Below are 55,521 nucleotides of genomic sequence, written 5' to 3' on the forward strand. Positions count from 1 at the left end.
CCCCGCCTCCTCGTGGCCCGGCTCGCCGCCCTCGTCGTCGTCCGCCGGCTCGTCGGGCATGGCGTCCTCGTCGCGCACGAGGCCGCGCTCCACCCGCACCCCCTCGCCCCACCCGTCGAGCGACACCACCGCCCCCGCTACCGCGAGCGCCTCGGCCGTCCACAGCATCTCGCCCGCCTCAAGGGCGGCCAACTCGGCCTCGATCGCCGCGAGGCGCTCCCCTGCCTCGCCCTCCTGCTCGTCGCCACCCTCCGCGACGATGGCGTCGTACTCCTCCGCCAGTGCTTCCCGCCGCGCCTCCTCGTCCTCGGTCAGCGGCACGGCCTCGGGCCGCAGCCGGCGCATGCGCCAGAGCCGGTCGTGCGGGACGTCGCGGGTGACCTCCACCCACCGCCAGCCCTCGGCCCGCACCGCCTCGGCCGCCTCCGTCAGTTTCGCGTCGACCAGCCGGTCCAGGAGCCCGGGGTCCGCGATCCACCCGCCGCCCCCCTCCACGTCGAACAGGTCGCGATCCACGGCTCCCCCGGCCGCTTCGTAGGCCGCGAGCCCGACCAGCCGCACGCGCCGGTCGGTGAGCGCCACGCGGCCCTCCGTGAGCAACCGCCGGATCGTGGCGGGATGTCCGTGCCCGGAGGTCTGCCGCCAGACGCACTCCTGCGCCTCGTGGTCGTCGGTCACCGCGAAGGCGGTCACCGCGTCGAGCGTCAGCGCGCCGGCCCGGTAGGCGTCCATGATCGAGGGCGCCACCGCCGCGAGCCGCAGGCGCTGCCGCACGGTCAGGACCGAGACGCCGAAGCGCCGCGCAATGCGCTCCGCGTCCGCTCCCTCCGTGTGCAGCCGGGCGAAGGCGTCGAACTGGTCGGCCGGGTGCATGGCGACCCGCACGACGTTCTCCGCAAGGCTCGCCTCGGTGGCGTCCTCGTCCTCCACCGCGCGGCAGGGGATGCGCGCCGTGCGCCCGATCCGGCCCGCCTCGGCCAGCCGCCGTAGCGCCGCGAGCCGCCGCCCGCCGGCGACCACGAAGTAGCGCCCGGTCGGCGCGCCCCTCGGCCCGACCTCCCGCCGCACGTTGAGGTTCTGCAGCAGGCCGTGCGCCTCGATGGAGGCGGCCAGCTCGTCGAGCCCCTCCCCTGCCCCGGTGCGCCGCACGTTCTCGGGCGCGGGGTGGAGGCAGTTGAGCTTCACATGGACCGTGGCGCTCGCTGGTGTGGTCGTGGTGCGTGTCATGTCGCGCTTTCCCTTCTTCCTGCGCAGCGGGAAGCAGCCCCGCTGCTTCCCTGGCGTCGCCGAGACCGGGGAAGGAGGGGTGGGCATGCGGGCGGGCGCGGCCGCGCGCTGAGGGAGCGTGGCCCGAAGGGCCATGCGAGCGAGGCGTGCTGCCGTGCTGTAGCCGGCATGCCGAGGGGGACCTTGGGCGGAGCCCGTGGTCCCCCTGGTCTGGGCCGCGTCCGCGGCCGGAGCGCGGACGCCGCATCGGCATCCGCCGCGTCAGCGACCGCAACCCGGCAGGGCGGAGACGGCGAAGGCGGCTCCGGGAGCGGCCAGCGGCCGCGAGTAGGGCGCGGCCCCCGTCAGCGACGGGGGAGACGCTCAAGGCTTGGCCGCGCGACGACGCGGGCGGATACTAGCGATGCATGAGCGATGCGAGCGGGAGCTCTGACGGGGTCTCGGCCGACGCGGGACGCCGGTTGCCGTGGGATCTGCATCCCGCGCTGACGGAGGACCGGCTGTCGGCCTGCGCCCGCCTGCTCGCGCGAGGGCGGTCGGATGCCGTTGCCATGGCCGACCCGTGGGCGGGCGACGACGCCTGGTCCATCGGCTGCCGCGCCTACTCTTTTTCGCGCAACCGCCTGCGCCAGGCTGCCGAGGGCGGGCGTTATCGCTGGCTCGGCGTGCTCGACGCGACGCATCACTTCGTGTTCCTGATCGACGGCGCGCCCGTGCGCTTTTTCCGCGGCGACGCGGAGGAGCCGACGAAGCGCACGCTGAGGCAGCAGGAGAGCGAGGCGCAGCAGATGGCGCTGGCGCTCGGGGACCTTGGGGCCGCCGAGGGGCTGATGTTCCGCCTCGCCGTCGAGACGGGCGAGGGCGGCGAGGTGACCCGCGTGGTGTTTCTTGCGCTGCGTGAAGACGGCGCGACCGAATGCTTCTGGCCTGTCCCGCTCGATAACGCGGACGTGTCGGCACCAGCGAGGCGGAACGTCGGAGTGGGACTGACGCCGCCGCTGGCGACTGGCGCGCTCAGACACAGGGGATGACTCCGGTCTCGTTTTCTGACCATTCTTACGAGTCCGGTTTTGTTCCTCACACTAGAGTGACGTTGAAAACTGGATTTCGAACGTCTACACGCCCAGATTGCAGATTGTATTTAGGTCGCTGCCGTCGGTAGCATCCCCCCTCGCCGCGCCACGGGGGTCCGACCGCAGTGCAAAATTCGATACTCTGCAACCGCGGCGATTCCGGCCAGCCCGGCCCGCGCCATCTCGCGCAAACCGCCGAAATCGCTAGCCTGCAGCCCCGAACGGGAGGGACGTTCGGGGCGTGGGCGACACACTCGGCGAGGCGGATCTACGCGAGGGTCTGCTGCGCGGCGGCCGCATCGAGGCCGTCGTGGTGGTCGCGCGTCGCGACCCCGACGGCGGCGTCGACCACGTGCCCTACCTCCTGCCCTCCTGGCGCCGCGGCTACGTCGCCATCGAGCTCTTCCGCGGCCCCGGCGTGCGCGGCTGGCGCGACCTCGACCGGCTGCTGCGGTACCTGCGCGACGACATGTCCTTCAAGCTGCCCGTCTCGCTCTACGAGGAGGACTGCCCACGCCTCGCGCGGCTGCGCTCCGTCCTCCCCCGCAGCGCCATCACGAAGCACGTCAAGGCGGACGCGAGCCAGCCGCCCGAGGGCATGGACGTGCCCGAGGTCCCGCCCGAGTAGCTTCGCGCGCCGCGCCGGCGGTGCGCGGTGACCGGCTGCGCGGCGCTCGCCGGCTTGGCCCTGTTCGCCTGCGTCGCGCGCGATCCCCGCTGCCTGCCCGACGAGCACCGGCGCCTGCTCCCCGAGCTCGCGGCCGTCGCCGAGCGGGAATCCGGCTTCCGTCCCTTCGCCATCCGCGACGAGGCAACAGGCGAGAGCCTGTTCCCGGCGACGCGCGCCGAGGCTGTGGCGGTCGCCGCCGCGCGCGACGCGGCGGGCCGCACGCTCGGGCTCGGCTGGTTCCAGATCACGCACCGCGCCAATTGGCGCCGCCACGGCCTCACCGTCGAGACGGCGCTGGACCCCTGCGAGAACATGCGTGCGGGTGCGGCGCATTTGGCCGGTAACCTCCGGGACGCCGCCTTCCAGCTCTACAACAGCGGTCGCGTCGGCGGCGCTCCCGGCTACGCAGCCGCGGTCGCGCGCCGCGTCGGCAGCCACGCCGCAGCGCTCGCTGCAGGCGAGACGCCCGACGCCGAGATGGCGCCGGTCCCCCCTCCCCCTATCCCCGACCTGGGTCGCGGCCGACCAGGGCGGGACCTCGTGACCGGCCGGTAGGAGATCGCCCATGGGTGGCGGAGACGTCTTGACGCGCGCGCTGACCTCGCTCGCGACATTCCTCGTCGGTCCCTTCGGGATCGCCTTCATCATCGCCTGCGTCGTCATCGCCTTCCTCGCCGCGGCGGCGCGCATGGCGCCGCCCTCGGCCGGCTTCGTGGCGATGTTCTTCGGCGCCGCCGCGTTCACCGGCGCCTACTTCGTCAACACCTTCATCGGCAGCTGAGCATGTCCCCCGCCGCCGGACGCGACACGCTGTTCCTCGCCGCGACGCGCCCGGCGATGCGGTGGGGCGTGCCGATGGAGGGCTACTACCTGAACCTCTTCGGCACATGGCTGCTCGGCATGGTGCTCGGCAGCCCGATCTGGTGGGCGACCTTCCTCGTCTGGCACCTGCCCATGGTCGCGCTGACGAACCGCAACCCGCATTTCTTCCACGAGCTGCGCATGTGGTACGTCACGCGCGGCCAGACGATCGGGGGCGTGCTCCGCGCCATGCCGGACCACGCGCCGCGGCGTGCGAAGGACCTGGTGTCCGGTGTCTAGCCGCTTCACCCCCAGCGTTCCGACGCTCGGCGAGCACGTCCCGATCGAGGGGCACCTCACCGACCGCGTGCTGCGCCTCTCCGACGACGGCGCCTACGCGATGCTCACGCTTGACGGCCTGCCGTCTGCGGACACCGCGGGCGACGCCGACCTGCTGGAGCGGGTCGACCGCCTGAACGGCACCCTCATGGGCGTTCCCGCCGGGGACCGGATGGTGATCTCGGTCTACCTTTGCCGGAGCCTCGCGGACCCGGCAGCCGTGCCGGAGCCGGATCCGCACCTCACCCCCTTCGCGCGCGCCTTCGGGGCAGGTTACCGCGAGCGGCTGCTGGACGGCCTGCTCTACGAAAACCGGCTCTTCATCGGGCTGCACCTGCGCCCCGCGGCCGGCGGCGGCGCAGAGTGGTGGGCGCGGCGCAAGGCGCGCAAGCGCGGCGCGGACACCGCCGGGGAGCGCGCCATCGACCGCGCCCGCCAGCTCGAGCGCGTCTGCGACTGGCTCGCGTCCGAGCTGGACGACTACGGCCCGCGGCAGCTCGGCCTCGCGGAGCGCGGCAAGGGTGTCTTCAGCGAGATCGGCGAGGCGCTCGCCTTCGCCGCCACCGGCGTGTGGCGGCCCGTCCCGCTCACCACGGGACGGCTCGCCGAGGCGATGTTCGCCGAGGAGGTGGCGTTCCACTACGAGACCGTGGAGCTGCGCGGCCCCGGCTACACCCGGTTCGTCGCGATCCTCACCTTCAAGGGCTACCCGGCCGCCACCTACCCGGGGATGCTCGCCGCCGTCGAGCGCGCCCCGTTCTGCGGCACGCTCCTCCACCACTTCGAGCGCCATGCCACCTCCGGCGGCATCGGCCTGCTGACGCGCCAGCAGAACAAGATGGTCTGGGCCGGCGACAAGGCGCGGAGCCAGATCGCGGAGCTCGACGAGGCCGCGGACCGCGTCGCCTCCGGCCGGATGGCGATGGGGGCGCACAGCGTCTCGCTCGCCGTCTTCTCGGACCGCGCGGGCGGCGCGCTGCCGTGGTACCGGCGCTTCGCCGCGGCGCTCCAGGGCGCCGGCCTCGGCTCCGTCGCCGCGGCCCGCGTCGAGGCGGCGCTCGACGACGCCACGGGCGGGCCGGGCCGGAACCCGCTCGACGACGTGGTGAACGCTGCCTGGAAGACGCTCGCCAACTGCGGCGCGGCGATCGCGCGCGAGAACAGGGCGCTGATGGCGGCCTGGCTCTCGCAGCTCGCGGGCAACCACCGCCTGCGCGCCCGGCCGGGCGCGCTCTCCAGCCGCAACCTGGCCGCCATGGCGCCGCTGCACGGCCCGGCGCGGGGCGTCCCGGTCTCGCGCTGGGGCGCGCCGATCATCACCCTCCGCACCACGGCCGGCACCGCCTACCCCTTCCACTGGCACGACGGGGAAGGCGACGACGCGGTCGGCAACACCCTCATCACCGGCGAGACGGGCTCGGGCAAGACGACCCTCGTCGGCGCGCTCATCGCCTGCACGGCCGGTCGGGCCGACGTGGTCGGCCTCGACCACAAGCAGGGCTGGCAGGTGCTCTTCGGGCACCTGGGCGCGCCCTACGCGGTCATGGGCGGCGGCAACCCGATGTTTGCACCGCTCAAGGGGCTGGAGCCCACCCCGGCGAACCTCGACTTCCTGCTCGAACTCCTGCGCGGCTGCATCGTCCAGGGCGGCTGGCGCGACCTGACGCCGGAGGAGGAGCGGCTGCTGTCGCTCGGCATCCGCACCGTGATGGAGAACCCGTCGGAGGATCGCCGGCTCGCCGAGGTCGCCGCCTTCCTAGCGCCCGACGTGGACGTGGACGGCGCCGGGGCGCGGCTCCTGAAGTGGTGCTGGGGCGGAGAGCTCGGTTGGGTGCTGGACGCGCCGCGCGACGCGCTTGACCTCTCGGGCGGCACGGTCGGCCTCGACGCCACCGACGTGCTCAAGAATGGCCGAGCGGCGGCGCCGACGCTGCTCTATCTCTTCCACCGCATCGGCCTGCACCTCGACGGCCGGCGGCGCCTGCTGCTGCCGGTGGACGAGGGCTGGCGGGTGCTGGAGGATCCGGCCTTCTACCGGCCGATCGCGGCGCAGCTCCGCACCATCCGCTCCAAGAACGGCGTCGTCGTGTTCATCACGCAGTCGCCGTCGGACGCCGCCAACAGCCCGATCGCGGCCGAGCTGCTGGAGCAGTGCCCGAATCAGATCCACCTGCCGAACCCGCGCGCCTCGGAGGCGGACTACGTGGGGCGGCTGAAGCGCACGCCGGGCGAGTTCGCCGCGCTGCGGGCGCTCGGGAAGGGCTCCGGCCAGTTCCTCGTCTGCAAGGGGCGCGAGAGCCTCATCGCTGAGCTGCGCCTGCGCGGGCTGCCGCAGCTCGCCGCGCTGTCGGCGAGCGAGGCGGCGCTGCGCGCCTACGAAGCGCTCCCGGAGGAGGTGCGGGCCGACCCGCGCCGGCTCGAGCACGAGTTCCGGCGGCGCCGCGCCGCCGCGGAGGAGGAGGTCCCGGCATGACGCGCGTCCCCACCCTGGCGGCGGTCGCCGCGCTCGCCGTCCTCGCCGTTGCGCCCGCGCAAGTCCACGCGCAGTGGACCGTGGTGTGTCCGACGTGCCGGCAGGAACTGACGGACAACCTGGCCTGGGCGCAGCAGGCCGGCGACATGATCCGGCAGCTGCAGCAGATGCAGCAGCAGTACCAGCAGCTCGTGATGACCTACCAAGCCATCACGCGGGTGACCGACCTCGGCAGCGCCGTCTCCGCGCTGAGCATGATGGGCATCCGCAACCCGCTGCCGATCAACCCCTACGCGGCGCAGAGCCTGATGAACGGCACGGGCGGTGCGGGGGGCATGCTGAACTCGCTGTCGGGCCTCTACACCGGCACGGTGCGCGGCAACACGGTCTATGCGCCGCGCGACGACACCTGGACCACGCGCCAGATCGTCGCCAACGGCGGCGGGCTCGCCGGCGCGCAGGCGCTCGCGCTCCAGCTCTACCAGTCGGCGGCGGAGCGGGTCACGGGCCTCGCGGAACTGCAGGGCCGGATCGACGGCGCGCCGGACCCCTCCGAACGCGAGGCCCTGATCGCAAGGCTCGGCGTCGAGCAGGCCTACATCCAGAACCAGCAGGTCCAGGCGCAGAACATCCAGACCTACCTCATCGCGCAGACCCAGGTACGGGAGCAGCAGCGCGAGGAGCGGCTCCAGCAGAGCATCGACGAGATCCTCGAGGAGGCGCGCGGCCGGGGGTGGTGGCGGTGATCCGGCACTGGCGCTCCTTGCCGCGGTGCCGGGCACCGCGGCTGCTCGACCCGGATCTGCTCGGGGGGCTCGGACTGCTGCTGTGGACGCTCGCCTTCCTGGTGCTGAGCGCCGCCCTCGGGGTGACGCAGACGCTGCCGCCGAGGGAACAGCGGACCGTCTCCTGGTACGCCGCCAACCCTTGGGCCCTGGACGCCGTTACGCGCGCCTGCCGCGACGATCCGGGCCGGCTGCGCGGCAGCCCAGACTGCGTGAACGCCGACCAGGCCCGGATCGTGGTTGCCGAGCGCGAGGCACGCGCCCGGGCCGGGATGCGACCGGAGGCGCCGGCGGCGACGCCCGACGCGGAGCGGACGCGCCAGGCGGAGGCAGAGGCGCGCCGGAACCAGGGCGACCTCACCTCACCGACAAGCCCCCGCTACTGGGCGACCCGGCCCATGGAACGGGCGCAGCAGCTCGCCCACTGTGGCCGGCTGACCCCACAGCAGCAGACGCGCTTCTATTGCGACGCCGCGCGCGCCGCAGAAGCTGAGGCGCGGAGGCCGCGTTCGTGAACGGTTGGGACGTCTTCAGCCAACTCTACGACCTGGTGGCGATCCCGCTGGTCGCCGGCGTGGACGCGATGATCGCGGCCATGACCGGCTGGGTCGCCGGCTGGCTGAAGGTGGCCCTCGTTGTCTACGTCACCGGCCGCTTAATGTGGCAGGCGCTCGTGCAGAACGGCGAGCCCCTGTCGCCCGCGCCCGTCGCCCCCGCGCCGATCCCGCTCGCCCTGCCTCGGCCGTCCTCCGGCCCGGTTGGGCCGTCCATGTCCAACCGATAGGAGCATCGCCGCCGTGCCGCGCCGCCTCCTGCTCCTCGCCATGGCCCTCGCCACGCTGGGCGCTGGCTGCTCCGACGGGGCCCGGCGCCTCGCCGAGCCCTCCGGGCCGGTCTTCCGGCTGAACCCGGACCGCTGGCCGGACGCGGTTCCGCCGGCGGGGAGGGCTGCCCTGCGATGAACGCCCCCCTGCGCCTCAAGCCCGGCGTGTGGCCCGCCGAGCCGCTGAGCCCCGAGGCCGCCCAGCAATTCCTCGCGGATGCCGCAGCGCGCGCCGACGAGGTGCGCCGCACCAGCCTCGCTTTCCGCCGCGCCGGCTGGATCGCCGGCACCTTCGGCGCGCTCCTCGGCCTCGCCGACGTCGGCGTCGCGGCGACCGTAGTCCTGCGCGCCGAGCCGGCGCGGCTCGACTTCGCCCTGCTCGACCGCGACACCGGCGAGGTGAGCCCGACGCTCGCCGCGCGCGACGCGCCGCGCGCCTTCACCGACCACACCGCACGGCAGTACCTCCGCCGCTTCGTCGAGGCCTGCGACGGCTACGCGCCGACGCCGAACCCGACGACGCTCCAGCGCGACCTGCACCGCTGCGCCATCCTGCTGACCGAGCCGATGCAGGAGCGGTTCCGGGCGAGCGTCGCGCGGTCGAACCCGGAGAGCCCGCTCGCCACGCTCGGCCGCAACGGCGTCCGCACGACGGAGGGCTTCCGCTACTTCAAGTACCCCTCCGAGGGTGCCACGCAGACCTGGAGGGTGCAGTTCACCCGCGTGGAGACGCGCGTCGGCGCCGGCGGCCCGGGCGTGACGACGCGCACCCCGATGACGGCGATGGTGAACTTCCGGTGGCGCCCCGAGCTGCCGCAGCTCGCCGAGGACCGCGACTGGAACACGGCCGGGATGCAGGTCGTGACCTACAGCATCGAGCCGGACACCGGGCGATGATGCGGCACGCCCCACTCGCGGCGGCGCTCGCCGCGGCCCTCGCGCTTCCCTCCCCCGCTGCCGCGCTCGACGAGCCGCGGCCCGTGGACCCTGCCGAGCCGCACATGCGGACGCTGGCCTACAACCCGGCCGGCCGCACCCTCCTCGTGGGCACGGTCGGGCGAGCCACTGTGATCACCTTCGGGCCGGACGAGCAGGTGAAGCGCGTAGTCCTCGGCGTCGAAACCGTCTGGGAGCCGCCGAACGCGGCGGCCCTCGCGCAGTCGCCGTTGAACAACGTCCTGCCGCTCTGGGCGGTGGCGCCGGGGCGGACGACGCTGCAGGTCGTCACCGCGCGGCACGGGGCTGCGGACCGTGTCTACCAGTTCTCCGCCGAAGTCCGCCCGCTGCCGCGGACCTGCGGCCCCGACGGTCGGGCCGAGTGCGCCGACGATCCGGGCGCCATCTATGGCCTCGCCTTCACCTATCCCGACGACGAGCGCGCCCGGCGCGAGGCCGAGGCCGCGCAGGCGCGCCGCGAGGCGGCGGAGCGGGCGGCCTCCTTCCGCGCGCGCCGGGAGGCCGAGGTCGCGCGGGACCGCCTGGCGGTGGACTTCGCCTGCCGCAACTGGACCTTCGAGGGCCGCGGCTCGGCCGACCTGGTGCCGGACGAGACCTGCGACGACGGCCAGCGGACCGCCTTCCGCTTCCTTGGCAACCGCCAGGTGCCAAGCGTCTTCACGGTCGACGCCTCCGGCGCCGAGCAGTCGGTCCAGGCGGTCGCCCGCCCGGCGGGCGAACTTGGCCTGCGAGGCATCTGGTGGATCGTGCCCGGCGTGCACCGCGAGCTGCGCCTTCGGCTGCCCGGCAACGCCGTCCTGGCTGTCTACAACCGCGCCTACGACCCGGTCGGCCGCGATCCGGCGACCGGGACGACCCACCCGGACGTCGTGCGCGAGCTGGCGGGGACGGGCCGCCGATGACCGAGGACCGCGGCGCTCCCGACACCACAGGCCGCCGGCTGCTCACCCAGAAGCAGACCTACGCGGCGTCGATCCTGGGCGCCGCCGCGCTGATCGCCTTCGTCTTCTGGCGTCACCCGGGAACCGAGCCGCCAGAGCCGCCCCAGCCGGCCGGCGGCATCGGGCGCCGCGTCACCTTCGACCCGCCGCAGCCGCCTCCGGCGACGCCGCCCGCCGAGCCGGTCGCCTTCGCGCTCCCTCCCCCGCCCCCGCCCCCCCAGCTCGCCGCGGCTCCGTCGCAGGCGGCCGCCGGACCCCGGGCGCCGCGCATGATGTCCTATGCCATCACCGCCCTTCCCCGCGCTGACGACCGCTCCGGCGCGGAAGGCGGCGGGCCCCGTCCGGCGGCGGGCGGCACCGACGCCGACGCGGCGCGGCGCGGGACCTCTGTGACCTTCCGCGGCACCGCGATCGCCGGCGCCCGCGCGGGCGCCCCGCTCGACACGACCCTGATGCTCATGCCCGGCGTCTACCGCTGCACGCTCGACACCGCGGTCAGCAGCGAGCGCCCGGGCCCGTTCTTCTGCCACGTCACGCAGGACTGGCTCTCGCCCGCCGGCGTCCGGCTGATGGAGGCCGGCACCCGCATCCAGGGCAGCTACGAGAGCCACGTCGCCGTCGGCCAGAGCCGGATCCTCTCCCTCGCGGCGACCGGTTGGACGCCGCAGGGCGTGCCCGTCCCGCTCGGCGCCCCGGTCGGCGACGCGCTCGGCCGCGTCGGCATGGACGGCGCCGTGGACCGGCACTTCTGGGAGCGCTTCGGCGGCGCGGTGTTCCTCATGCTCTCCGGCAGCGCGATCAGCGCCGCGCAGGGCGCCGTGCAGGCCGCGCTCGCGCGTGGCGACAACAACACCTACCTGAACCTCCAGACCGGCGGCGTGCAGGGCGCGGTCGCCTCGGTGCTGCGCGACAGCATCAACATCCCGAACACGGTTACGAAGAACCAGGGCGAGGAGATCGCGGTCCTCGTCACGCAGCCTGTCGACTTCTCCGACGCCTACCGCCTGAGGCTCCGCTGATGCTCGCCGGCGAGGCGACGCTGCTGCGGCTGCTGGAGCCCTTCGCGGCGGCGCTGGCGCGGCCGGGGACGCGGGAGATCGTGGTGAACCGCCCCGGCCGCTTCGGCGTGGAGGGCGAGCATGGCTGGACCTGGCACGACGCCCCGGAGCTGACCTTCGCGCGCCTCGACGCCATCCTCACGCTCGCCGCCTCGCGCACCTCGCGGCGCGTCGGGCCCGACCGCCCCTCGGCCTCCTCGGTGCTGCCGGGCGGCGAGCGCATCATGGGCGCGCGCCCGCCGGCCGCGCCGCCCGGCACGATCACGCTCGCCATCCGGCGCCGGGCGAAGGACTTCACGCCGACCCTCGAATGGCTTGAGGCCGGCGGCTACTTCGCCGCCGTGCCGGGGCGCGGCGCCGCCTGGTGGCGGGCGGCGGTCGAGGCGGGACGGACGATCCTCGTCGCCGGCGCCATCGGCTCCTCGAAGACCACCTTCGCCGAGGCACTCCTCCGCGCCATTCCGCCCGACCGCAGGCTCGTGACGATCGAGGACACGCCGGAGTGGATGGACCTGCCGCACGGGAACTGGTCGCCGCTCTACTTCGACGGCGAGCGGCGCACCGCAACCGACTGCCTCCAGGACGCGATGCGGCTGCGGCCGGACTGGCTGCCCTTCCAGGAGCTGCGCGGCTCCGAGGCCTGGGCCTTCCTCCGCGCACGCGTCGTCGGCCACCCCTCCGTCACCACGATCCACGGCGCCGACCCCGAGGCGGCGATCGAGGCGGCGGCGCTGATGGTGCGGCAGAGCCCGGAGGGCCGCGCGCTGGAGGCCGCGACCGTGCATGGCCTGCTCCGCCAGCACGTGGACCTGGTCGCGCACTGCGCGCGCGATCCCTACCGCGTCACCGCGGTGCTGGAGGTGCGGCCGTGACGCGACAGGGCGCCCTCCTTGCCGGCGCCTTCGGCGCGGCGGCGCTCGCCGCGGTGCCGGTCGCCTCGGCGACCTACCTCGCCATCACCGGGCTCGGGGCGCACCCCTACTTCGCCGCCGCCGGCCTCTGGACGAAGGCGACGGCCTGGACGCTCTACGCGCCGCAGGCCGGGGCGAACTGGTGGGCGGCGGTCACGGTCGGCCTATCGGGTTTCCTCGGCTTGGCGCCCCTGCTGCTGGCCGGCACCGCGGCCGTCGCCGTGCGGCGCCGCGGCGAGCGCCCCCTGCACGGCGAATCCCACTTCGCCACGCGGAGCGAGGCGGAGGGCAGCGGCATTGTCTTTGCTCCCCGCCCGGTCCCGGACGGGATCCTGCTGGGCCGGTGGGGCCGTGGCCCCTTCGCCCGCTATGCCTGCCTCCCCGGCCAGCAGCACGTCGCGGTCTACGCGCCGACCGAGGAGGGCAAGGGCGTCTCCTTCGTCGTGCCGAACGCGATGAACTGGGGCGGCGCGCTCGTCGCCTTCTCGGTCAAGCGCGACCTGGTGCGCTGGACGGCGGCCGAGCGGGCGCGGAAGGGCGACGCGGTCTTCGTGCTCGACTTCGGCGACCCGGAGGGCCGCACGCACCGCTGGAACCCGCTCGGCCTGGTCCGCCGCGGCACGCCGGACGCCACCGACGACCTTCAGAAGGCGATGTTCGCCCTCGTGCCGGAGACGCGGGCGAACAACCCCTACTGGGACAACGCCGGCCGCCGCGTCGCCACCGCCCTCGCAGTGATCCAATCTGAGACGCCCGGCGCGCCGCTGACCGTCGCGGCGGTGGCCGGCCTCGCCCGGCGAGGCGACGCTGTCGCCCACCTTCGTACCCTGGTGGCGGACGCCAGGCGGGAGAACCGCCCCTACCCGCGTGCGGCCGTCGAGACGGCACTCGGCTGGGCGGACGGGATCGAGAAGGGGAGCGAAGAGGCAAGGGGCGTGCGGCAGACCATCCTCACCGCGCTGTCGCTCTGGGAGGTGCCGCGCATCGCCGCCGCGACGGCGGCCAGCGACTTTGACGTGCGCGAGCTGCGGTCGCGCCAGATGTCTGTCTACCTCTGCGCCCAGCCCTCGGACCTGCGCCGGATGCGGCCGATCTACGCGATCTTCTTCCAGCAGCTGATCGACGCCATGGCGCGGGAGGAGTTCGGGGAGAAGCGGGAGCACCGGCACCGCGTGCTGGCGCTCCTCGACGAGTTCTGGGCGCTCGGCGAGCACCGGGTGCTGGCCGACGCGACGGCCTTCATCCGCTCCTCGGGCCTCCGCATGGCGATCGTCGTGCAGTCGAAGGACCAGACGCGGCTGGCCTTCGGCGAGGACGGGTCGCGGAACATCTACGCCAACGCCGGCGCCGAGATCGCGCTCGGCGGCCTCGACCAGCGCCAAGCGGAAGAGGTGAGCCAGCGCGGCGGCAGCGACACGGTTGTGGAGACGACGCAGAGCCGGCCGCGCTTCTTCGGATGGCTGAGCCCGTCGCGGCAGAGCGAGAGCGAAACCGTGCGGCGCCGTGCGCTGATGCTGGCGCAGGAGGTGCAGCGCCTGCCAGCCGACAAGCTGCTCGTGCTGCGCCGGCGGCTGGCGCTGCTGCTCCTCGACCGGCTCGTTTGGTACCGCGACCCGCACTTCCGGGACCGGGCCGGCGAGCCCCCGGCCGTGCCGACCCTCGCCGTGCGGGTGGAGCGCGACGCCGCGCCGCCTGGCGAAGCGACCACGGCGCCGGCGTCCGCCGCCGGCTCCTCACCGGTCCAGTGACATGGACCGTTCGTCGCGCCCGCGATTGGCAGCGGGGGCCCGCATTTGTGCGAAGCGCTCCCGTACCGCCGCCGTGACCTCCGCGCCGAAGCGGGAAAGCCTCTCCACGAATGTTCCGCTGGCACGGACGGCCTCGGTCAGCCGCTCGACCAGCGGCGCCGCCATCCGGTCGCGCCGGTTCCGCGCCAGCCGCTCGCCGAGCGTCGTCTCCGGCAGCCCCTTCTCCGCCCGCCGTTCCGCCGGCAGCACCCCGTGCCGGAGCGCCCGCGCGGCGCCGCGCCGGACCTCGCCGGCCCGGGCGAGGAACTCCAGCGCGCCCTCCTGCCGCGGCTGGCGGCCGAGGTTGCGCGCCGCGTTCGCCCAGGCGTCCGCCTCCGTCACCGGCCGGACGTCGTTCAGTGGCCGGCGCCGCACCACCTCGGCGTGCTCCGCCCCGGCCGAGACCAGCAGCCAAGAGGTCCGGCGGTGCCGCGTGCCCGAGGCATAGGCCGCGAAGCCCGTCACCGCCCTCGTGCCGGCCGGCAGCGCGTGGACGTGCTCGGTCGCCGTCGAGCCCTGCGCCGTGTGGGTGGTCATCACCTCGCCATAGGCGAGCCGCACCCGACCCGTGCCGCGCTCGGCGAGGGTCGACCAGGCCACCCTACCCTCGCGGCCGGAGGCGTTCCGCACGCGCATCCCCTTCGCGTCAGCCGAGAGCACGGTCAGCACCGAGCCGTTACGCCCGATGCTGCCCCCCTCCCCTTCCGCGCGCGTGCTGGCGAAGAGCCGGACCCGGTCGCCGGGCGCGAGCGCCATCTCGTAGGCGTTCCCGTCGCGGTCGGCCGCGCCCACCCGCACCTGGTCCTCCCCGACCTGCCCGAGCCCCCGCCGCACCTCGCGGATGGCGACCCCAAGCCGGTGCGCGTCGGCGTTGGTCGGCGCCGAGACGGTGAGCGTGTAGGACGGGTCGTCCGCGTTCGCCCGCAGCCGCTGGCCGACGAGGACGGCGACGCGCTCGATCGCCTCGCGGGTGCCGCCGGGCACCAGCTCGGCCGTGCCGTCCTCGCGCTTCATGGCGAGGGCTTCGGCCGCGCGGCCCTCGCGCCAGTGGCCGGCGATCTCGCGCTCCCGCTCGACCCGCTGCCGGACCGTCGTGAGGATCTCCGGCACCTGATCCGGCCCGAGCGCGCGGCGGACGAGGTCCACGATCGGCCCCGCCTCGATCGCCTGGCACTGCCGGTCGTCGCCGAGCATGGCGAGGCGGAAGCCGCGCGCCTCCTGCAGCCGCAGCAGCTCGAGGCCTTGGCGTGTCCCGAGCAGGCCGAGTTCGTCCACCACCACCACGGAGCGTCGGTCGAGTACGATCCCGTCCGCCTTGGCGGCCTCCAGGAAGACGCTGAGCGCGCGGACGTTGCCGCGCGGTATGCCGGCGTCCGCCAAGTCGTCGGCCTGCCGCCAGGCCAGCGCCACGCCGTGCACCGCCCTCCCCTGCCCCGTCCAGGCGGCCACCAAGGGCTGCAGGAGCGTGGTTTTGCCGCTGCCCGCGGCGCCGACAACGACGCCGAGCCGGCCACCCTCGCCGAGGCGGTGCATCGCCCGGCGCTGCGCCTCCCCGTGCTCGCCCTTGAAGGCGAGGCCGGCGCGCCCGGCCGCAGCGGTGATCTCTCCCGCCTGGAGGGCGCCGCAGCGGTCGGCAGCCGCGGCGCGGGCCAGCCGGACAAACTCCGCCTCGTCGGAGGCGTGCAGCGCCGTGGTGATGCCGACCTCGCCCCGCTCGCCGGCCTGTCCCCAGACGAGCGACGTGGTCTCGCCGTACTGGCGGACGCCCTCGCTCCGGAAGAGCGCGGTCACCCGACCGACGTCGGCCGTCTCCTCGATGCCGGCAGCGATCAGGCCGCGGGTGGCGGCCGTCCTGGCATCCGCCCCGGAGACGACCGCCCGGCGGTCCAGCTCCCGCTCCAGCCAGGGCAGCGCCGCTTCGTAGGCCTGCGCGAGGCGCTCCTCGCGGGTCGGGGCTGGTCCCTCCCGGCGGGGCCCCTCGATGCCGCCGTACTGCCAGCCGAGCTCGCCGGCCTGACGCCGCCAGTCGGCGAAGTCCGCCACGTCGTCCTTCTTGAGCTTCGCGCGGGTCTCGAAGTCGAGCCCGGCCGGCATCCCCTGCACACCGGCCTTCAGCAGCCCGGTCCGGCGCTCGGGCGGCAGCTCATCCCACTCGAGGCCGAGCGTCTTGGCGTAGGCCCGCGCCGCCTCCTCGCCGCCGAGGGTGCGCTTCGAGAAGTGGTCGCGCACGGCGTCCGGGATTGCCGCGAGGCGAGCCATGCCGGTGCGGTTGTCCAGCACCACCTCCGCGCCGAGCCGCCGGAGGTTCGCGGCGAGGTGCGCCTGGTAGAGCGCGCCGGCCTCCTTGATCAGCCCGTCGAGGCGGTCGAGGTCGAGCGAGCCGACCCGGCCGTTCTCGCAAAACACGGCGTTCGGCACAGTGAAGTGGGTGTGCAGGTCGGGGTCGCCAGCGACGTGGACCGCCACGCTCTCGGTGACGGTCCGCCCGCCCTCCTGCCGGGTGGTCCAGAGGGTTGGGCGCGAGGTGTAGTGGTCGAAGGCGATCCAGGCGACGTGGCCTGGGTCCGCGCCGTCCCGGCCCCCGTTGCCCTTCCTGGCCTGCCCGATGCGCGCCTCGATGACGGCCATGGCCTCTGCCGCGGCGTCGCGGTGCGCAGCATAGATCGACGCTTGCTCGGCGGGCCGGGCGAAGGCCCAGGCGACCGAGACCGACTTGTCCGGGGTGAGGCAGAAATCGACGGAGCCGATCGGGGTGAGGTCCTTCACCTCGCCCGTCCGCCGATTGGTGACCTGGCGCGCCGAGGCGTAGCGCTTGCCCTCGATCTCCTCCCCGTCGGCGCGGCGCCCGGCCAGCAGCGCGTTGATTTCCTCCCAGGTCACGCCGCGATCCGGGTCGACGCCGAGGCCGCGCGCGACAAGGGGGTGCATGTCCCGCCTCGGCTCGGCCACGGGCGGACCATAGGCCGCCTCGAAGTCGCGCCGCTCCAGCGTCTCCGCAAGCCGCCTTCCGAGCCGCGTCTCCTCGTCGTCGGGGTCGGCACCGCGATCGGCATGCCGGAGCATCAACTCCGATATCGCTTCGCTATACGAAAGCTGCCCTTTGCTAACGTCTTTGGCCAGGGCGGCCACGGCGCGATCCTCGGCCGAGCCCCCCTCCATGCCCCGTGTGTAGTACCGCGCGAGATCCGCCACCTCGCGCGGCAGGGTCTGGGTCAGGAGGTGATTCGTCATCGCCGCCGTGTCGGCGGGCTGGCCGCCGGCGATGGTGGAGTAGGTCAGCACGGCGGGCGCTCAGGACGCCGCGCCGACGGCTTCGGCGATCTGCCCGGGCAGGGCGCCGAGCCGCGCGTCCAGCCGCGCCAGCGCCGCCTCCTGGGCCGCCAGCGCGGTCGCCATGTCGCGCAGCGCCTCTGCCAGGTCGCCGCCCCCGGGCGCCTCCTCCGCAGCCGCCAGCAGGATCCGCTCCAGCATGGCGGTGTGCGTGGCGAGGGTCTCGTTCATCTGCGCGACGCCGCGGACCAGCGCGTCCTGGCCTTCCTCCAGGCGGGCGAGGCGGTCGTCGTCGTCGGCTGTCGCTGCCATGGTGCTCGTCCCCTGCCCTTGCGCCGAAGGCGCCGACCGCATTGGTCAATGCCTTGGTCTGCTAGGCCTGTTTCTCTCCACGGACAGCACACGCCCTCCACCACGGGTCGCGCGATTCACGTCCACGGGGGTTACACGCCTCGCGTGTGTCGTTGCGATCCCTCGCGTGCATGCTCGACACCGATGAGGCCGAAGCGCTCCGATGCCGAGATGCAGCAGCTGACGGAGCTGGCGAGGGCCAAGCCCGGCATCACGCGCTCGCCGCTCTATCGCTGGCTTCGGGCCCGGCACGACACCTTCGCCTCCCTCCTCGAGGAGACGAGGCCGGAGTGGCGCACCCTCGCGGAGGGCTTCGCGCGCCTCGGCATGACGACCCCGGACGGCGGGCCGATCGCGCCGGAGACGGTGCGCCACACCTGGTGGCGGGTCAGGCGGGACGTCGCCGCCGCCATGGACAGGCGGACCGTCGGGAAGCCGCCGAAGCCGGCCGTGACGCCCGTCTCCAGGCCGGCACCCTCGCCACCACCACAGAGCCCGGCTGAGCCGGCCTCGGGCCCGTCCGCGGCCCTGGCGAGGCTGAGGGCGGAGCTGAACGCACGCAGTGGAAGGAAACCAGATGGGTAAGGGAAACGGCGCCAGCCCGGCCGGCGAGCCCGCTTCGGGAGTGGTCCTCGCGGTCGGCCTCGGACGCGGCTTCGGCGGCAAGTCCACCGGGCTCGCAGAGCTGGTCTGGCGGGCGCGCAACGCCGGCCGCGAGGTGATCGTGGCGGACGGCGACCCGCGGAGCCGCACCCTCGCCGGCATGTTCGAGGGGGCGACGCACCCGCCGACCGAGGAACTGCCCGACGTGAAGGCCTGGCTGACGGGCGTGCTGAACCGGATGGTGAAGGAGCGCCGCTCGGCCGTGCTCGACCTCGGCGGCGGCGACCGGGTGCTGCAGGAGTACGGGCGGGACCTGCGCCTTGTGGAGTTCTGCGACCGGCGCGGCATCGAGCCCGTCGCACTCTATTTTCTCGGTCCGGAGGAGGAGGATCTGCGGCACGTGCTGTCGATCTGGGAGGCGGGCTACTTCCGTCCCAAGCGGACGCTGCTCGTGCTGAACGAGGGTGTCATCCGCGAGGGCCACACCGTCATCGGCGCCTTCGAGCGCACGCTGGAGCATCCCGGCTTCCGGGAGATGGTGGACGAGGGCGGCGCGGTGCCGGTTCTGATGCACCGCCTCGCCTGCATGGACCTCCTGCGCCAGCGAGGCCTCGGCCTCTACGCCGCGGCGGCGGGGGACGGCACCGACCCGCTCGATCCAGTCGAGCAGTTCATGGTCGAGGACTGGCTGGCCGACCTCGAGAAGCGCCGCGCCGAGGCCGGTGCCGCGGCTTGGCTGCCGTGACGGGCGCGGCCTCTTCCCCCTCCCCTACCCCGGCGCCCGTGCCGACGCCGGAGGACGTCAGGAGCTGGTGCGAGAGGGCCGGGATGCGAGCCGACAGCCCGCTGCGCGCGGCTCTACTGGCGACCTTCCAGGCGGCCTCGGCCGCGCGGGAGGCGGCGGGCGGCGCGCGTGGTCTCACGCCCGATGGGGAAGCTGAGCTGGTGCGGAGGGTGACCGAGGCCGCCGCCACAGGGGCTGAGCGGGAGATGGCGTCTCTGGCCCGGCGGATCGACCTCCGGACGTCGGCCCTCCTCGCCCTCGCCGCCCTGCTGCTGCTCGGCGGCGGCTATGCTGTCGGCCGCTGGGAAGGCACGGCGAAGGTCGCCGGATCGGCAGGCGCCTCGTTTCTGGCCTCCGTGGCCGAGCTGAACGATGCCGCCACTCTTCGCCGACACTGCGAGCGGACCGCCTACGATCAATCCGGTGGACGCGCCTGCACACTTCCGCCCGTGTGGATTGCCCCCGCCGGTCGATAGCCCTCCTGCCGCTATTGCCGCTCGGCCTGACGTCACCGGGTCCGCCCTTCTCGCTGGCGCCCCTTCCTGAGCCTCTTTTTCGCGGACCCGTCCAGAGCCGCGTTATCCACAGCCTGCGTCCCTTAAGGAGAATCTACGTAAGTAGGATTAAGGGTATTACGGACTCCCGATCTTATTGGAGCGCCATGCTTTTCAGGCGGGAATCGGGGCGCGAAAGCCCGTGCTGGACGGGCGCGATAGCCCGATGTCGCAGGGGCGTGATCGCCCGATGCGATCCACAGCTGGACGTCTGCCTCTCCACAGGGCTGCAGACCGCTTTTCTGATCCGTTCCAGGGCGTGATCGCCCGATTCGGGAATATGCCGTCATTCCGCCGAGGCGAAACATAGGGCCGAGGCTGCCCGAATCGCTGTTCCGGGGCGTGATCGCCCGATAACCGGCCGGGTTTGGACGCCACGTGCAACGGTAGACTGCCATCTGCGGTCTCCGGTATCGGGCTATCGCGCCCTGCGGGCGCCTTCCCGGCTACAGGCGAGCTGTGGCAGGCCACCTTATCGGGCTATCGCGCCCTGCCCCTGCCCCTGCCCCTGCCCCTGCGGCGCGGAGGCGCCGTCGTCACTCGGGCGCCGCCGTCCCGGGCTCGCGCTTGGCTGCCACGCGCAGCCGCGGCAGGCGCTTCGGCGCGTAGCCCGGATGGTCGGTGGGCAGCACGGCACGCGCCGAGAAGCGCAGGGCCTCCTCCCCGCCCTCGGTGCGGTAGAGCTCCAGCCAGTAACCCGGGAGGCGCTGCCGCTCGACGACCTTGCGCACGTCCTTCGCGAAGTCGGCGAGCCGCCGCGTCGAGCCGGACTTGTGGTGCAGCTGGGCCATGGTGAAGCCCCAGCCGCCGCCCTGGTGGCCGCCGTGCTTGCGCACCACGCGGTAGAGCCAGCGCTCGATGCCGCCGGTCAGGGCGAAGTACTCGCGGTCGATGGACAGGACGAGCTTGTCGTCGCGGATGCCCTGGTAGAGCCACTCGGCGATGGTGAACTCGATCCCGAGCGACCGCCCCTCCTCGTCCGTCGGCGCCGACCATTCCTCGATCCACCCGAAGCCCTGGGGCCGCGTCCCCTTCTGGCGGATCGTCGTCTCGATGACGGTGCCCTTCAGGCGGCGCAGCGCCTCGACGATGCGGCCGTACTCCGCCCCGCCGGTCGGCCGCCCGATGGCGCGGAGCAGCTCGTAGAGGCTGACGCGGAAGCGGCGGGAGGTCGGCACGCCGCGGGTCATCGCCTCGCGGACCTGGCTCGCTGCCCAGATGAGGATGTCGGCGTCCCAGATGGTTGCCATGCCGGTCTCGGCGTTGGCGGTCACCCGGACACGGATCTCGGTGGTGCCATTACGGACGTGGTAGTCGATCGGCTCGGTGCGCTTGCCTTTGGAGAGGCTGAAGAAGGGCCGCTCCATCATCTCCATCTGGTCGTGGGTCGGCAGGTCGCCGGGCAGCGCTGCGAAAAGGTCGAGCTGGTCCTCGCCGCGCGGGGCGGCACGGCCGGCGGCCTTCGCTGGAGGCTTCTCCGGCGCAGTCACCTCAGGCCTCCTCGGCGTCGAGCGCCTCGCTCACCTTGAACGCGATCCAGGCGCTGCGGCTGATGCCGCGGCGCTTCGCCGCGCTGTCGACGCGCCGCAGCAGCGCCGCGTCGAAGCGAAGCATGATCGGCGTCTTGCGCCCGCCCGCCTCCGGCTCGGCTACGGCGGCCTTCGCCGCGCCCTGGATGAACGCCTCCGCTGCCCGCTCCTGGGCGGCCGGAGGGGCAGGGGTGCGATTGCCGTTCGGCCTACGTGCGATGGCCATCCGATGTCGCTCCGCTTTCGGTCCGCTATACAAACACTGCCTTGACCACCGCTGCAAGCTCCTGCGCAGCCTTTGCGTCGCGCGGCGTCAGTTCCAGCACAGAGCGGCCGGCAGCGGCGGCGTTCGGAAAGGCCTTGCGGCGGCCGATCGGGGTTGGGAGGTATTCGAGCCCGTCCGCTTCCCTGAGCGCCTCCGCCGCGGCGTCGTTGTCGGCGCCCTGCGCATCGGCGGCGTTGAGCACCACGACGGCGCGAAGCCGCTCGTTGATCTCCCGAGCCTCGCGCACCAGCGCCGCGATGTTGTCCACCGCCCAGAGGTCGAAGCTGCGCGGCTGCACCGGGATCAGCACCGTGTCGGCGACGGTGAGGGCGGCGCGCAAGCTGCCCGTGTCCCGGCCACCGACGTCGATCACAACGTCCGCGTACTTCGGGGCGAGCTGGCGGGTCTGGGTGCGGATGGCTGCGCCCTGCAGCGAGACGGCGGTGTAGCCGGGCGCGCCGAGCTGCTCGGTCCGGAGCTCGGTGAAGCCGATGGCGGTGGCCTGCTCGTCGCCGTCCACCAGCAGCACGTCGCGGCCGTCAAGGGCGCGGGCGATCGCCAGGTTGACCGCGAGGGTGGTCTTGCCGACACCGCCCTTGGTGTTGCCGACGACGAGGATCATGGTCCCGCTCCGATACCGCCCCGCGCGCATCATAACGGCGATTCGCCATCAGTGCGATATACACCGCGAAGCAGTCGGTGTTGATGGTGGGTGCCGCGGGCAGGGGAGGGGGGCCGGCGACTTCCTCCGGCCATGCGCCGGAAGCAGCTCACGACCGCGCAGGGCGTCGCCGGGTGCAATGGCGACGCCGCGTACGGGCCGGCGCCACGCTCAGCCGATTACCTCCGGCCGGGGAGGAAGGCGGCCACCGCCTGTCCTCGCCGCTCCGGCCGGGCGCCCTCGTCGGAGGACCGTCGTGGTGGGGCCTCCCGAGGTCGATGCCGCGCAGACCGCGAGGCAAGCGGGGAGGGGGCGCGTCGCGCAGCCGCACGCGGGCTCGGCAGCAAACGGATTAGCGATATTGCCTGTAAATCGTATCGCATGCGCTTGTGCTGTGTTCCGATAGACCTGCGCTGGATCGCGGTGGCGGCGATCGGCGCGCCTTCGAACACCGCCGCGAGCGGGCCAGGGAGCCCGAAGACTGGCGTCACGCAAGCGGTCCGATATACAAATGCAGACGTCGGGTGGGGGCCGGCGTTGAAGCGCCGCGCCCCGCCCATCAAGTCAGGAGCTGGAGGTCAGGATGCCCACGAAGCCGCACGCCACCGGGAAGACGGGCACCGCGCGCCCGCGCGGGGCGGCGCCGGTGCGCGGGGGCCTTCCGCGCGGCTACGGGGCCATGCGCGACGTGCCGCTCGCCCTCGACCCGCGCATCGACCTGACGAAGCCGATCTACGAGCAGGCCGCCGCGCTGCGGAAGGCGGCCACGCCGAAGCGGACGGGGAAGCCCCGCTAGCCGCAGGGCATCGTGCTGCTCGACACCCACGCGCTGCTCTGGCTGGTGCGTGGCGAGTTCCGGACCGAGGCGGCGATCGCCGCCGTTCGCACCGCGCAGGAGGAGGGGCGCCTCTACGTCTCCGCCATCTCGTCCTGGGAGCTCGGCGTTGCGGAGCTGAAGCGGCGGGACCGGCCTGACCTCGGCATGCCGTCCGCGGCTTGGTTCCGACAGGCTCTGGCGACCACAGGGGCACGGCTCGCCACGATCTCGGTCTCCGTGGCGGCCGAGGCCTCTACCGTGCCCGCCGTCTACGGCAGCGGCGACCCTGGGGACTGCTTCATCATTGCGACCGCGCGTGTGCGCCGGATGCCGGTGGTGACCCGGGATGGACGCATGCTGGCTCTTGCTGTGTCGGCCCCCGATTACCTCGAAGCCGTCGAGTGTTGAGGTGCAACGAGCAGCGAAGCGACGGCGATACGCTACTCCCTGCCATCGTCACGATATACAAGCGCGTGCTGATCGATATCTAGGCAGACTACTGCGACACTCCCGCACAGCGCCGGCTCGCCGGGGCGCGAGCTTCCTTCGTCCCCGGCGCGCAGTCAGTGGACGGGCCCGAAGCGGGTTACCAGCCGCCTCACCGGAAGGCAGCCGGCTCGAAGAACCCGGCCGCGTGAGCCAGCCCCACCAGATGGCTCATGGCCGCCAAGGTGTCGAAGGGCACCCGCCGGCTCCGCGGAGGGAACCTTGACGCCCACCAGTCCGCAGGGGCGAGCCTCAGCAGGTTCGTCGCCGTGTGCGCCGTGGGACGAAGCAGGATCGGCTCGGCCCCACCGGCGGCGAGGTAGCCGTAGCGGGGCATGAAGCTGCTCGGGTGGACTCGCCCCAGGACGCGGAACGGCTCCCCCGGCTCCGGCTGCGGGAGGATCGGCTTCCGTTCGTCCTCCAGCGCCCTGACAGAGGCCGTGGAGACGTTCAGGTGGCCGCTGAACGCCGTCGGAGACGCGCGCTTGACCTGAAAGCCAAGGTGGTAGGCGGCCGCCAGCAGCATGCCGTTCGACACGTATTCCCGGTCCCAGCGCCCCTCGATCCCCCGGTGCCGATGCCAGCGTTCGGCCGAGTGCTTGAGGTTGTAGGTGGTCAGGACCCTGGTCGGGGCCCGTGTCCTGCTCAGCCTGGACAGAAACTCGCAGGCTCGCTCGAACTCCGCGAGGGCCGCGGGCTCCAGCATCTCCGCGCGGCTGGCGGCAAACCGCGTCTGCCATTCGGCGACTGAGATCCGCCCTTCTTCGTAGACCCCGAAGCCGTGGTGCGTCAGCCGGCCGTTCGACGCCATCACGGCACGCACCTGGGCGCGGAGGACGCCGTCGAACAGCGCGTGGTCCGGCACGGCAAAGCCGCGCTCCGCTAGGTAGACCTGGAATGCGGCGGGATCGGCAACGCGGTCCGATGGCCCGGCCGCCAAGGCCGCGCGCATCGCGGCGTTCGTTGCCCAGCCCAAGCCGCGGGCGAGGGCCTCGACGCGATGGGAGGACTTCACGTCCGGCAGGGATGTGCGGAGCTCGGCCTTGACGGCCTCGACGAGCGGGAGGGAGACGGCGAGCCTCATGATCGGTTCCTCGTTCTGGAGACCGTCGTTCGCCGATTACGCGACGGCCCCGGTCGAGGGACCTCGTGAAGCGATGTGCAGAGAGGCGGCGTTTGACCCGGCGACAGGTCCAAGGTGCCGCTGACCTCTGGCGAAACTCGGCGATTCGACCCGGCAACGTCAAGCTTTCCGAGCTGGAGGCTGTCATGCTGCCGTCCCATGAGGCCGCTGAGCGAGATCACCGAACCGGACCCGCGCTTCCGGGCCTTGGTAGTCCATGACCAAGGCGCGTTGCGCCCGCTGACGCTCGCCGATCACCACGCCATGGTCGCCGGCATCGTGCTGCCCGCAGGCGTCACGGCCGACGTGCTGACCCTTTTCGAGCGGGCCAGGGCGGCGCTGCTCTACGGGTGGTTCGCCTACGAACTCACGCCGCTGGCCGAGCACCAGGCCTGCGCGGCACTGGAATGCGCGCTCCGCCAGCGGTTCCTCGCCGAGGGAGGGGCCTTGCCCCGGCCTCCTGGGCTGCGGCGGCTGCTCGGAGCAGCTGTGGAGCGCGGCTGGCTTCCTGAGGGCACCCTCGACACCGTGGCCCCGTTCCTCACCGAGCTCCGGAACCAGGTGGCACATGGCGACGCCTACCTCGGCACGCCGGGATGGGCCGCGGAGACCCTGCACCAGTGCGCGACGCTGATCGCCCGGCTGTATCCGGGCGAAGCCCAGAGCACGGCAGCACCGCTGGCGCCGTGACCCCGCACGCCCTAGCCTCTGCGGGAACGCAACGAAGCGCGAGGCCGGGGTTGCCCGCAGTCACTCTCGATCAGGCCGTCTCCCGGTTCGGCGCGGCGGCCAAGGGCAAGCTGTCCGGCCGCGGCGCCACCGGCGCGCCCGAAGACCAGCTTCGCAGCCCCCTGGAGGGCCTCCTGTCGGATCTGGCCGAGCTCGCCCTGTTCCGCCCCGGCGACGTAGTCGCCGTCGGCGAGGCGACGCTGGCCGAGCTGCGCACGCGGCCCGACTACGCCGTCACCGTCCGCGGCGCCCTCGTCGGCTTCATCGAGCTGAAGGCGCCGGGGAAGGGGGCCGACCCCCGCCGCTTCAAGGACGAGCACGACAAGGGGCAGTGGGAGCGCCTCCGGTCCCTGCCCAACCTGCTCTACACCGACGGCAACGCCTTCTCCCTCTGGCGCGGCGGCAAGCTGGTGGGCGAGGTGGTCCGCCTCACGGGCGACGTGGAGACCTCCGGCGCCGCGCTCGCCGCCCCGCCCGCACTGGAACGCCTCGTCGCCGACTTCCTCCGCTGGGAGCCGGTGGCGCCGACCAGCGCACGGGCGCTCGCCGAAGTCAGCGCCCAGCTCTGCCGCTTCCTGCGCGACGAGGTGACCGAGCAGCTCGGCCTCGGGACGCCTGCGCTGACCGGACTGGCCGAGGACTGGCGGCGCCTGCTCTTCCCTGACGCCACCGACGAGGAGTTCGCGGACGGCTACGCGCAAGCCGTCACCTTCGGGCTGCTGATGGCCCGCGCGCAGGGGATCCGGCTCGACGACGGCCTGGACCGGGTAGCAAAGGCGCTGGCCCGCACCAGCACGGTCATCGGCAGCGCGTTTCGCGTGCTGACCGACGACGTGGAGGGGCAGTCGGCGCTGAAGACCTCTCTTGGCACGCTGACGCGGGTGCTCGGCGTGGTCGACTGGGCGGCGATCGGCAAGGGCGACCCCGAGGCCTGGTTGTACTTCTACGAGCACTTCCTCGAGGCCTACGACAACGACCTCCGCAAGCAGACCGGCAGCTACTACACGCCGCCTGAGGTGGTGACGGCGATGGTGCGCCTGGTGGACGAGGCGCTCTGCGACCCCGCGCGCTTCGGCGTCGCCGGCGGCCTCGCCTCGGACGAGGTGACCCTGGCCGACCCTGCGGTCGGGACCGGCACCTACCTGCTCGGCGTGCTGCGCCGGATCGCCGAGACCGCGCGGGCCGACGGGGCAGGGGCCGTGCCTGGCGTCGTGCGGGCGGCGCTGCAACGGGTCATCGGCTTCGAGCTGCAGTTCGGCCCCTTCGCCGTCGCGCAGCTCCGGCTGCTGGCGGAGGTTGCGGATCTGCTGAAGGTGAAGGGCACGGTGCCGGAGGACCTGCGGCTGCGGCTCTACGTCACCGACACGCTCGGCAACCCGGACGAGGAAGCGGAGTACATCCCGCAGATCCTCCGCCCGCTGGCCGAATCCCGCCGCCAAGCCAATGCGGTGAAGCGCGCCGAGCCGATCACCGTCGTTATTGGCAACCCGCCCTACAAGGAAAAGGCGATGGGCCGCGGCGGGTGGGTGGAAGCCGGTAGCGCGAACGTCGCAGCGCCGCTCGACCGCTGGCAGCCCCCGCGCGAGTGGAGCGTCGGCGCCCACGCGAAGCACCTGCGGAACCTCTACGTCTACTTCTGGCGCTGGGCGACCTGGAAGGTGTTCGGCGACGCAGCCGGCACGGCCGGGCCGCGCAAGGGCATCGTCTGCTTCATCACCGTCGCGGGCTTCCTGAACGGTCCCGGCTTCCAGCGCATGCGCGAGGATCTGCGGCAGACTGCCGACGAGATCTGGGTGGTGGACTGCTCGCCGGAGGGCCACCAGCCGGCCGTCGCTTCGCGCGTCTTCCAGGGCGTGCAGCAGCCTGTCTGCATCGTGCTGGCGGCGCGCACCGGCCGCCGCGGCCCGGCGCCGGCTCGGGTGCGATACCGCGCCCTGCCGGTCGGCCGGCGGGAGGGGAAGTTCGCCGCCCTCGCCGCGCTGTCGCTGGACGGGGAGGGGTGGACCGACTGCCCGGAGGAGGGCAGGGCACCCTTCCTGCCGGCGCCGGCCGCCGGCTGGACCAGCTATCCGGCCCTCGACGATCTGTTCCTCTACAACGGCTCTGGCGTGATGCCGGGCCGTACCTGGGTCATCGCGCCAGACCGTGCTTCGCTCGAGGCCCGCTGGCAGCGGCTGGTCGCCGAAGGCGACCCGGCGCGCAAGGAGGTTCTGTTCCATCCTCACGGCTCGGACGGCGAGCTGGGCGACCGTCATACGGGCAAGGTGCTGGCGGCAGGCCTGCCGGGCCACGAGCACCGCGCGGTGTCGGTCGGCAAGGACAAGGCATCGGTCGTGCCGCCCATCCGCTATGCGTTTCGGTCTTTCGACCGGCAATGGATCATTCCCGACAACCGGCTTCTGAACAGGCCCAATCCGACGCTTTGGGAAGGCCATTCGGGGCGCCAAATCTATCTGACGGCGCCGCACGACCGCACACCGACGAACGGCCCCGCGTTGACCTTCGCGGCCGCCGTGCCGGACCTGCACCACTATAACGGCCGTGGCGGTCGGGCCTTCCCGCTCTGGGCGGATGCAGCGGCGACCACACCCAACGTGCCGACAGGCCTGCTGGCGCTGCTAGCGGAGGCGCTGGGCGCGCCGGTTTCGCCCGAGGACTTGATGGTCTACTTGGCGGCCGTCGCTGCACACCCCGGCTACGTCGCGCGCTTCGCCGCCGACCTGGTGCAGCCCGGCCTGCGCATCCCGCTGACGGCGGAGCCGGCGCTGTTCGCCGAGGCCGCGGTGCTGGGGCGGGAGGTGCTCTGGCTGCACACCTTCGGCGAGCGCTGCGCCGACCCCACGGCCGGCCGCCCTGCAAGCCCGCCGCGCCTGCCGGCTGGCGAACGGCCGCTCATCCCCGAGGACGGCGCCATCCCCGAGGCGCCGGACGCCATGCCGGACGAGATCGCCTACGACCCCGCGGCACGGCGCCTGCGCATCGGCACCGGCCACGTGGACAACGTGCCGCCGGAGGTCTGGGCCTACGAGGTCTCCGGCAAGCAGGTGCTGCCGCAGTGGTTCAGCTACCGCGGCCGCGACCGCTCCCGCCCCCTGATCGGCGACCGCCGCCCGCCGTCCCCGCTCGGCGACATCGGGCCCGGGCGGTGGCTCGCGGAGTACACGGCCGAGCTGCTGAACCTGCTCAACGTCCTCGGCCTGCTTGTGCGCCTGGAGGCGCGGCAGACCGACCTGCTCGCGCGCATCTGCGCCGGCAAGCTGATCAGCGCCGCGCAGGTGAAGGCGGCGCGCAACGCACAGCCCGCGCCGCCGCGGCGCGCAGCACGGCGCGAGGCGCGACAGGGGGACCTGCTTGTCTGACGCAGGCCGCATTTCTCCGGACGCTGCCAGCGCAGAGCGCCGCTGGCACAGGCGCGGATGGGTTCATCATGGCCATTGAGATCTTTAAGGACCTCCACGTCGTGGGACAGCCGGAGGCGCTCGACAACCTGCCGCACGCCCTCACCCAGATGCTCCGGGCACCCTGGGAACGCGACGCGGGCGCCGAGGCAGAAGCGGTGCGCCTCCGGCTTGGACCGGCTGTCCTGGCATTTCGCCGCGCCGCGGACGGCAGCCTTCCCGCCGCAGGGCTGACGCTCCTCCGTGAGGAAGATTGCTGGTCTGTGCCGAACATCGTCCCGCTCGACGGCGGCTCCTTGGGCCATCGGACATACAACGCCTTGCTCGATGAGTTCGTGGCGGACTTCATCCGGCCCGCCGCGGAGCCGCTCGGCCTGCGGGTGCTGACGACAGAGGGAGAGACGAACGCGGTCCGGCTGCTCGGCGGCGAGATCGCCGATCTTCTCGATCGGTTCTCCGGCGCCGCCAACCAGGCGACCGGAACGGCCCATCCCAGGGATTTCGAGCGCTGGGCGGCCTTCGTCGTGGCGGCGCACCGCGCCTCGCTTGATATCGGGGCGGACTTGCTGGAGCGCATCTTGGTCGACGAGCAGGGCTGGCCGGGCGACCGGGCCTCCGACCTGGTCATCCAGTACGAGCAAGGTCGCGGGCTGCTGAGGTTCTACGACGAGGTCCGGGACGACGGATGACGGCTCCGGCCATCGCGGAGGCGGGGCTGCCGATCCTCATCCCCGATACCTGCGCGCTGCTCGACATCATCCAAGCGCCGGTCCGTGACACGTTCCGGGTGGAGGACGCCATGGCTATCCGTCGCGTGCTGCACGCGCTGGACGGCACGCCGCCACGGCTCGTCGCAGTCGTGCCCGAACTGGTGCCGGCCGAATTCGCCGACAACGTGGCCAGGGCGGAGAGGGAGGTGACGGAGGGGCTCGCGCGCCTTGACAGTGAAGCACAGGCCGCGGCCCGACGCATGGGATGGCTGGACGGCGCGGCACCCGATCCCATGCCGGCCTTGGGCGAACGCGGGCATCCCGCCTTTGGTCGGACGCTGGCGAACCAAGCCCTCACGCGCGCCGTCCTGGTCCGCCATAGCGTCGACGACCGCGACCGCGCCAGCCTTCGCGTGCTGCTGAACACCGCGCCGTCCCGACGGGGATCGCAGTCGTACAAGGACTGCCTCATCGTCGAGACGTCCTTGGCGTTCGTCCGCGAGTACCGCGCCTGCGGGGGAGCGGCCGCCGTCGCCTTCCTCAGCTCAAACACCAAGGACTACATGGAGGGGCGGAGCGTGCGGGCGCCGCTGAACGACAACTTCGATGACCTAGGCATCACCTTCGTCTCTCGTTGGTCGGCTCTCCTCGGCTGGCTTCCGCGAGGGACGTGATCACCGCCACGGCAGAATACATTGGCGGGGGCGGGCAGCACACAGAAGAGGCGGCGTAGGAAGTCGGCCCGAGGTGGACGGAGAGGTTTATCTCGGTCCAACATCGGGCGTTGGCCGGTCGATTCGACGCCGGTGCAGACTGCTGCCCCGGCCTGCTTTGCAAACGGCACAACCTTGGGGGCCGATGGAGGAGGAAATCTGCTGAGCGAGTTTCAGGTAATCTACCTGACTGGAGCGCCGGCAGCCGGCAAGAGCTCGACGGCTCACGCCTTGAAGGAGCGTGTGCAGCCGGTCGAGGTCTGGGAGTTTGGAGACCGGTTAAGGCAACATCTGAGCCAGACAACACCAATGATCTCGCAAGAAGATCTGCGACGAGATTCCGCTCGCGTCATCACTCCGGCAGACGTTGCTGCGGTGGACCGGCAATTGGTCGAATGGACGGCCAAGGTCCGCGGCTCCTCGCACGTGATCATCGACAGTCACCCAGTGACCAAGGAGCGGTACGGCTTCCGCGTCACGCCTTATAGCTTGGCCGACTTCGCACGCCTTGCTCCCACGAAGATCTGGGTTCTGTATTGCTCGCCGGAGGTGACGCTTGAGCGGATCGGCAGCGATGCAGCCGGCCGGCCAATGATCTCGCCTGAGGAGGCGCGCATGCACACGCAGATGCAAGCCTCCGTTGCCATCACCTACGGCATGTCGCTCGGCGTGCCCGTCTATTTCTTCGACTCTGCCCGTGACCGGGAGGACCTCCTTGCCGAGCTCGTCAGTCGGTTCTGAGGACACCTCCTCCCCCTCGCACTCGGCCGTGAGGTGGCCTCTCAAACCTGCCATTGGGCGTTCTGGAACTGGGCGGCCCAGTATCGCGATCGCCAGGGAGGATCCGCAGAATGGACGCCCGTAGCGCGGCTGATGGAAGGGCATGGTGCGAGCACGCTGAAACCGGCGATCTCGTGTGCTGGACGCGCATGCACGCCGAGGCTGGCCAGGAGCTGGGACGCATCATCGAGCGAAAGGAGCTGGAGCGACGCGCCGGGCAGGGCACGTTCTATTGGGGGGTCGGAAGTGCACCGCCGAACGCTGTCCCCGCTTTGTCGAGGACGGGCATTACTATCCCCTTGCTGTTCTCCGTCATGAAGTCTCGGCCGAAGCCGCAAGACGTAGCGCCGGAGCGCGTGCTTGCCTGGCGACGCTTTGTCGACCACTCGGGGGTTGTCCGCCCCCTACCGCCCCACGCGCTGGTGACAAGCCGCGCGACGACGCGTACCTACCATTACGCACTGGTCTGCCGCTCCGACCGTCCTCTGGCGCTTGCGGACCTGGGCTGGTTTGATCCTACGGCTTACCGAAACATCGGAGGGACAGGCGCAACTATCGGGGCCTCGCAAGTCACCGCACTCTTGAGGAAGTCAGGCACCAGCGAAACCAAGAGCTACGGGGTCTCGATGTCCGCTTTCCTCTGCGGGGATCTCTGGGTCAAGCTGGTGGATCCCATAGAACTGGGTCCGGCGGAACGCGCCGAGGTGAGGAGCGTAGGCCAACTGGATTCCGTGAGCTGGCTCGAGTTTGCACGTCGCATCCGGCACTTAAAGCCGTCCGCTCCATCTGCCCGAGATCTGGACCAGCCTCGGCTATTTGTGCTCTGAAAGGTTGCCTAGCCGGCCCGGATCAGCGCCGCTGAGCATCGAGGGAGAGGTGACCGGGACCACCAGAGAACTTCGTAAGCGCCTGCGCGAAGCTGGCCTCAGTACCGAGGCTGTAGAAGCCGCATGGCCAGTGTGGTGGGAAGACGGGGCCGAGGCGTCCCCGTCCGCCCGCGCTGAGCTGCGCTTCGCGCTTGCCCGCAATCTTGGCCTCTCCGCCAAGGCGCTCGTGGGCGAACGTGTCGAGTTCGTTTGGCGCGATACCGCGCGCTTCAAGCACTTGGCTGACGTCGGCGCTGAAGCTCGGGCCGCTCTGAACTCCTTCGGCGCAAGTGTCGGCGGCGCCCTCGTCCGAAGCACAACGCCTGGCCCCGGCCTCGTCGGCATCTCTGCGGCTGACCTCCGGGGCATGCTGCTGGACGGCAGCGCCACCGTCGACCTCCTTGGCTTGCTTACTGCATGCTGGTCGACCGGGACACCAGTGGTGCACCTGCGTGTATCGCCACTCGCGACGAAGTCGATGCACGCTATGGTCGTCGGTAACGGCGGGCGCCACGCTGTGCTGCTGAGCCGGGATGCCAGGTACCCTGCGCTGACTGCCTTCACGCTCGCCCACGAGATAGGGCACATAGCGCTTGGCCACGTCGGCGGGTCGGGTATCATCGTGGATGCAGAGGATCCGGCGAGCGGCGCTGACGGAGACGACGAGGAGCTCGCCGCCGACCGCTACGCGCTCGAGCTACTGATGGGCTCGCCGGACCCTGACATCCGCATCAACTTTGACAGCTTCAACAGCGCCGAGCTCGCGGATGCCGTGCTCAGGGCTGCCCCTGAGTACGGCGTGGAGCCGGGGACACTCGCGCTTGCGGTGGCGTATCGGCGCGACGCTTATCCGGTCGCCATGGCGGCGATGCGCTTCATCTACGGTTCTGGTTCGCCTGTTTGGAAGGCGGTCAACCAAGTGGCCGCGCGTGAGCTCGATCTGACGGATGCCGGCAGCGACAGTACGGCGTTCCTGGCGCGCATACTCGAGCTGAGAGATGGCTGACGGAGCTGCGCTCGACACCGACGTGCTGTTGAAGGCCTCCGCGTGGGGATTAGCCGACGCGCTACTCGCGACCCTACGTCCGCTCGGGCAGCCTGGAACCCTGGGCCTTACGCACCTTATTGCCCAAAAGCAGATCCGCCGCCTGAAGGGTTTGCGCGACGTTGCCGCTGCGGAGGCCGAGCTTGCCGGGCTTCTTGGCCAGCTCGGCCGCCTAGAGCCGGATGTGGATGAGATCGGGCTCGCGGCCGAGATCGTGGAAGCGGCGGCAAGGCTCAACCTGCCTCTTGATCGAGGAGAGGCGCAGATCGCGGCCGTGCTCATCTCTCGTACGCTGCCGGTGATGGTCACGGGCGACAAGCGTGCGATCGTGGCACTCGGGCCTGCTCTCGCGGAGGTCGGCCGCTTCGCAGCCTGCGATGGGCGCCTAGCCTGCCTTGAGCAGCTGCTGCTCGCTATGGCCAGCACGATCGGGTTGGCGGAGGTTCGGCGAGCGATCTGCACCTGGTCCGCCGGAGACAAGGCAGCCAGCATCTGCTTCGCCTGCGGCCGAGATGTGGCCAATGAAGCGTCGATTTTGGAGGGCCTCGCTAGCTACATTGGAAGCGTGCGCAAGGCTTGCGGAGCCCTCCTGTGCGTGGGCATTTCCGAGCTGGCTTCCATGCGCAAGGCTTCGCAAGAGCGGGAACATCCGCCAGCGCCGCGCCAAGACGGATCCGGCGCTGGCGCATAAACAATGCAGGCCATGCCGCATACTGGCAGCTTCCGTGCCTGCGTCAGTCCTCGCGCAGGAAGACCGCGTAGGGCTCCTCGAGCTCGGCCACAAGGTTGATCGGTACGGCCTTCCGAGGTTCGTTGGAGCGTTCCGGCTCGACGACCTCCAAGCACGCCTTATCCGCCTGTCCCTGCACGTAGCGGCTCCCGAGCCGACCCTGATTCCGGCCCATGGCGACACGGGTGCTGGAGAGATCAAGGGTGTCCTCGTACTCGCGCAGGCTCTTGATCACAAGCGCGAACCTGGAGCCCAGCACGTTGATGCCGGGAGGCACCAGCTTCCACGTCACGCCGTCGACCGAGTACTGGCGCGCTCGGACCTGCTCGGCGTAGTGGCGCGAGTTCATCCGCTGCATCACCAGGTGAATCGGCCGCTGCCTTTCGGCAAAGTCGCGGGCAAAGGGCTGGACCATGGAGGACGGGTGGCAGGTATTGCCGCCGTAACCCCACATCGCGATGCCTTCGTCCTCGATCTCCCTTCGCTTGCGCGCGATAATCGCCGCCAGGTCCTCCTTCGCGTGCGTGCCGACCTTCATGAAGATGACGCCGGCACCAGGCTTTATGATCTCGCTCACTTTCCCACCTTGAAATGCTCGAGCTCATACTCGCTGGGGTGCGCGCCCTCCGGCTCGTTCGGGCGCTTGTCGCGCACATAGCGCACGATCGGGTCCTTGCCACGACCATAGAAGTTCTTGAGCAACACGGGGTCGGTCACGGCGGCACTCTTCCCGCGCGACGCGTTTCCAGGGAGCGCCTCGAAGAAGAGGTTGCAGGAGCGCAGGAGCTTATCGTCGTCGAGATGGTACTGATGCATTCTAGGCTGCATCCGTGACACGATGTAGCCCCTCTCCAGGGCGTAGGCCTGCGTCGTCGAAAGCACCCTCTTCGGCCACTCTAGCTCTTCGTCGTCGCCGATCACCACCATCCCCTGCCCCCCGTAACCGCAAGCCTCAATTCCGCGCTGGACGAAAAGGTGGACGCTCGCCCCTTCGTTGCTCTGGCCCCAAGGAGGGTTCGTATAGAAATAGTTGAAGCGGCTCGGCCTGGGAAAGGCGTCGAGGCAGTTGTAAAGTTCGGCGTGCAGTCCCCGGATCTGCTCGCGCTCGGCAAAGCGCTTGACCGCATGGACAATCCGCTCATCGAAGTCGAAAACGGTGATGAGAGATGGACCATAGTCGATGATGCCGCGCTTGCGCATGTAGGCAACACACACACTAATCGCGTCGCCGTCACCGATGAAGGCGAGCTTTCTGCCGTCTGCCCAGTCCGCAACGAGCTCGGCCTGCATCACCATATCGCCCGCCTTCATGTAGATCTGGTCGAAGCTGCGGATCGGGCGCGGCCGGTTCTGCACAACATCCGACACGGCGTTCACCGCATCCCGCAGATCAATGCGTCGCCGCTCGGTCACTCTCTGTCCTTCCGCAGCCAGATGCCTTCAGTCCCAAAGTTGTGCACTGCCTTGGTCCGTGCTGCGGGATGCAGCGACATAGGCGCTCCAATAAAGCGGAGCACCCTTCGATTCGTCTACGTTCCAGTTTGGTGTTTGGTAGCCGAGCGTGCCTCCGGAACTATGGTGGTCAAGGTCTACTCCAGACGTGGCACCGCCCTGAGCGTCCGCGCTCTGGCCCGAGCCACGATCGTCTCGCGAATGCGTTCGAACAGCCGCGCCGGCAGCAGCCCGTGGCTCCACACCAAGCCGGCTGCGGTCTCGACAGGGCGGAGGTCAGGACCCGGCCAGGCAAAGCGGTTCACCTCTGTCAGCACCACCCAGCACGGAGCGTCCTGCAGCCCGAGGCGCCGGCGCGTCTCCGTCGGCAGTTCGACACCATCAGCGCCGCGCGCCGGCGCGCTGGAGGTGATCGGCCCGACGACCACCTCGACGACGCCTTCGGAGCGGGCGAGCGCTAGCATCACCGCGCAGGGCCGGTCCTTGCGGCTGTCCTCCGCGCCAGTATCCGCCTCGTGTGTCCAGAGGTAGGCGTACCGGATCACTTCGCCCGGCTGCGGCGGCGGTGGTCCGCGGCGCCGCGTCGGCTCAGCCAACCTCGCCGTCGAAGCGGCGCGCCTCCTCGGGCGGCTCGGCGGCCGCGATCGCGTCCACCAGTTCGTCCGGCAGGTCCTCGACCCGGAGCGCCTGACGGTCGCGGCGGCGGAGGCGCTCGTACTCCTCGACGGAGAGCATCACCACGCGCGGGCGGCCGCGGCTGGTGACGGCCACGGGGCGGGTGAGCGCCCGGTCCTGCCAGAGGGCGAAGTGCCGCTGCACTTCGCCTGCCGGGACAGGGATAGGCTCGTCCATGGAGTGACCTCAAATCTGCCTAACGCGATATAGCCGCATAACGCGGCAAATACGAGTTCCGCAGGTCTACCTGCCTCTCCGCTCTGTCACAGACCGTCAAACGTTCCTTTGGAAACGTGACAAACCGGCCGGGAAGGGGGTAAGTCACTCCGACCATGCCATCCGACCCTAGGAATTCCGTCCAGGCGCTCCCCGCCGGCCCGTCCGGGCCGGTCCGCTTCGTCGCCTACTACCGTGTCAGCACCGAACGGCAGGGGCGCTCGGGCCTCGGCCTCGACGCGCAGCGCGAGGCGGTCGCGCGTCACGTAGGCGCCTCCGGCGGCGAAGTCGTGGCCGATTTCCAGGAGGTCGAGAGCGGCAAGAGGAACGACCGGCCGCAGCTCGCCGCCGCGCTGGCAGCGTGCCGCGCGCAGCGCGCGACACTGCTGATCGCCAAGCTCGACCGCCTGGCGCGCAACGCGCGCTTCCTGCTCGGCGTCGTCGAGGGCAGCGGGGAAGGGGGCGTTGTGTTCTGCGACCTACCCACCGTCCCGCCCGGCCCGGTCGGCAAGTTCCTGGTGACGCAGATGGCGGCCGTCGCCGAGCTCGAGGCCGGGCTGATCAGCCAGCGCACGCGCGCCGCCCTTGCAGCTGCGAAGGCGCGCGGCGTGAAGCTCGGGAACCCGCGCCTGCGCGCGGGCACGCCCGACATGGCCCGCGCCGCCGCGGCCGTGCGTGCCGAGACCTCGCGCTCGCGCGCGGCCGATATCCTGCCTTACGTCGAGGCCGCACGGCGCGCCGGCTGCACGACGTTGCGGGAGATCGCCGCCGCGCTCACCGCGCGCGGCGTGCCGACGCCGGCGGGCGGGCGCATCTGGCACCCGATGGGGGTGAAGCGGGTCGTCGATGCGCGTCGCGGATGACGGGTCGCGGCTCGCCGCGCGGCTGGAGCAGGTAGCCGATAACCTGGCCGGGGGACGGCGCGAGACGCCGCAGCGGTTCATCCCCGTGGCGCGGTTCGCCACCGAGGACGCGCGGCGCCGCTTGGCGCTTGTGCGGTTCCTCGTCGCCGACGCGTTGGCCGAGGCCGCGGACGAGGGCGAGCACTCCGCGGCGGCGCTGGCACTGCTCGCACGAACCGCTGCGGCAGTGGGCATGGACGGTGAACCCGACCTCGTCGCCTTGCGCGGCCTGGAGGGCGATGTTCTGGCACTGGCACCGCGTATAGGGCGCCGCCGCAGCATCCACTGCCACGGCTGGATCGCCGCCGACCGCCGCCTGCTGCTCGCGCGCGATCCTCGACGACGCCAAGGCGTAGGGCAGGCACGGCGCCGGGTGGTACACGCTGTGGCTCGCCGCGTCCTACGCGGTGTCGGATTACAGCGGGGACTACTTCGCGATGCTGGGGCCGCGCGTCGAGCATCGTGTGCGGCGTTTGGCCGCCTGGATCGGCGGGGCGTGCCCCACTTCGGCCCGCCCGGAGGGCGGGCCGAAAATCTGCGCAGGGCCTGTCTGAAGCGGGGAAGGGGCGGGGCCGAAGCCCCGCTCCCGGTAGAGTTCAGGCCGCACCCTTCAGCTCGGCCATGCGCTCAGTGAGCGTCCACAGCGCCCGGTTCAGCCGCACGTCGCCGTCGATGCCGGTGACCTCGCGCGAGGTCACGCGGCGCGGCTGGTTGCGGGCGTCGCGGCCCCAGGCCGTCAGGCCGCCGCGGATGGCGTTCTCCTGTACCCGGTTGAAGGTGCGCCAGAGGTCGTCGCCGGCGTCGTCCACCCGGCGTGGCGCGAGCAACTGATCGGCCGTAATCGGCGTCTCGGTCCGGCCCTCCGCGTCGCCGAAGCGCAGGACGCGCGCCGCCTCGCCGAAGGCGTGGCGCTCATCGCGGTTGAGCGTCACACCCTGCCACGTCTCTGCCGCCTCCAGCGCGCGGCGCGCATCGTCGAGCACGGCGTAGCTGCCCTCGACCACCTGCCGCACCACGTCGCCCTTATGCGGCACGCGCACCTCCGCGCCCTCGCGATCGGCCACGATCATGCCGTTGAGGCAAACGAGGCGGAACACGCCGGACATCACGCGATAGGCGCTCGTGCCGTCGTGCGAGTTCAGCAGCACGATCTCCGGGAAGGTCTGCCCAACGCGCCCCTCCACCGTCGGCCTCGCGTCGGCGTGCCGGAAGCGGAGCATGTGCTTGGTGTGCCCGCGCCGCCCCTCGTCGCGCGTCCGCGCCTGACCCGCCGCCATCGGCACGAAGCCGGCATCGCGCATGCCGCGGATGACGTCGGCGGTCGGGATGTAGGCGTAGCGCGCGCTGCGGCTCTCGTGCGCCTCGGCCGCGAAGGCGGAGGGCGCCACGCGGCGGATGTCCTCGTCGGTGAGGGGGGTGACGCCGTCGGGACGGAGGATGGTGGTGCGGCCGATGAACGACATGGTGTCTTGCCCTTTCTCTTCCTGCGCAGCGGGAAGCAGCCCCGCTGCTTCCCTGCCCGTCGGCGAGACCGGGGAAGGAGGGGGGGCATGCGGGCGGGCCCGGCCGCGCGCCGAGGGAGCGTGGCGCAGCCATGCGAGCGAGGCGTGCTGCCGCGCCGTAGCCGGCATGCCGAGGGGAACCTCGGGGCAGCGCCCCGTGGTGCCCCGCACCGCGCCGCGTCCGCGGCGAGAGTGCGGACGCCTCTCCGGCGTCCGCCGCGTCAGCGGTCGTCACCCGGAGGGCGGAGACGCCGACGGCGGCTCCGGGAGCGGCCAGCGGCCGCGAGTAGGGCGCGGCCCCCGTCACAACGGGGGGAGACGGCCGCTACCAGTCGTCACCCGCGTCCACAGGCCGCCGAAAGAGGATGGGCCGCCTAGCGCGGGCGATTTGCCCGCTGGCGTCTACGCGGTGCGTCTGCGCGACCGAGGAGGGCGCTGCGGTCCGATACGGTCGGCCCGCTCGGCGTGCGCCGCAGTCTGCCGCTGCTTTCAAGTGCCGCGAGCGTGCGGGAAAGCGTCTCAGGCGTCATGCCGAGACGCGCCGCGATCGCCGAACGGGGTTCCGGGAGGGACGCGCAACCCGCTCCCGCCTCCTCGGAGATGCGGCGGGCCAGGAAGCGCCCAAGCCGGATCTCCACGCTGTTCAGCTTGAGGTCCACCACCTGGTCCACCATGAGACGCCAGTGGCGCGACAGCAACTCGTTGCAGGCTCGGCTCACCTCAAAGGACCGCTGCAGGGTGTCGCGAAAATGCTCGGCCGGGATCATCAGGACGCGGATCTCGGTCAGGGCGGCGGCTGTCGCGAGGTAGGGCAGCCTCAGGATGACGGCCGGGGCGAGGAAGACCTCGCCGGCGCCGAAGATCTCGACCACGGTGGAACCGCCGCCTTCGCCCGTCGCATGCAGCCCGACGCTGCCCTCCAATACCAAGTGCAGGAACTCCGGCTCCTCCCCCTGGTCGAATAGCACCGTGCCCTTCGGCAGTAGCTGCGTGAAGCTCGGCCGCAACAGCTCGGCCATGGCGGCCGCTCCTGCCGCCTGGAAGAACGGAGACCGCTCGGTCATCGCATAGCTGGTTTCGCGCTTGCTCATCGCGAGTTGCCTCCGTCGCCAGACCATGTAGCTCGCGGGCCTGCCCGGCCTCATTGACCTGAATCAAGACCCACAGTGCTCACGGTCAATGCGCCGGCTGATGTGGATCGCCAAACTCCAAAGATTCAACGGTTGCAGACCCTGCAGCTTGATCTCGCTCAACTCCGCGCGACCCGACAGAAGGCTCTGTTGCGCCACTCCCGCTGGAACAGGAGGAGGGCATGAGCGGCGCATCGATCTCAGCAGAGCCTGGAGCGCAATCACGCGCCCTCTGGCTCTCCACTATCGCCTTCACGGTCTGCTTCGCCGTCTGGACGATCTTCTCCATCATCGGCGTGCAGATCAAAAAGGATCTCGGGCTGACCGACACGCAGTTCGGCCTGCTCGTCGGCACGCCGATCCTGACCGGCAGCCTGATCCGCCTGCTCCTCGGCATCTGGGCCGACCAATATGGCGGACGCGTCGTCTACGTCGGCGTGATGGTGGCCGCGGCGATCGCCACCTTCCTCCTCACCTTCGCCTACGACTATCCGACCTTCCTGCTCGCGGCGCTCGGCGTTGGCATCGCGGGCGGGTCCTTCGCCGTCGGCATCGCCTATGTCTCGAAGTGGTATCCGAAGGAGAAGCAGGGCACCGCGCTCGGTATCTTCGGTGCGGGCAATGTCGGCGCGGCGGTGACGAAGTTCCTGGCACCAGTGGTCATGGTCGCCTTCGGCTGGCAGATGGTGGCCCAGCTCTGGGCCGTCGGCCTGCTGGTGATGGCCGCGGCGTTCTGGTTCGGCACGAAGGACGACCCCTCGCTCGCCGCCCGGCGCGCCTCCGGCGCGAAGCCTGAGCCGATTTCGGCGCTGCTCGAGCCGCTGAAGAACGTGCAGGTCTGGCGCTTCAGCCTCTACTACTTCTTCGTCTTCGGCGCCTTCGTGGCGCTGGCGCTCTGGCTGCCGCGCTACATCATCGATGCCTACGGCTTCGACATCGCGACTGCCGGCATGATCGGCGCGGCCTACTCCGTGCCGGCCTCGATCTTCCGCGCCTATGGCGGCGTGCTGTCGGACAAGTACGGCGCCAGGCGGATCATGTACTGGACGCTCGGCGTCTCCGTGCTGGTCAGCTTCATCCTGTCCTACCCGCCGACCACCTACGTGATGGACGGCATCAAGGGTCCGATCGAGTTTCGCCTCGCGACAGGCGTCGGCGCCTTCATCGTGCTGGTCTTCGTCCTGGGCTTCTTCATGAGCCTCGGCAAGGCGGCGGTCTACAAGCACATCCCGGTCTACTACCCGAACCGCGTCGGCCCGGTCGGCGGCATCGTCGGCCTGATCGGCGGCCTCGGCGGGTTCATCCTGCCGATCGTCTTCGGCATGCTGAACGACCTGACCGGCATCCGGCAGTCCTGCTTCATGCTGCTGTTCGCGATCAGCGCGGTCGCGCTGGTGTGGATGCACTTCGCCATCCTGCGCATGGAGCGCGAGGCCGCAGCGCCGGCGCTCGCCGCGTTGCCGGAACTCCCAGAGATGCAGCCGATCCACGGGCCGGCGCAGGCCGGCGCGCTGCGCGGCCGGGGGATCGAGGACTGGCGCCCGGAGGATCCCGTCTTCTGGCAGGAGAAGGGGCGCGCCATCGCGCGGCGCAACCTCTTCGTCTCGATCCCCTGCCTGCTGCTGGCCTTCGCGGTCTGGATGGTCTGGTCCGTGGTGGTCGCGAAGCTGCCGCAGGTCGGGTTCGCGTTCACGACGGAACAGCTCTTCTGGCTGGCGTCGCTGCCGGGCCTCTCGGGCGCGACGCTCAGGATCTTCTACTCCTTCATGCCGCCGATCTTCGGCGGCAGGCTGTGGACGACGCTGGCGACCTGGTCGCTGATCCTCCCCGCGCTCGGCATCGGCTTCGCGGTGCAGAACCCGGAGACGCCGTACTGGATCTTCATGGTCCTCGCGCTGCTCTGCGGCTTTGGCGGCGGCAACTTCGCCTCCTCCATGGCGAACATCTCCTTCTTCTTCCCGAAGCGGGAGAAGGGCAACGCCCTGGCGCTGAACGCCGGGCTCGGCAATCTCGGCGTCAGCGTGGTGCAGTTCGTGGTGCCGCTGGTGATCACCGCGGGCGTCTTCGGCGCCCTCGGCGGCGACCCGCAGGCGGCGCGCGTCGGCCAGGCGCAGACCAGCCTGTGGCTGCAGAACGCGGGCTTCGTCTGGGTGCCGTTCATCGCGGCGGCGGCCTTCGCGGCCTGGTTCCGCATGGACGACCTGGCCAGCATGAAGGCCTCCTTCAGCGACCAGGCCGTGATCTTCCAGCGGAAGCACAACTGGATCATGTGCTTCCTCTACACGGGCACCTTCGGGTCCTTCATCGGCTACTCGGCGGGCTTCCCGCTTCTGACCCGCACGCAGTTCCCGTCCGTGGACGCGCTGCAGTTCGTCTTCCTCGGCCCGCTTGTCGGCGCGGTCTCGCGCTCGCTGACGGGCTGGGTCTCGGACCGCTGGGGCGGCGGGCGCGTGACCTTCTGGGTCTTCGTGGCCATGGCGCTCGGCGTCTACGGCGTCATCCACTTCATCGGCATCAAGGACCAGCCCGGCGCCTTCTGGGGCTTCTTCGGGTCCTTCATGTTCCTCTTCTTCGCCAGCGGCGTCGGCAACGCCTCCACCTTCCAGATGATCCCCGCGATCATGGGCAAGGACATGGCGCGCCTGATGCCGGAGGGCGACGCCACGCAGCGCCGCGTCCAGGCGGAGAAGGAAAGCGCCGCGATCATCGGCTTCACCTCGGCGATCGCCGCCTACGGCGCCTTCTTCATTCCGAAGAGCTACGGCACCTCGATCGCCATGACTGGCGGACCGCTCGCGGCGCTCTGGGGCTTCTTCATCTTCTACCTGCTGTGCATCGGTGTGACCTGGTGGGTCTACACCCGCCGCGGCGGGCTGCTGCACGACGTCGAACGCAAGCCGCCGAGCGCGGCGGCCATGCCGGCCGAATGACCGGGAAGGACACGCACCGATGAGCCACTTCCTCGACCGCCTGACCTACTTCAAGAAGTACGCGGGCACCTTCAGCAACGGCCACGGCGAGACGACGACCGAGAGCCGCGCCTGGGAGGACGCCTACCGCTCGCGCTGGGCGCACGACAAGATCGTTCGCTCCACCCACGGCGCGAACTGCACCGGGTCCTGTTCCTGGAAGATCTACGTCAAGGGCGGGATCGTCACCTGGGAGACGCAGCAGACCGACTACCCGCGCACGCGCCCCGGCCTGCCCAACCACGAGCCGCGCGGCTGCTCGCGCGGCGCGTCCTACTCCTGGTACCTCTACAGCGCGAACCGGGTGAAGTACCCGATGATCCGCAAGCGCCTCCTCAAGCTGTGGCGCGAGGCGAAGGCGCTGCACGCCGATCCGGTCGCGGCGTGGAAGTCCATCCAGGACGATCCCGTGAAGCGCCGCGAGTATCAGCAGGTGCGCGGCCAGGGCGGCTTCGTGCGTGCCAACTGGGACGAGGCGGAGGAGATCATCGCCGCCGCCAACGTCCACACCGCGAAGCAGCACGGCCCCGACCGCGTCATCGGCTTCTCGCCCATCCCGGCGATGAGCATGGTGAGCTACGCGGCGGGCAGCCGCTACCTCTCGCTGATCGGCGGCGTCTGCATGTCCTTCTACGACTGGTACTGCGACCTGCCCCCGTCCTCCCCGCAGACCTGGGGCGAGCAGACCGACGTGCCGGAGAGCGCCGACTGGTACAACGCCGGCTTCATCATGATGTGGGGCTCCAACGTGCCGCAGACGCGCACGCCCGACGCCCACTTCATGGCGGAAGCGCGCTACCGCGGCACCAAGGTGGTGACCGTCACGCCAGACTATTCCGAGGCGTCCAAATTCGCCGACCTATGGTTGCATCCGAAGCAGGGCACGGACGCCGCGCTCGCGCTCGCCATGGGCCACGTCATCCTCAGCGAATGGCACGCCAGGGGCCGCGGCGACTACTTCCTCGACTACTGCCGGAAGTACTCCGACATGCCGATGCTGGTGCTGCTGTCGGAGCGCGACGGGCGCCTCGTCCCGGACCGGCAGCTTCGCGCGAGCGACCTGGCGGGCAACGCCGGCGAGGGGAACAACCCGGACTGGAAGACGGTCGCGATCGACGACGCGACCGGCGCCCCCTACATCCCTACCGGCTCCGTCGGCTTCCGCTGGGGCGAGCAGGGCAAGTGGAACCTCGAGGGCCGCGACGCCCGCACGCTGGAAAACGTGACGCCGCGTCTGTCGCTCGCGGGCGGCGAGACCGCTCCGGTCGCCTTTCCCTACTTCGGCGACGGCGCACCCGAGTTCTTCAATCCGACCAGGCTCGGCGACACGGTCACGCATGAGGTGCCGACCGCCAGCGTCACGCTGGCCGACGGCAGCACGGCGCGCGTCGCGACCGTCTACGACCTGTTCCTGGCGAACTACGGTGTGACGGGTCAGGCGGCTTACGACGCGATGGCGCCCTACACCCCGGCCTGGGCGGAGGCCGTCTGCGGCGTGCCGCGCGCGCAGATCGTCGCCGTCGCGCGGGAATTCGCCGACAACGCCGAGAAGACCCGCGGCAAGTCCATGGTCATCCTCGGGGCCGCGCTGAACCACTGGTACCACTCGGACATGAACTACCGCGGCATCATCAACCTGCTGGTGATGTGCGGCTGCGTCGGCCAGTCGGGCGGCGGCTGGGCGCACTACGTCGGGCAGGAGAAGCTCCGGCCGCAGTCGGGCTGGATCCCGGTCGCCTTCGCCACCGACTGGGCAAGGCCGCCGCGCCAGCAGAACAGCACCTCCTTCTGGTACGCCCACACCGACCAGTGGCGCTACGAGACGGTGCAGGTGAAGGACCTGCTCTCGCCGACGGCGCCGAAGCCGCTCTCCGGCGCGCTGATCGATTTCAACATCCGCGCCGAACGCATGGGGTGGCTGCCCTCCGCGCCGCAGCTTGTGCGCAACCCGCTGACGATCGCGGGCGAGGCGGAAGCCGCGGGAATGCAGGTGCCGGCCTATGTCGCGCAGTCGCTGAAGGCCGGCACGCTCGAGATGTCCTGCGAGGATCCCGATCACCCGGCGAACTGGCCGCGCAACCTCTTCGTCTGGCGCTCCAACCTGCTCGGTTCCTCGGGCAAGGGGCACGAGTACTTCCTGAAGCACCTGCTCGGCACGCAGCACGGCGTGCAGGGCAAGGATCTCGGCGAGCAGGGCGCCGCGAAGCCCGAGGAGGCCGCCTGGCACGACGAGGCGCCAAAGGGCAAGCTCGACCTGCTGGTGACGCTCGACTTCCGGATGAGCACCACCTGCATGTACTCCGACATCGTGCTGCCCACGGCCACCTGGTACGAGAAGCACGACCTCAACACCTCGGACATGCACCCCTTCATCCACCCGCTCTCCGCCGCGGTGGATCCGGCCTGGGAGAGCCGGACGGACTGGGCGATCTTCCGTGGCATCGCGAAGCGCTTCTCCGCGCTGTGCCACGGGCACCTCGGCAAGGAGCGCGACGTCGTGCTCACGCCCCTGATGCACGACAGCCCGGGCGAACTCGGCCAGACGCACCAGGTGCGCGACTGGACGAAGGGCGAGGTCGAGCCAATCCCCGGCAAGACCATGCCGGCGGTGGCCGTGGTGGAGCGCGACTACCCCAATACCTTCGCCCGCTTCACGGCGCTCGGCCCGCTGATGGATAAGCTCGGCAACAACGGCAAGGGCATGGCGTGGAAGACCGACCACGAGGTCGGCTTCCTTCGCCACCTCAACGGCACGGTCGAGGTGCCGGGCGTCGAGGGCAAGCTGGCGAAGATGGACACCGACATCGACGCCTGCGAGACGCTGATGCACCTCGCGCCCGAGACCAACGGCCATGTCGCCGTGAAGGCGTGGGAGGCGCTGGGCAAGGCCACGGGGCGCGACCACCGCCACCTCGCCCTGCCGAAGGAGCACGAGGCGATCCGCTTCCGCGACGTGCAGGCGCAGCCACGCAAGATCATCTCCTCGCCGATCTGGTCGGGGCTGGAGAGCGAGGAGGTCTGCTACAACGCGGGCTACACGAACGTCCACGAGCTGATCCCCTGGCGCACGCTGTCGGGGCGGCAGCAGCTCTACCAGGACCATCCGTGGATGCTGGCCTTCGGCGAGGCGCTCTGCCTCTACCGTCCGCCGGTGGACCTCCGCGCGCACCAGTCGCTGCACAACGCGAAGCCGAACGGCCACCCGGAAGTGGCGCTCAACTTCATCACGCCGCACCAGAAGTGGGGCATCCACAGCGTCTACACCGACAACCTGCTGATGCTGACGCTCTCGCGCGGCGGGCCGATCGTCTGGATCAGCGAGACCGACGCCGGGACCATGGGCATCGAGGACAACGACTGGGTGGAGGCGTTCAACGCCAACGGCGCGCTCTGCGCGCGCGCCGTCGTCAGCCAGCGCGTCCCGAAGGGGATGATCATGATGTACCACGCGCAGGAGAAGATCGTGAACGTGCCGGGCAGCGAGATCACGCATGCCCGCGGCGGCATCCACAACTCCGTCACGCGGGCGACCGTGAAGCCCACGCACATGATCGGCGGCTACGCCCAGCTCGCCTACGGCTTCAACTACTACGGCACCATCGGCACCAACCGCGACGAGTTCGTGGTGGTGCGCAAGATGGCCAATGTCGAATGGCTGGACGGCCCGAGGGTCACGCCGCAGGCGGCGGACCTTCGGGCGGCCGAGTGAAGCGCGGGATGGGAAAGGAGATCACGCCATGAAGATCCGCGCGCAGATCGCGATGGTGCTCAACCTCGACAAGTGCATCGGCTGTCACACCTGCTCCGTCACCTGCAAGCAGGTCTGGACCAGCCGCGAGGGCGTCGAATACGCCTGGTTCAACAACGTCGAGACCAAGCCCGGCATCGGCTACCCGAAGGACTGGGAAAACCAGGACCGCTGGAAGGGCGGCTGGACGCGCAAGCGCAACGGCACGCTGCAGCCCAGGATCGGCGCGAAGTGGCGCATCCTGGCGAACATCTTCGCCAACCCGGACCTGCCGGAGATCGACGACTACTACGAGCCCTTCACCTTCGACTACACGCACCTGCAGACCGCGCCGGAGAGCGAGACGATGCCCGTCGCGCGCCCGGTGTCGCTGCTGACCGGCGAGCGCATGGAGATCAAGTGGGGCCCGAACTGGGAGGAGATCCTGGGCACGGAGTTCCGCAAGCGCAGCGCCGATCGCAACTTCGACGGCATCCAGAAGAAGATCTACGGCGAGTTCGAGAAGACCTTCATGTTCTACCTGCCGCGGCTGTGCGAGCACTGCCTCAATCCGGCCTGCGTCGCCTCCTGCCCCTCGGGCTCGATCTACAAGCGCGAGGAGGACGGCATCGTCCTGATCGACCAGGAGAAGTGCCGCGGCTGGCGCATGTGCGTCTCCGCCTGCCCCTACAAGAAGATCTACTACAACTGGCAGTCCGGCAAGGCGGAGAAGTGCATCTTCTGCTACCCGCGCATCGAGGCGGGCGAGCCGACGGTGTGCTCCGAGACCTGCGTCGGGCGCATCCGCTATCTCGGCGTGATGCTCTACGACGCCGACCGCATCCAGCAGGCCGCGGCGACGGAGAACGAGCAGCACCTGTACCAGGAGCAACTCGACCTCTTCCTCGATCCCGAGGATCCGCAGGTCATCGCGCAGGCCCGCGCCGACGGCGTGCCGGAAGCGTGGCTGGAAGCGGCGCGGTGCAGCCCGGTCTACCGGATGGCGATCGACTGGAAGATCGCCTTCCCGCTGCACCCCGAGTACCGCACGCTGCCGATGGTCTGGTACGTGCCGCCGCTCTCGCCCGTGCAGTCGGCGGCCGAGGCGGGACATGTCGGCTGGAAGGACGGCCTGCCCGACGTCGAGAGCCTGCGCATCCCGGTGAAGTACCTCGCCAACCTGCTCACCGCGGGGGCCGAGGCGCCGGTCGTCAGCGCACTGCAGCGGATGATGGCGATGCGCATGCACATGCGGGCCCGCACCGTGGAGAACCGCGACGACACGGCGATCCTGGCCCGCGTCGGCATGACGGCGGAACAGGTCGAGCTGATGTACCAGACCCTGGCCATCGCCAACTACGAGGATCGCTACGTCATCCCCTCGACGCATCGCGAATACGCCGAGAACGCCTTCGACCTGAAGTCGTCCTGCGGCTTCACCTTCGGCCAAGGCTGCTACGACGGCCGCACCGTCGGCAACCTGTTCAGCGCGACCGGCCCCTCCGCGGGCCGCATGGCGCCGCCGGCGATCCGCGAGGCGAACGAAGCCGCCGCCGCGACACAGGAGACCGGCCGATGAACCGCCGCCTCGCCATCCTCTCCGTCCTGCTGCGCTACCCGGACGCGGCGTTGCGGGCGGACCTGCCGGAGATCGGGCGCGCGATCCCGGCCGCCGGCTTCCGTTCGGACCTCGCGCCGCGCATCGCGCGGCTCGTGCGCCGGCTCGGCCTCGGCGACGGGCTCGACCGCGAGGAGGCCTATGTGCGCCTCTTCGACCGGGGCCGGGGGACCAGCCTGCACCTCTTCGAGCATGTTCACGGCGACACCCGCAACCGCGGGCCGGCGATGATCGAGCTGGCGCAGGTCTACGAGCAGGCCGGCTTCGCGATGGATGCGCGCGAGCTGCCGGACTTCCTGCCGCTCTTCCTCGAATTCTGCGCCCATGCGCCGGCGGAGGTGACGACGAACCTGCTCGGCCAGTGCGCGCCGATCCTCGACGGGCTGCATGCGAAGTTGCTCGGCCGCGGCAGTTCCGATGCGCGCGCCTACGCCGCCGTGCTTGCCGCCACGCTGGCCGAGGCCGGGATTCGCCCGGCGCAGCAGCCGACGGCCGAGCAGGAACGGAGCGACGCCGAGGAATTCGCTGAGCTCGATGCGGCCTGGGAGGCCGAGCCCGTGGTGTTCGGCCCTGAATCCGACCCCGACAAGCAGGGCGCCCGCGCGAAGGTGGGTGCCATGATCGACCGCCTGCGCGGGCTGCGCGCCAGCCACGCCATCCGCTGAAGGAGCGACGCCATGTCCGTCGTCTGGACCGGCTTCACCGACTACCTCCACGACTTCCTGTTCGGGATCTATCCCTACATCTGCATGGGCGTGTTCGTGATCGGCTCGCTCATCCGCTTCGACCGCGACCAGTACACCTGGCGCTCCGGCTCGTCCCAGATGCTGCGCGCCAAGCAGCTGCGCTGGGGCTCGAACCTCTTCCACTACAGCATCCTCTTCCTGTTCTTCGGCCACTTCTTCGGGCTGCTGACGCCGCACTGGGCCTATGAATGGGCGATCGCGCCGGCCGACAAGCAGCTCGTCGCGGTCACCGCCGGCGGCATCGCCGGCGCGGTCTGCTTCGTCGGACTGTCGCTGCTGCTGCACCGGCGGCTCTACGACCCGCGCATCCGCCGCACCTCGACCTACGCCGACACTTTCATCCTGGTGCTGCTCTGGGTGCAGCTCAGCCTCGGCCTCATCACACTGCCCTTCTCGCTCGGGCACAGCGATGGCCTTGCGATGCTCAAGCTCTCCGGCTGGGCGCAGGCGATCGTCACTTTCCAGGGCGGGGCGGCGGACATCATCCGCGGGCTGGACTTCCCCTATCTCGCCCATCTGGTGCTCGGAATGACGCTGTTCCTCGTCACGCCGTTCACACGCCTCGTGCACATCTTCTCCGCGCCGGTCTGGTACCTGTTCCGCTCCTGGCAGATCGTCCGCGTCCGCGGCGGCTCGACCGCGCGGCCCGGCCCGGTGCAGCGGCCAGGCCTGGTGCCCATCCCCGCGCCCGTCCTGGCGGACGAGCGCCCCCGCGTGCCGGCGGAGTGACAGACCATGGCCGTCCACTACCACCCGCGTCCCGCCGCCCCGACGCCGGCACCGAAGGCCCAGGGGCCGGCGTTGCCCGAGCACGACATCACCGTGAACGGCAGCGTCATCACCGCGCGCGACGTCGCGGCCGAGATGCAGCACCACCCCGCCGGCAGCCCCGACGCGGCGTGGGATGCGGCCGCACGCGCCCTTGTCGTGCGCCGCCTGCTGCTCGACGCCGCGGCCGAGGCCGGCACCGCCGCGGCCGGGGAGGCAGAGGAGGACGCGGCGATCTTGGCACTTCTCGCCGCCGAGATCCGTATCCCCACGCCGGACAAGGCGGCCCGCCGCCGCTGGTTCGCCGCCCATCCGGAGCGGTTCGGCCGGCCGGAGGCGTGGGAGGCCAGCCACATCCTGATCGCCGCCGATCCGGAAGTGCCGGAGGAGCGTGCGGCAGCCGAGGCGCGGGCGCGCGATCTCCTCGCGCAGGTCAGGGCGGCGCCGTGGCGCCTGGCGGAACTCGCGCGCCTCCACTCGGACTGCCCCTCGCGGGAAGAGGGCGGCGACCTCGGCCGCATCGCCCGCGGCTCCACCGTGTCGGAGTTCGAGGCGGCGCTCGCCGGTGCCACGGCCGGCAGGCTCCTCCCCGAGCCGGTACCAACCCGCTACGGGCTGCACGTCGTGCATGTGCATCGCCACCTCCCGGCCCAGGCGGTGGCCTTCGAGGACGTGGCGGAGGAGGTCGCCCGCGACCTCGTCCGCGCCTCCTGGGAGGCGGCGGCGCGGCAGTACATCGCCGTGCTGGCCTCCCGCGCGAAGATCGAGGGCTACGCCTTCGACGGCGTCGCCTCAGGCCCCCTCGTGCAGTAGCGGGAGGATGCGATGGACGCGGTGGAGGCGGAGGTCGGCGGCCTCGGGTCCGACCTCCTCGCGGATCCCTGCGCCTTCCTGGCGGCGGAGCATGGCCGCCAGCGCGCGCTGCTCGGCCACCTTGAACGCCTCGCGCGGCGCGCGCACGGGGCCGCGCAGCCGGCGATCGCCAAGGCCCTCGTCGCCTGGCTCGCTTGCGAGCTGCCGCTGCACCTGACCGACGAGGCCGACAGCATCATGCCCCGGCTGGCGGCAGCGGCGCCCGCGCTCGTGGTCCGCCTCGAGGCCGAGGACCTGGCGCTGCGCGACCTCCGCCAGAAACTCCGAGAGGCCGTGGCACCGATCGCCGCCGGCCACGCGGCGCCAGACGGATTCGCGGCGACGGCCCTGGCCTTCGCGCAGCTCTACCGGCAGCGCCTCGCCACCGAGGAGGCGGAGGTCCTGCCGACCGCGCGTCGCGTGCTGGACGCGGCCGCCTTCGACGCCATCGCCGCCGAGATGCGGCAACGCCGGAATTGAGGGGGGGAGGGCGACATGCCCGACGGATCGCGTGTGTGCGGCTGCGACGAACAGGACGGGCTGATCGCGCCCGACGTCGCGCTGCGCATCCTGCTCGACGACGCGGCGCCGGTCGCACGCGAAGCCACGATGCCGGCGACCGCCGCGCTGGGCCGCGTGCTGGCGCGCGCCGTCGTGGCGGAATGTGACCTGCCGCCCTTCGACCAGGCGGCCATGGACGGCTTCGGCTTCACGGCCGCAGATTGCGCGGCCGATGTGCCGCCCCGCCTGGGCCGCCGGATTGCCGCGGGCGACGCGCCCGGTACGGAGGTCGCGCCGGGCGAGGCGGTGCGCATCCTGACCGGTGCCGCGGTCCCCGCCGGGGTCGCCGCCGTCCTGATGGAGGAGCACGCCGCGGTGCGCGCCGGCCAGGTGCGGGCTCGGCGGCGGCCGCGGCTGGGCCAGAACATCCGCCGGCGCGGCGAGGACGTCACCGCGGGCACCGAGGTCCTGGCGCCCGGCACGCGCCTCGGCGCGCGGCACGTGGCGCTGCTGGCCGCGCTCGGCGTCCCCCGCGTGCACGTCCGGGATCGCGTGCGCGTGGCGCTGCTGTCCAACGGCAACGAGCTCGACGGGCGGCAGGGGCTGCGGGACAGCAACCGTCCGATGCTCAGGGCGGTGCTCGCGGGCCAGCCGGCGGAGGTCGAGGATCTCGGGCTGCTGCCCGACGATCCGGTTCGGCTCGCCGCCGCGCTGCGGGAGACGGCGGCGCGGGCGGACCTGATCCTCGCCTCCGGCGGCGTCTCCGGCAGCGACGCGGACTACCTGCCGGCCGCGCTCGCGGCCGCGGGCGGCGAGGTCGAGGTGCTGAGGCTGGCGCAGAAGCCCGGCAAGCCGCTGGCGCATGGGCGGCTCGGCGCCGCGCGCTGCCTGTTCCTGCCCGGCAATCCGGTAGCAGCCCTCGTCGGGATGCTGACGCTCGGCCTGCCGCTGCTGCACCGCCTCGCGGGGCTGCACGCCGCGGCGCCGCGCCTCACGCCCTGCGTCCTGGCCGAGGGCTTCGCGCGCCAGCCCGGCCGCGTCGAGTATGTCCCCGTGCGGACCCTTGGCGAGACCGAGGACGGTCTGCTGCTGGTGGAGCGGACGGGCCCGGCCGGATCGGCACGGCTGCTGCCGCTTGCCGCCGCCGAGGGCCTGCTGCGCGTCCCGGCAGCGCTCGATTCCGTCCCCGTGGGCAGCCGCTTCGGCATGCTGCCCCTGCAGGGGATCGCCTGAGATGGCCAGCGCCAACCCTACCCGGCCGACCCGTGGGGCGCTGCGTCGCCTCGTGGACGGGTTCGACCGCTTCCGCGACCAGCACTTCGAGCACGACCACGAGCTGTACGATACGCTGCTCGACGGCCAGCGGCCGGAGGTGATGGTGATCGCCTGCTCGGACAGCCGCACCGACCCCGCCATCATCTGCGGCGCCGAGCCAGGCGATCTTTTCGTGGTGCGCAACGTCGCCGCGCTGGTGCCGACCTACGAGCCGGACCGCCGGCCGCGCGGCACCTCGGCGGCGATCGAGTTCGGCGTGGTCGCGCTCGGCGTGCGGCACGTGATCGTGCTCGGGCACAGCTTCTGCGCTGGCGTCCGGTGCCTGCTGGAGCATGACCACGGCGCCCGGCGCTTCGACTTCGTCTCGGACTGGGTCGAGATCGCCTCGGAGGTGCGCGACGAGATGGACGGGCTGGTGACCGAGGCCGACCGGCCGGTCATCGCGCGCCGGGCCGAGCAGGCGGCCGTGCTGGCGAGCCTTAGGCACCTCCACAGCTACCCCTTCATCGCAGAGCGCGTGGCGGATGGGCGGCTCTCCCTGCACGGCTGGTACTTCCACTTCGGCTGGGGCCTGCTGCAGGCCGCGGAGGGACCGGACGGCCCGTTCCGCCAGGTGGACCGCGGCATGCCGCCGGCGCCCGCCATGGGCCGCGCCGCAGCGGAGCCACCGGCATGAGCGCCCCGGCCGCCGCGACCTCCCGGCGCCCGGCCGCGGCCGCCGCTCGCCCGACGCCCTTCGCGATGCCGCTGTTCCGGCATGGCTTCCGCCCCTTCTTCCTGCTCTGCGGCCTCTGGGCCGTCGCGGCGATGCTCGTATGGACGGCAGCGCTGCACGGTACGCGGCTGCCCGAAGGCCTGCTCCCCGACGTGCGGTGGCACGCGCACGAGATGATCGCAGGCTTCGTGGGCGCCGCGATGGGCGGCTTCCTGCTGACCGCCGTCCCGAACTGGACGGAACGCCCGGGCTACGCCGGCTGGCCCGTGATCTGGCTCTCGGCGCTGTTCGTCGCCGCGCGGCTAGTCCTCCTGCCGGGCGTGCCGCTCCCGCCCGCGGTCGCGGCGGCCTTGGCGCTGCTGCCGATCCCTGCACTGTTCCTCACGGTGCTGCCGGCCCTCCTCGCGGCCCGGACACCGCGGCTGTTCGGCCCGCCCGCCCTGATCCTGGCGTTCTGGATCGGCGACCTGCTGATGCTGGGCGAGGCCGCCGGCTGGTTTGCGGGCACCTGGGCAGTAGGGCAGATGCTCGCGCTGAACGTCGCGCTGGCGCTGGTCGGGCTGATCGGCGGGCGGATCGTGCCGGCCTTCACGGTAAACGCGCTGCGAAAGGCAGGCCGCCCGGTGGAGCTCCGGCCGCTGCCGGGCGTGGATCGCGCGGGCATCCTGGCGCTGATCGCGGTGGTCCTGGTGGACCTCGCCGCGCCGGGCAGCCTGCTCGCCGGCGGCGTGGCGGCGGCGGCAGGCCTGCTGGCGGCGCTCCGCCTGTCGCGCTGGCACGGGCTGAGGACCGGGCAGGAACCGCTGCTCTGGGTGCTGCATGCCGCTTACGCTCTGATCCCGGCCGCACTGCTGCTGAAGGCGGGGTTCCTGCTAACGGCGGCGCCCTGGGCGACGGCCTGGCTTCACCTGCAGGCGGCTGGCGCCATCGCGATGATGATCCTGGCGGTGATGACGCGGGCGACGCTCGGGCACACCGGCCGCGACCTGACGGCCGCGCTGCCCGTCACGGCAGCCTATGGCCTGCTGCTCGGTGCCGTCCTGCTGCGCGTCTTCGGAGGTCTGGCGCTGCCGGCCATGACGGCCCTGGCCGTGGCCGCGCTGCTCTGGATCGCGGCCTTCGCGGTCTTCGTGGCCGTCTTCGGGCCCATGCTCCTGGCGCCGCGGCCGGACGGGAAGCCCGGCTGAGCCTGTCCGTTTCCAGGCGTCATAAGAACGACGATGAGGAGATTGATCGAATGTACGACGAACGGAAGCTGCCAGCGGCGGCCGGCGAGGTTGCGAAGGCCTATCCTGAGATCTGGCGCGCCTATGCCGCGTTGGGCGCGGCCTGCGCCGAAGCCGGGCCTGTCGACGGCCAGGCGTTGCGTCTGGTGAAGCTGGCGCTGGCTATCGGCGCCGGGTCGGAAGGAGGGGTCCATTCCCATTGCCGCCGCGCGCTCGAGGAAGGCGTGCCGGCCGCTGCGCTGAGGCAGGTGGCGTTGCTGGCAATCCCGACCCTCGGCTTCCCACGCGCCGTCGCCGCGCTGACCTGGGTCGAGGACGTCACGGACCCTGAGACGCGACGCCACCCGACCAAGGCATGACGCGCGAGGGCACACCTATCCCCTTGGGACCTCGGGCGCGCCTCGCAACGAACGCATCAGGCATTCGATCCCGAGGCCGGCAGTCCGACGGGATCGCACTCTGACGCGGAGCGAGTGTCAAATCCGGGCGCCCCGTCCGAACCGGCAAGATGCCGTCCGCGGCGCACGTCAGTACGGCAGCGGCGACATGCCGATCGCGCCCGGATGCGCGGCCAGGAAGAGCAGCCAGAGCAGCAGGCTCGCGCAGAGGCGCAGCGCGCTGGGCGGGCCTGTGGGCCGCCAGCGCCCATCGAGCAGGGCGGAAAGCGGCCAGCCGGAGCTGTGCGCCGCGAGCCTCGTCCACGCCTCTTCGCCAAGGAGCCGCCGCTTGCGCCGGTCGATGATCTGCATGCCCAGGGCGGCGAAGCCGGCGAAGGCACCGAACAGCAGCAGGTGGGCGAGATTGCCGTTCGGCACCGCGTGCCCGACCGCCCAGAGCGCGATGGCCAGCAGTAACGGATGCCGCGCGACGCCCGCAATCCCCGGCCGCTGCGGGTCGAAGCCCGCCGCGCGCCCGCCGAAGGAAAGCGGGTTTGGTGCCGCGATGCCGAAGGCGACCAGTAGGCAGACAAGCGGCATGAGCAGGTTCGTCACCCAGGCCTGCCAGGGCGCGTAGGGCCAGAGCTCCAGGTAGGGCGCGCGCCCGGCCGCCGCGACGAGCCAGGCGAGCATCCCGAGCGAGACGAGGCTGTAGGCGAGGAGATAGCCGCGCTCGCCCAGCGCCGCCGCCAGCGGCCGGCGCATCGCCGGGCGCGCAGGCAGAGTGTGGGAGAGGAGGAACGCCGCGAAGGCCGCGACGAACTCGCCCCACCCGCCCATCATGCCCCCTTCGGCCGGAAGGCGACGCAGACGGCCGGTTCGGCGTCCAGGCGCGGCCCGCCGATGAGGTCGATGCAGTAAGGGATGGCCGGGAAGACGGCGTCCAGGCATTCGGCGATGGCCGAGGCCTTGCCCGGCAGGTTGACGATCAGGCTGCGCCCGCGCGTGCCGGCGGTCTGGCGGGAGAGGATCGCGGTCGGCACGGCGCGGAGCGAGACCGCGCGCATCAGCTCCCCGAAGCCCGGCAGCATCCGGTCGCAGACCGCCTCGGTCGCCTCCGGCGTCACGTCGCGCGGCGCGGGGCCCGTGCCGCCGGTCGTGACGATCAGGGGGCAGCCCCCCTCGTCCGCCAGCTCGCGCAGCGCCGCCTCGATCTCCGGCCGCTCGTCGGGCACCAAGCGACGCAGCGGGTGCCAGGGCGTGAGCAGGATGCGGGCAAGCGCGGCCTCGATGCCGGGCCCGCCCTTGTCATCGTAGATGCCGCGGAAGGCGCGGTCGGAGACGGTGACGACCCCGATGGGCACCGACGGCGCGGTGCCGCCGGTCGCCGGCGTCGCCCCGCTCATGCGCCGCACCTCGGGAACAGCACCTCGTCCTCCAGCCGGATGTGCTCGCGCAGGTCGGCGGCGAAGCGGCCGAGCGCATCGCGCAGCGCCTCGCCGCCCGGCGCGACGGGCAGCGCCAGCAGGGCGTCGAGCCGTTCGAGATGCGCCTCGTGGTCGTCGCGCATGATCTCGACTGCCATGCCGAGGTTGTCATGGCCGCCTAGGA

General features: G+C 71.6%; 55 protein-coding genes (1 of these 55 only partly in view). 39 read left to right on the plus strand and 16 right to left on the minus strand.

From position 1 onward, the window contains the following. The coding region (locus tag JJI54_RS30260; protein ID WP_203077154.1) for a ParB/RepB/Spo0J family partition protein at positions 1 to 1,227 on the minus strand (1,227 nt) is incomplete at its 3' end. A gap of 407 nt (positions 1,228 to 1,634) precedes the next feature. On the opposite strand from JJI54_RS30260, the gene JJI54_RS30265 reads away from it, so the two are divergent. From JJI54_RS30265 to JJI54_RS30335, 15 genes are all read left to right on the plus strand, one after another. After that, positions 1,635 to 2,258, plus strand: coding sequence for a hypothetical protein (locus tag JJI54_RS30265; protein WP_203077155.1), 624 nt, complete (start codon positions 1,635 to 1,637; stop codon positions 2,256 to 2,258). A gap of 355 nt (positions 2,259 to 2,613) precedes the next feature. Next, entirely contained in the window at positions 2,614 to 2,928 is a 315-nt protein-coding gene (locus JJI54_RS30270) for a hypothetical protein (protein ID WP_203077156.1), read from the plus strand. 27 nt (positions 2,929 to 2,955) lie between these two features. After that, positions 2,956 to 3,525, plus strand: a complete 570-nt coding sequence (locus JJI54_RS30275; RefSeq protein ID WP_203077157.1) for a transglycosylase SLT domain-containing protein — start codon at positions 2,956 to 2,958, stop codon at positions 3,523 to 3,525. 10 nt (positions 3,526 to 3,535) lie between these two features. Then, on the plus strand, positions 3,536 to 3,751 hold the full coding sequence (locus tag JJI54_RS30280; RefSeq protein ID WP_203077158.1) for a hypothetical protein: 216 nt from the start codon (positions 3,536 to 3,538) through the stop codon (positions 3,749 to 3,751). A gap of 2 nt (positions 3,752 to 3,753) precedes the next feature. Further along, on the plus strand, positions 3,754 to 4,071 hold the full coding sequence (locus JJI54_RS30285) for a VirB3 family type IV secretion system protein (protein ID WP_203077159.1): 318 nt from the start codon (positions 3,754 to 3,756) through the stop codon (positions 4,069 to 4,071). Then, positions 4,064 to 6,583, plus strand: coding sequence for a VirB4 family type IV secretion/conjugal transfer ATPase (locus JJI54_RS30290; RefSeq protein ID WP_203077160.1), 2,520 nt, complete (start codon positions 4,064 to 4,066; stop codon positions 6,581 to 6,583). The genes JJI54_RS30285 and JJI54_RS30290 overlap by 8 nt, the downstream gene beginning before the upstream one ends. Further along, a complete protein-coding gene (locus JJI54_RS30295; RefSeq protein ID WP_203077161.1) occupies positions 6,580 to 7,329 on the plus strand; it encodes a type IV secretion system protein in 750 nt (249 codons plus the stop codon). The genes JJI54_RS30290 and JJI54_RS30295 overlap by 4 nt, the downstream gene beginning before the upstream one ends. Beyond that, entirely contained in the window at positions 7,317 to 7,883 is a 567-nt protein-coding gene (locus tag JJI54_RS30300) for an EexN family lipoprotein (RefSeq protein ID WP_203077162.1), read from the plus strand. The genes JJI54_RS30295 and JJI54_RS30300 overlap by 13 nt, the downstream gene beginning before the upstream one ends. After that, positions 7,880 to 8,152 (plus strand): hypothetical protein, encoded by a 273-nt coding sequence (locus JJI54_RS30305; RefSeq protein ID WP_203077163.1) that lies wholly within the window; start codon positions 7,880 to 7,882, stop codon positions 8,150 to 8,152. The genes JJI54_RS30300 and JJI54_RS30305 overlap by 4 nt, the downstream gene beginning before the upstream one ends. Positions 8,153 to 8,165: 13 nt before the next feature. Continuing rightward, positions 8,166 to 8,330, plus strand: coding sequence for a hypothetical protein (locus tag JJI54_RS30310; protein WP_203077164.1), 165 nt, complete (start codon positions 8,166 to 8,168; stop codon positions 8,328 to 8,330). After that, positions 8,327 to 9,088 carry a type IV secretion system protein gene (locus JJI54_RS30315; RefSeq protein ID WP_203077165.1) on the plus strand — a complete coding sequence of 254 codons (762 nt, stop codon included), beginning with the start codon at positions 8,327 to 8,329 and terminating at the stop codon, positions 9,086 to 9,088. The genes JJI54_RS30310 and JJI54_RS30315 overlap by 4 nt, the downstream gene beginning before the upstream one ends. Then, positions 9,085 to 10,050: a TrbG/VirB9 family P-type conjugative transfer protein gene (locus JJI54_RS30320; RefSeq protein WP_203077166.1), complete on the plus strand. Its 966-nt coding sequence runs from the start codon at positions 9,085 to 9,087 to the stop codon at positions 10,048 to 10,050. The genes JJI54_RS30315 and JJI54_RS30320 overlap by 4 nt, the downstream gene beginning before the upstream one ends. After that, positions 10,047 to 11,108, plus strand: a complete 1,062-nt coding sequence (locus JJI54_RS30325) for a TrbI/VirB10 family protein (RefSeq protein ID WP_203077167.1) — start codon at positions 10,047 to 10,049, stop codon at positions 11,106 to 11,108. The genes JJI54_RS30320 and JJI54_RS30325 overlap by 4 nt, the downstream gene beginning before the upstream one ends. Further along, the gene (locus JJI54_RS30330; RefSeq protein ID WP_203077168.1) at positions 11,108 to 12,019 is read left to right on the plus strand and encodes an ATPase, T2SS/T4P/T4SS family; all 912 of its coding nucleotides are present in this window, start codon (positions 11,108 to 11,110) and stop codon (positions 12,017 to 12,019) included. The genes JJI54_RS30325 and JJI54_RS30330 overlap by 1 nt, the downstream gene beginning before the upstream one ends. Then, complete coding sequence (locus JJI54_RS30335) at positions 12,016 to 13,806, plus strand: type IV secretory system conjugative DNA transfer family protein (protein WP_203077169.1); 1,791 nt, start codon at positions 12,016 to 12,018, stop codon at positions 13,804 to 13,806. The genes JJI54_RS30330 and JJI54_RS30335 overlap by 4 nt, the downstream gene beginning before the upstream one ends. On the opposite strand, the gene mobF is transcribed toward JJI54_RS30335, so the two are convergent. Together mobF and JJI54_RS30345 are read right to left on the minus strand one after the other, a co-directional pair. Then, a complete protein-coding gene (gene mobF / locus JJI54_RS30340; protein ID WP_203077170.1) occupies positions 13,792 to 17,127 on the minus strand; it encodes a MobF family relaxase in 3,336 nt (1,111 codons plus the stop codon). The two genes, JJI54_RS30335 and mobF, sit on opposite strands and share 15 nt — an antisense overlap. Positions 17,128 to 17,136: 9 nt before the next feature. Then, a complete protein-coding gene (locus tag JJI54_RS30345; RefSeq protein WP_203077171.1) occupies positions 17,137 to 17,427 on the minus strand; it encodes a hypothetical protein in 291 nt (96 codons plus the stop codon). 183 nt (positions 17,428 to 17,610) lie between these two features. Between JJI54_RS30345 and JJI54_RS30350 the strand changes: the two genes are divergently transcribed. The 3 genes from JJI54_RS30350 (at position 17,611) to JJI54_RS30360 (ending at position 19,329) form a co-directional block, all read left to right on the plus strand. Next, on the plus strand, positions 17,611 to 18,051 hold the full coding sequence (locus JJI54_RS30350) for a hypothetical protein (protein WP_203077172.1): 441 nt from the start codon (positions 17,611 to 17,613) through the stop codon (positions 18,049 to 18,051). Next, a complete protein-coding gene (locus JJI54_RS30355; RefSeq protein ID WP_203077173.1) occupies positions 18,044 to 18,814 on the plus strand; it encodes a hypothetical protein in 771 nt (256 codons plus the stop codon). Before JJI54_RS30350 ends, JJI54_RS30355 begins: the two co-directional genes overlap by 8 nt. Before the next feature lie 83 nt (positions 18,815 to 18,897). After that, positions 18,898 to 19,329, plus strand: a complete 432-nt coding sequence (locus JJI54_RS30360) for a hypothetical protein (RefSeq protein ID WP_203077174.1) — start codon at positions 18,898 to 18,900, stop codon at positions 19,327 to 19,329. A gap of 614 nt (positions 19,330 to 19,943) precedes the next feature. Here JJI54_RS30360 and JJI54_RS30365 read toward each other — a convergent pair. Genes JJI54_RS30365 through JJI54_RS30375 form a run of 3 tightly spaced genes read right to left on the minus strand, consistent with a single transcriptional unit; the run spans position 19,944 to position 21,823 of the window. Next, positions 19,944 to 20,897 carry a replication initiator protein A gene (locus JJI54_RS30365; RefSeq protein WP_318987612.1) on the minus strand — a complete coding sequence of 318 codons (954 nt, stop codon included), beginning with the start codon at positions 20,895 to 20,897 and terminating at the stop codon, positions 19,944 to 19,946. 1 nt (position 20,898) lies between these two features. Continuing rightward, entirely contained in the window at positions 20,899 to 21,162 is a 264-nt protein-coding gene (locus JJI54_RS30370; protein ID WP_203077175.1) for a hypothetical protein, read from the minus strand. A gap of 25 nt (positions 21,163 to 21,187) precedes the next feature. Beyond that, positions 21,188 to 21,823, minus strand: a complete 636-nt coding sequence (locus tag JJI54_RS30375) for an AAA family ATPase (protein WP_203077176.1) — start codon at positions 21,821 to 21,823, stop codon at positions 21,188 to 21,190. Positions 21,824 to 22,445: 622 nt separating this feature from the next. Between JJI54_RS30375 and JJI54_RS30380 the strand changes: the two genes are divergently transcribed. Beyond that, positions 22,446 to 22,658, plus strand: a complete 213-nt coding sequence (locus tag JJI54_RS30380; RefSeq protein WP_203077177.1) for a hypothetical protein — start codon at positions 22,446 to 22,448, stop codon at positions 22,656 to 22,658. Positions 22,659 to 22,670: 12 nt separating this feature from the next. Next, entirely contained in the window at positions 22,671 to 23,087 is a 417-nt protein-coding gene (locus JJI54_RS30385; protein WP_203077178.1) for a type II toxin-antitoxin system VapC family toxin, read from the plus strand. 190 nt (positions 23,088 to 23,277) lie between these two features. Here the strand turns inward: JJI54_RS30385 and JJI54_RS30390 are convergent, their stop codons facing one another. Further along, positions 23,278 to 24,249, minus strand: a complete 972-nt coding sequence (locus tag JJI54_RS30390) for a hypothetical protein (protein WP_203077179.1) — start codon at positions 24,247 to 24,249, stop codon at positions 23,278 to 23,280. Between the two features lie 198 nt (positions 24,250 to 24,447). On the opposite strand from JJI54_RS30390, the gene JJI54_RS30395 reads away from it, so the two are divergent. From JJI54_RS30395 to JJI54_RS30425, 7 genes are all read left to right on the plus strand, one after another. Next, entirely contained in the window at positions 24,448 to 24,978 is a 531-nt protein-coding gene (locus JJI54_RS30395; RefSeq protein WP_203077180.1) for an Ntn hydrolase family protein, read from the plus strand. 50 nt (positions 24,979 to 25,028) lie between these two features. After that, a complete protein-coding gene (locus JJI54_RS30400) occupies positions 25,029 to 28,376 on the plus strand; it encodes a type ISP restriction/modification enzyme (protein WP_203077181.1) in 3,348 nt (1,115 codons plus the stop codon). A 68-nt stretch (positions 28,377 to 28,444) separates the two neighbouring features. Beyond that, complete coding sequence (locus tag JJI54_RS30405; RefSeq protein WP_203077182.1) at positions 28,445 to 29,104, plus strand: hypothetical protein; 660 nt, start codon at positions 28,445 to 28,447, stop codon at positions 29,102 to 29,104. Next, complete coding sequence (locus tag JJI54_RS30410) at positions 29,101 to 29,799, plus strand: hypothetical protein (protein WP_203077183.1); 699 nt, start codon at positions 29,101 to 29,103, stop codon at positions 29,797 to 29,799. The genes JJI54_RS30405 and JJI54_RS30410 overlap by 4 nt, the downstream gene beginning before the upstream one ends. A gap of 132 nt (positions 29,800 to 29,931) precedes the next feature. Further along, a complete protein-coding gene (locus JJI54_RS30415; protein WP_203077184.1) occupies positions 29,932 to 30,579 on the plus strand; it encodes an AAA family ATPase in 648 nt (215 codons plus the stop codon). 915 nt (positions 30,580 to 31,494) lie between these two features. After that, positions 31,495 to 32,490 (plus strand): ImmA/IrrE family metallo-endopeptidase, encoded by a 996-nt coding sequence (locus tag JJI54_RS30420; RefSeq protein WP_203077185.1) that lies wholly within the window; start codon positions 31,495 to 31,497, stop codon positions 32,488 to 32,490. Then, positions 32,483 to 33,220 (plus strand): hypothetical protein, encoded by a 738-nt coding sequence (locus JJI54_RS30425; protein WP_203077186.1) that lies wholly within the window; start codon positions 32,483 to 32,485, stop codon positions 33,218 to 33,220. Before JJI54_RS30420 ends, JJI54_RS30425 begins: the two co-directional genes overlap by 8 nt. Positions 33,221 to 33,263: 43 nt before the next feature. On the opposite strand, the gene JJI54_RS30430 is transcribed toward JJI54_RS30425, so the two are convergent. The 4 genes from JJI54_RS30430 to JJI54_RS30445 all read right to left on the minus strand — a co-directional run bounded on the left by JJI54_RS30430 (position 33,264) and on the right by JJI54_RS30445 (position 35,563). Beyond that, positions 33,264 to 33,836 (minus strand): hypothetical protein, encoded by a 573-nt coding sequence (locus JJI54_RS30430; RefSeq protein ID WP_203077187.1) that lies wholly within the window; start codon positions 33,834 to 33,836, stop codon positions 33,264 to 33,266. Further along, on the minus strand, positions 33,833 to 34,672 hold the full coding sequence (locus JJI54_RS30435) for a bis-aminopropyl spermidine synthase family protein (RefSeq protein WP_203077188.1): 840 nt from the start codon (positions 34,670 to 34,672) through the stop codon (positions 33,833 to 33,835). Before JJI54_RS30435 ends, JJI54_RS30430 begins: the two co-directional genes overlap by 4 nt. Positions 34,673 to 34,848: 176 nt before the next feature. Continuing rightward, positions 34,849 to 35,256: a hypothetical protein gene (locus tag JJI54_RS30440; RefSeq protein ID WP_318987613.1), complete on the minus strand. Its 408-nt coding sequence runs from the start codon at positions 35,254 to 35,256 to the stop codon at positions 34,849 to 34,851. A 43-nt stretch (positions 35,257 to 35,299) separates the two neighbouring features. Further along, the gene (locus JJI54_RS30445) at positions 35,300 to 35,563 is read right to left on the minus strand and encodes a type II toxin-antitoxin system Phd/YefM family antitoxin (RefSeq protein WP_203077190.1); all 264 of its coding nucleotides are present in this window, start codon (positions 35,561 to 35,563) and stop codon (positions 35,300 to 35,302) included. Between the two features lie 155 nt (positions 35,564 to 35,718). Here JJI54_RS30445 and JJI54_RS30450 point away from each other — a divergent pair, with 155 nt between their 5' ends. Beyond that, a complete protein-coding gene (locus tag JJI54_RS30450) occupies positions 35,719 to 36,465 on the plus strand; it encodes a recombinase family protein (RefSeq protein ID WP_203077191.1) in 747 nt (248 codons plus the stop codon). 635 nt (positions 36,466 to 37,100) lie between these two features. Here the strand turns inward: JJI54_RS30450 and JJI54_RS30455 are convergent. Together JJI54_RS30455 and JJI54_RS30460 are read right to left on the minus strand one after the other, a co-directional pair. After that, positions 37,101 to 37,967 (minus strand): DUF932 domain-containing protein, encoded by an 867-nt coding sequence (locus tag JJI54_RS30455; RefSeq protein WP_203077192.1) that lies wholly within the window; start codon positions 37,965 to 37,967, stop codon positions 37,101 to 37,103. Positions 37,968 to 38,380: 413 nt separating this feature from the next. Then, positions 38,381 to 39,097, minus strand: coding sequence for a cyclic nucleotide-binding domain-containing protein (locus tag JJI54_RS30460; protein WP_203077193.1), 717 nt, complete (start codon positions 39,095 to 39,097; stop codon positions 38,381 to 38,383). 221 nt (positions 39,098 to 39,318) lie between these two features. On the opposite strand from JJI54_RS30460, the gene JJI54_RS30465 reads away from it, so the two are divergent. Genes JJI54_RS30465 through JJI54_RS30515 form a run of 11 tightly spaced genes read left to right on the plus strand, consistent with a single transcriptional unit; the run spans position 39,319 to position 53,892 of the window. Beyond that, entirely contained in the window at positions 39,319 to 42,066 is a 2,748-nt protein-coding gene (locus JJI54_RS30465; RefSeq protein ID WP_203077194.1) for a nitrate/nitrite transporter, read from the plus strand. A gap of 19 nt (positions 42,067 to 42,085) precedes the next feature. After that, complete coding sequence (locus JJI54_RS30470; protein WP_203077195.1) at positions 42,086 to 45,814, plus strand: nitrate reductase subunit alpha; 3,729 nt, start codon at positions 42,086 to 42,088, stop codon at positions 45,812 to 45,814. Between the two features lie 28 nt (positions 45,815 to 45,842). After that, positions 45,843 to 47,411, plus strand: coding sequence for a nitrate reductase subunit beta (gene narH, locus JJI54_RS30475; protein ID WP_203077196.1), 1,569 nt, complete (start codon positions 45,843 to 45,845; stop codon positions 47,409 to 47,411). Continuing rightward, on the plus strand, positions 47,408 to 48,115 hold the full coding sequence (gene narJ, locus JJI54_RS30480) for a nitrate reductase molybdenum cofactor assembly chaperone (protein WP_203077197.1): 708 nt from the start codon (positions 47,408 to 47,410) through the stop codon (positions 48,113 to 48,115). Before narH ends, narJ begins: the two co-directional genes overlap by 4 nt. Before the next feature lie 12 nt (positions 48,116 to 48,127). After that, on the plus strand, positions 48,128 to 48,925 hold the full coding sequence (narI, locus tag JJI54_RS30485; protein ID WP_203077198.1) for a respiratory nitrate reductase subunit gamma: 798 nt from the start codon (positions 48,128 to 48,130) through the stop codon (positions 48,923 to 48,925). A 6-nt stretch (positions 48,926 to 48,931) separates the two neighbouring features. Beyond that, positions 48,932 to 49,777 carry a peptidylprolyl isomerase gene (locus tag JJI54_RS30490; protein WP_203077199.1) on the plus strand — a complete coding sequence of 282 codons (846 nt, stop codon included), beginning with the start codon at positions 48,932 to 48,934 and terminating at the stop codon, positions 49,775 to 49,777. Positions 49,778 to 49,789: 12 nt separating this feature from the next. Next, the gene (locus tag JJI54_RS30495; protein ID WP_203077200.1) at positions 49,790 to 50,296 is read left to right on the plus strand and encodes a hemerythrin domain-containing protein; all 507 of its coding nucleotides are present in this window, start codon (positions 49,790 to 49,792) and stop codon (positions 50,294 to 50,296) included. A 15-nt stretch (positions 50,297 to 50,311) separates the two neighbouring features. Continuing rightward, a complete protein-coding gene (locus tag JJI54_RS30500) occupies positions 50,312 to 51,550 on the plus strand; it encodes a molybdopterin molybdotransferase MoeA (protein WP_203077201.1) in 1,239 nt (412 codons plus the stop codon). A 1-nt stretch (position 51,551) separates the two neighbouring features. Beyond that, positions 51,552 to 52,268: a carbonic anhydrase gene (locus JJI54_RS30505; protein ID WP_203077202.1), complete on the plus strand. Its 717-nt coding sequence runs from the start codon at positions 51,552 to 51,554 to the stop codon at positions 52,266 to 52,268. Next, positions 52,265 to 53,494, plus strand: coding sequence for an NnrS family protein (locus JJI54_RS30510; protein WP_203077203.1), 1,230 nt, complete (start codon positions 52,265 to 52,267; stop codon positions 53,492 to 53,494). The genes JJI54_RS30505 and JJI54_RS30510 overlap by 4 nt, the downstream gene beginning before the upstream one ends. 50 nt (positions 53,495 to 53,544) lie before the next feature. Beyond that, on the plus strand, positions 53,545 to 53,892 hold the full coding sequence (locus JJI54_RS30515; protein WP_203077204.1) for a carboxymuconolactone decarboxylase family protein: 348 nt from the start codon (positions 53,545 to 53,547) through the stop codon (positions 53,890 to 53,892). A 168-nt stretch (positions 53,893 to 54,060) separates the two neighbouring features. Here JJI54_RS30515 and JJI54_RS30520 read toward each other — a convergent pair whose 3' ends face one another. The 3 genes in view from JJI54_RS30520 to JJI54_RS30530 are tightly spaced (each overlapping or abutting the next) and all read right to left on the minus strand, a layout consistent with a single transcriptional unit that may run on beyond the window. After that, positions 54,061 to 54,753, minus strand: coding sequence for an NnrU family protein (locus JJI54_RS30520; protein WP_203077205.1), 693 nt, complete (start codon positions 54,751 to 54,753; stop codon positions 54,061 to 54,063). Continuing rightward, a complete protein-coding gene (gene mog, locus JJI54_RS30525) occupies positions 54,750 to 55,316 on the minus strand; it encodes a molybdopterin adenylyltransferase (RefSeq protein WP_203077206.1) in 567 nt (188 codons plus the stop codon). The genes JJI54_RS30520 and mog overlap by 4 nt, the downstream gene beginning before the upstream one ends. Continuing rightward, positions 55,313 to 55,521 carry the 3' portion of a hemerythrin domain-containing protein gene (locus tag JJI54_RS30530; protein ID WP_203077207.1) on the minus strand. It continues 205 nt past the right edge of the window, so 209 of the gene's 414 nt are visible here — the last part of the coding sequence; the start codon falls outside the window, past its right edge; its stop codon occupies positions 55,313 to 55,315. Before JJI54_RS30530 ends, mog begins: the two co-directional genes overlap by 4 nt.

The sequence above is a fragment of the Falsiroseomonas ponticola genome (assembly GCF_016805305.1).
GTDB lineage: Bacteria > Pseudomonadota > Alphaproteobacteria > Acetobacterales > Acetobacteraceae > Falsiroseomonas > Falsiroseomonas ponticola.

Bases quoted from the DNA above. Each gene is read 5' to 3' on its own strand.
- JJI54_RS30265 (WP_203077155.1), top strand. From the start codon at position 1,635: ATGAGCGATGCGAGCGGGAGCTCTGACGGGGTCTCGGCCGACGCGGGA.
- JJI54_RS30280 (WP_203077158.1), top strand. From the start codon at position 3,536: ATGGGTGGCGGAGACGTCTTGACGCGCGCGCTGACCTCGCTCGCGACA.
- JJI54_RS30285 (WP_203077159.1), top strand. From the start codon at position 3,754: ATGTCCCCCGCCGCCGGACGCGACACGCTGTTCCTCGCCGCGACGCGC.
- JJI54_RS30295 (WP_203077161.1), top strand. From the start codon at position 6,580: ATGACGCGCGTCCCCACCCTGGCGGCGGTCGCCGCGCTCGCCGTCCTC.
- JJI54_RS30315 (WP_203077165.1), top strand. From the start codon at position 8,327: ATGAACGCCCCCCTGCGCCTCAAGCCCGGCGTGTGGCCCGCCGAGCCG.
- JJI54_RS30320 (WP_203077166.1), top strand. From the start codon at position 9,085: ATGATGCGGCACGCCCCACTCGCGGCGGCGCTCGCCGCGGCCCTCGCG.
- JJI54_RS30325 (WP_203077167.1), top strand. From the start codon at position 10,047: ATGACCGAGGACCGCGGCGCTCCCGACACCACAGGCCGCCGGCTGCTC.
- JJI54_RS30330 (WP_203077168.1), top strand. From the start codon at position 11,108: ATGCTCGCCGGCGAGGCGACGCTGCTGCGGCTGCTGGAGCCCTTCGCG.
- JJI54_RS30345 (WP_203077171.1), bottom strand. From the start codon at position 17,427: ATGGCAGCGACAGCCGACGACGACGACCGCCTCGCCCGCCTGGAGGAA.
- JJI54_RS30350 (WP_203077172.1), top strand. From the start codon at position 17,611: ATGAGGCCGAAGCGCTCCGATGCCGAGATGCAGCAGCTGACGGAGCTG.
- JJI54_RS30355 (WP_203077173.1), top strand. From the start codon at position 18,044: ATGGGTAAGGGAAACGGCGCCAGCCCGGCCGGCGAGCCCGCTTCGGGA.
- JJI54_RS30360 (WP_203077174.1), top strand. From the start codon at position 18,898: ATGCGAGCCGACAGCCCGCTGCGCGCGGCTCTACTGGCGACCTTCCAG.
- JJI54_RS30370 (WP_203077175.1), bottom strand. From the start codon at position 21,162: ATGGCCATCGCACGTAGGCCGAACGGCAATCGCACCCCTGCCCCTCCG.
- JJI54_RS30375 (WP_203077176.1), bottom strand. From the start codon at position 21,823: ATGATCCTCGTCGTCGGCAACACCAAGGGCGGTGTCGGCAAGACCACC.
- JJI54_RS30380 (WP_203077177.1), top strand. From the start codon at position 22,446: ATGCCCACGAAGCCGCACGCCACCGGGAAGACGGGCACCGCGCGCCCG.
- JJI54_RS30390 (WP_203077179.1), bottom strand. From the start codon at position 24,249: ATGAGGCTCGCCGTCTCCCTCCCGCTCGTCGAGGCCGTCAAGGCCGAG.
- JJI54_RS30395 (WP_203077180.1), top strand. From the start codon at position 24,448: ATGAGGCCGCTGAGCGAGATCACCGAACCGGACCCGCGCTTCCGGGCC.
- JJI54_RS30405 (WP_203077182.1), top strand. From the start codon at position 28,445: ATGGCCATTGAGATCTTTAAGGACCTCCACGTCGTGGGACAGCCGGAG.
- JJI54_RS30410 (WP_203077183.1), top strand. From the start codon at position 29,101: ATGACGGCTCCGGCCATCGCGGAGGCGGGGCTGCCGATCCTCATCCCC.
- JJI54_RS30425 (WP_203077186.1), top strand. From the start codon at position 32,483: ATGGCTGACGGAGCTGCGCTCGACACCGACGTGCTGTTGAAGGCCTCC.
- JJI54_RS30445 (WP_203077190.1), bottom strand. From the start codon at position 35,563: ATGGACGAGCCTATCCCTGTCCCGGCAGGCGAAGTGCAGCGGCACTTC.
- JJI54_RS30450 (WP_203077191.1), top strand. From the start codon at position 35,719: ATGCCATCCGACCCTAGGAATTCCGTCCAGGCGCTCCCCGCCGGCCCG.
- JJI54_RS30455 (WP_203077192.1), bottom strand. From the start codon at position 37,967: ATGTCGTTCATCGGCCGCACCACCATCCTCCGTCCCGACGGCGTCACC.
- JJI54_RS30460 (WP_203077193.1), bottom strand. From the start codon at position 39,097: ATGAGCAAGCGCGAAACCAGCTATGCGATGACCGAGCGGTCTCCGTTC.
- JJI54_RS30465 (WP_203077194.1), top strand. From the start codon at position 39,319: ATGAGCGGCGCATCGATCTCAGCAGAGCCTGGAGCGCAATCACGCGCC.
- JJI54_RS30470 (WP_203077195.1), top strand. From the start codon at position 42,086: ATGAGCCACTTCCTCGACCGCCTGACCTACTTCAAGAAGTACGCGGGC.
- narH (WP_203077196.1), top strand. From the start codon at position 45,843: ATGAAGATCCGCGCGCAGATCGCGATGGTGCTCAACCTCGACAAGTGC.
- narJ (WP_203077197.1), top strand. From the start codon at position 47,408: ATGAACCGCCGCCTCGCCATCCTCTCCGTCCTGCTGCGCTACCCGGAC.
- narI (WP_203077198.1), top strand. From the start codon at position 48,128: ATGTCCGTCGTCTGGACCGGCTTCACCGACTACCTCCACGACTTCCTG.
- JJI54_RS30490 (WP_203077199.1), top strand. From the start codon at position 48,932: ATGGCCGTCCACTACCACCCGCGTCCCGCCGCCCCGACGCCGGCACCG.
- JJI54_RS30495 (WP_203077200.1), top strand. From the start codon at position 49,790: ATGGACGCGGTGGAGGCGGAGGTCGGCGGCCTCGGGTCCGACCTCCTC.
- JJI54_RS30500 (WP_203077201.1), top strand. From the start codon at position 50,312: ATGCCCGACGGATCGCGTGTGTGCGGCTGCGACGAACAGGACGGGCTG.
- JJI54_RS30505 (WP_203077202.1), top strand. From the start codon at position 51,552: ATGGCCAGCGCCAACCCTACCCGGCCGACCCGTGGGGCGCTGCGTCGC.
- JJI54_RS30510 (WP_203077203.1), top strand. From the start codon at position 52,265: ATGAGCGCCCCGGCCGCCGCGACCTCCCGGCGCCCGGCCGCGGCCGCC.
- JJI54_RS30515 (WP_203077204.1), top strand. From the start codon at position 53,545: ATGTACGACGAACGGAAGCTGCCAGCGGCGGCCGGCGAGGTTGCGAAG.
- JJI54_RS30520 (WP_203077205.1), bottom strand. From the start codon at position 54,753: ATGATGGGCGGGTGGGGCGAGTTCGTCGCGGCCTTCGCGGCGTTCCTC.
- mog (WP_203077206.1), bottom strand. From the start codon at position 55,316: ATGAGCGGGGCGACGCCGGCGACCGGCGGCACCGCGCCGTCGGTGCCC.